At 64.7% G+C, this 56,603-nt stretch carries 54 protein-coding genes (2 of these 54 cut by a window edge); 43 read left to right on the top strand and 11 right to left on the bottom strand.

The window, feature by feature from the left end; all coding sequences use genetic code 11:
* Positions 1-495 carry the 5' portion of a LysR substrate-binding domain-containing protein gene (locus GGD61_RS28975; RefSeq protein ID WP_092254916.1) on the bottom strand. Its footprint begins 405 nt before the window's first position, so only the first 495 of its 900 coding nucleotides appear in the window; the start codon lies at positions 493-495; its stop codon lies beyond the left edge, outside the window.
* Positions 496-765: 270 nt separating this feature from the next.
* On the opposite strand from GGD61_RS28975, the gene GGD61_RS28970 reads away from it, so the two are divergent.
* The 10 genes from GGD61_RS28970 (at position 766) to GGD61_RS28925 (ending at position 10,686) form a co-directional block, all read left to right on the top strand.
* Entirely contained in the window at positions 766-1,800 is a 1,035-nt protein-coding gene (locus GGD61_RS28970; protein ID WP_092254576.1) for an ABC transporter substrate-binding protein, read from the top strand.
* Positions 1,801-1,826: 26 nt separating this feature from the next.
* Positions 1,827-2,867, top strand: coding sequence for an ABC transporter ATP-binding protein (locus tag GGD61_RS28965; protein WP_092254579.1), 1,041 nt, complete (start codon positions 1,827-1,829; stop codon positions 2,865-2,867).
* A complete protein-coding gene (locus GGD61_RS28960; RefSeq protein WP_092254582.1) occupies positions 2,864-3,739 on the top strand; it encodes an ABC transporter permease in 876 nt (291 codons plus the stop codon). The genes GGD61_RS28965 and GGD61_RS28960 overlap by 4 nt, the downstream gene beginning before the upstream one ends.
* A complete protein-coding gene (locus tag GGD61_RS28955; protein WP_092254585.1) occupies positions 3,736-4,542 on the top strand; it encodes an ABC transporter permease in 807 nt (268 codons plus the stop codon). The genes GGD61_RS28960 and GGD61_RS28955 overlap by 4 nt, the downstream gene beginning before the upstream one ends.
* Positions 4,543-4,550: 8 nt before the next feature.
* Complete coding sequence (locus GGD61_RS28950) at positions 4,551-5,687, top strand: FAD-binding oxidoreductase (protein ID WP_092254588.1); 1,137 nt, start codon at positions 4,551-4,553, stop codon at positions 5,685-5,687.
* A gap of 28 nt (positions 5,688-5,715) precedes the next feature.
* A complete protein-coding gene (locus GGD61_RS28945) occupies positions 5,716-6,012 on the top strand; it encodes a (2Fe-2S)-binding protein (RefSeq protein ID WP_018317731.1) in 297 nt (98 codons plus the stop codon).
* On the top strand, positions 6,009-7,427 hold the full coding sequence (locus GGD61_RS28940; RefSeq protein WP_092254592.1) for a (2Fe-2S)-binding protein: 1,419 nt from the start codon (positions 6,009-6,011) through the stop codon (positions 7,425-7,427). The genes GGD61_RS28945 and GGD61_RS28940 overlap by 4 nt, the downstream gene beginning before the upstream one ends.
* Entirely contained in the window at positions 7,424-8,545 is a 1,122-nt protein-coding gene (locus GGD61_RS28935; RefSeq protein ID WP_183231689.1) for an FAD-binding oxidoreductase, read from the top strand. Before GGD61_RS28940 ends, GGD61_RS28935 begins: the two co-directional genes overlap by 4 nt.
* 15 nt (positions 8,546-8,560) lie before the next feature.
* Positions 8,561-8,908, top strand: coding sequence for a RidA family protein (locus GGD61_RS28930; protein ID WP_092254599.1), 348 nt, complete (start codon positions 8,561-8,563; stop codon positions 8,906-8,908).
* A 164-nt stretch (positions 8,909-9,072) separates the two neighbouring features.
* Entirely contained in the window at positions 9,073-10,686 is a 1,614-nt protein-coding gene (locus tag GGD61_RS28925) for an ABC-F family ATP-binding cassette domain-containing protein (protein ID WP_183231688.1), read from the top strand.
* Positions 10,687-10,872: 186 nt separating this feature from the next.
* Here GGD61_RS28925 and GGD61_RS28920 read toward each other — a convergent pair whose 3' ends face one another.
* Positions 10,873-12,207, bottom strand: a complete 1,335-nt coding sequence (locus GGD61_RS28920) for a dicarboxylate/amino acid:cation symporter (RefSeq protein WP_092254605.1) — start codon at positions 12,205-12,207, stop codon at positions 10,873-10,875.
* A 140-nt stretch (positions 12,208-12,347) separates the two neighbouring features.
* Here GGD61_RS28920 and GGD61_RS28915 point away from each other — a divergent pair, with 140 nt between their 5' ends.
* The 9 genes from GGD61_RS28915 (at position 12,348) to GGD61_RS28875 (ending at position 24,256) form a co-directional block, all read left to right on the top strand.
* On the top strand, positions 12,348-13,667 hold the full coding sequence (locus GGD61_RS28915; RefSeq protein ID WP_092254608.1) for a solute carrier family 23 protein: 1,320 nt from the start codon (positions 12,348-12,350) through the stop codon (positions 13,665-13,667).
* Positions 13,668-13,741: 74 nt separating this feature from the next.
* The gene (locus GGD61_RS28910; RefSeq protein ID WP_092254919.1) at positions 13,742-14,578 is read left to right on the top strand and encodes an SDR family oxidoreductase; all 837 of its coding nucleotides are present in this window, start codon (positions 13,742-13,744) and stop codon (positions 14,576-14,578) included.
* Between the two features lie 116 nt (positions 14,579-14,694).
* The gene (locus tag GGD61_RS28905) at positions 14,695-16,494 is read left to right on the top strand and encodes a cation:proton antiporter (protein WP_092254611.1); all 1,800 of its coding nucleotides are present in this window, start codon (positions 14,695-14,697) and stop codon (positions 16,492-16,494) included.
* Positions 16,495-16,571: 77 nt separating this feature from the next.
* Positions 16,572-17,393: an NAD-dependent protein deacetylase gene (locus GGD61_RS28900; RefSeq protein WP_092254614.1), complete on the top strand. Its 822-nt coding sequence runs from the start codon at positions 16,572-16,574 to the stop codon at positions 17,391-17,393.
* A gap of 141 nt (positions 17,394-17,534) precedes the next feature.
* Entirely contained in the window at positions 17,535-19,619 is a 2,085-nt protein-coding gene (locus GGD61_RS28895; protein WP_092254618.1) for a hydantoinase/oxoprolinase family protein, read from the top strand.
* A gap of 2 nt (positions 19,620-19,621) precedes the next feature.
* The gene (locus GGD61_RS28890; RefSeq protein WP_092254621.1) at positions 19,622-21,280 is read left to right on the top strand and encodes a hydantoinase B/oxoprolinase family protein; all 1,659 of its coding nucleotides are present in this window, start codon (positions 19,622-19,624) and stop codon (positions 21,278-21,280) included.
* Positions 21,281-21,314: 34 nt separating this feature from the next.
* A complete protein-coding gene (locus GGD61_RS28885; protein WP_092254625.1) occupies positions 21,315-22,316 on the top strand; it encodes a TRAP transporter substrate-binding protein in 1,002 nt (333 codons plus the stop codon).
* A 10-nt stretch (positions 22,317-22,326) separates the two neighbouring features.
* Complete coding sequence (locus GGD61_RS28880) at positions 22,327-22,920, top strand: TRAP transporter small permease subunit (protein ID WP_183231687.1); 594 nt, start codon at positions 22,327-22,329, stop codon at positions 22,918-22,920.
* Positions 22,921-22,951: 31 nt separating this feature from the next.
* Complete coding sequence (locus GGD61_RS28875) at positions 22,952-24,256, top strand: TRAP transporter large permease (protein WP_092254631.1); 1,305 nt, start codon at positions 22,952-22,954, stop codon at positions 24,254-24,256.
* A gap of 976 nt (positions 24,257-25,232) precedes the next feature.
* Here the strand turns inward: GGD61_RS28875 and GGD61_RS28870 are convergent.
* Positions 25,233-25,877, bottom strand: a complete 645-nt coding sequence (locus GGD61_RS28870; RefSeq protein ID WP_092254634.1) for a glutathione binding-like protein — start codon at positions 25,875-25,877, stop codon at positions 25,233-25,235.
* Positions 25,878-25,980: 103 nt separating this feature from the next.
* Between GGD61_RS28870 and GGD61_RS28865 the strand changes: the two genes are divergently transcribed.
* On the top strand, positions 25,981-26,661 hold the full coding sequence (locus tag GGD61_RS28865) for a TetR/AcrR family transcriptional regulator (RefSeq protein WP_092254637.1): 681 nt from the start codon (positions 25,981-25,983) through the stop codon (positions 26,659-26,661).
* Positions 26,662-26,837: 176 nt separating this feature from the next.
* Here GGD61_RS28865 and GGD61_RS28860 read toward each other — a convergent pair whose 3' ends face one another.
* Together GGD61_RS28860 and GGD61_RS28855 are read right to left on the bottom strand one after the other, a co-directional pair.
* The gene (locus tag GGD61_RS28860; protein WP_177237043.1) at positions 26,838-28,805 is read right to left on the bottom strand and encodes a methyl-accepting chemotaxis protein; all 1,968 of its coding nucleotides are present in this window, start codon (positions 28,803-28,805) and stop codon (positions 26,838-26,840) included.
* 187 nt (positions 28,806-28,992) lie between these two features.
* Positions 28,993-29,958: a glyoxylate/hydroxypyruvate reductase A gene (locus GGD61_RS28855; protein ID WP_018317749.1), complete on the bottom strand. Its 966-nt coding sequence runs from the start codon at positions 29,956-29,958 to the stop codon at positions 28,993-28,995.
* Between the two features lie 140 nt (positions 29,959-30,098).
* On the opposite strand from GGD61_RS28855, the gene GGD61_RS28850 reads away from it, so the two are divergent.
* The 4 genes from GGD61_RS28850 (at position 30,099) to GGD61_RS28835 (ending at position 32,878) form a co-directional block, all read left to right on the top strand.
* Positions 30,099-30,467 carry a YciI family protein gene (locus GGD61_RS28850; RefSeq protein ID WP_028140339.1) on the top strand — a complete coding sequence of 123 codons (369 nt, stop codon included), beginning with the start codon at positions 30,099-30,101 and terminating at the stop codon, positions 30,465-30,467.
* Positions 30,464-31,756, top strand: coding sequence for an RNA polymerase sigma factor (locus tag GGD61_RS28845; RefSeq protein ID WP_092254640.1), 1,293 nt, complete (start codon positions 30,464-30,466; stop codon positions 31,754-31,756). Before GGD61_RS28850 ends, GGD61_RS28845 begins: the two co-directional genes overlap by 4 nt.
* Before the next feature lie 138 nt (positions 31,757-31,894).
* Positions 31,895-32,434: an SRPBCC family protein gene (locus tag GGD61_RS28840; RefSeq protein WP_092254644.1), complete on the top strand. Its 540-nt coding sequence runs from the start codon at positions 31,895-31,897 to the stop codon at positions 32,432-32,434.
* A 30-nt stretch (positions 32,435-32,464) separates the two neighbouring features.
* The gene (locus tag GGD61_RS28835; RefSeq protein ID WP_092254648.1) at positions 32,465-32,878 is read left to right on the top strand and encodes a VOC family protein; all 414 of its coding nucleotides are present in this window, start codon (positions 32,465-32,467) and stop codon (positions 32,876-32,878) included.
* A gap of 109 nt (positions 32,879-32,987) precedes the next feature.
* Here the strand turns inward: GGD61_RS28835 and GGD61_RS28830 are convergent, their stop codons facing one another.
* The 4 genes from GGD61_RS28830 to GGD61_RS28815 all read right to left on the bottom strand — a co-directional run bounded on the left by GGD61_RS28830 (position 32,988) and on the right by GGD61_RS28815 (position 36,982).
* A complete protein-coding gene (locus GGD61_RS28830) occupies positions 32,988-33,350 on the bottom strand; it encodes a hypothetical protein (protein WP_092254651.1) in 363 nt (120 codons plus the stop codon).
* A 543-nt stretch (positions 33,351-33,893) separates the two neighbouring features.
* Positions 33,894-34,331, bottom strand: coding sequence for a hypothetical protein (locus GGD61_RS28825; RefSeq protein ID WP_018317756.1), 438 nt, complete (start codon positions 34,329-34,331; stop codon positions 33,894-33,896).
* Between the two features lie 89 nt (positions 34,332-34,420).
* Positions 34,421-35,209 carry an SDR family NAD(P)-dependent oxidoreductase gene (locus tag GGD61_RS28820; RefSeq protein ID WP_092254655.1) on the bottom strand — a complete coding sequence of 263 codons (789 nt, stop codon included), beginning with the start codon at positions 35,207-35,209 and terminating at the stop codon, positions 34,421-34,423.
* 108 nt (positions 35,210-35,317) lie between these two features.
* Entirely contained in the window at positions 35,318-36,982 is a 1,665-nt protein-coding gene (locus GGD61_RS28815; RefSeq protein WP_092254658.1) for a PAS domain-containing methyl-accepting chemotaxis protein, read from the bottom strand.
* 314 nt (positions 36,983-37,296) lie between these two features.
* On the opposite strand from GGD61_RS28815, the gene GGD61_RS28810 reads away from it, so the two are divergent.
* The 7 genes from GGD61_RS28810 (at position 37,297) to GGD61_RS28780 (ending at position 42,215) form a co-directional block, all read left to right on the top strand.
* On the top strand, positions 37,297-37,662 hold the full coding sequence (locus GGD61_RS28810; protein ID WP_092254661.1) for a nuclear transport factor 2 family protein: 366 nt from the start codon (positions 37,297-37,299) through the stop codon (positions 37,660-37,662).
* A 126-nt stretch (positions 37,663-37,788) separates the two neighbouring features.
* Complete coding sequence (locus GGD61_RS28805) at positions 37,789-38,193, top strand: YciI family protein (protein ID WP_092254662.1); 405 nt, start codon at positions 37,789-37,791, stop codon at positions 38,191-38,193.
* A gap of 58 nt (positions 38,194-38,251) precedes the next feature.
* Positions 38,252-38,617, top strand: coding sequence for a YciI family protein (locus GGD61_RS28800; protein ID WP_018317761.1), 366 nt, complete (start codon positions 38,252-38,254; stop codon positions 38,615-38,617).
* A gap of 129 nt (positions 38,618-38,746) precedes the next feature.
* A complete protein-coding gene (locus tag GGD61_RS28795) occupies positions 38,747-39,499 on the top strand; it encodes a TetR/AcrR family transcriptional regulator (protein WP_092254665.1) in 753 nt (250 codons plus the stop codon).
* A 121-nt stretch (positions 39,500-39,620) separates the two neighbouring features.
* Positions 39,621-40,112 carry a DUF2852 domain-containing protein gene (locus GGD61_RS28790; RefSeq protein WP_018317763.1) on the top strand — a complete coding sequence of 164 codons (492 nt, stop codon included), beginning with the start codon at positions 39,621-39,623 and terminating at the stop codon, positions 40,110-40,112.
* 400 nt (positions 40,113-40,512) lie between these two features.
* Positions 40,513-41,406, top strand: coding sequence for a peptidoglycan-binding protein (locus tag GGD61_RS41490; RefSeq protein ID WP_183231686.1), 894 nt, complete (start codon positions 40,513-40,515; stop codon positions 41,404-41,406).
* 107 nt (positions 41,407-41,513) lie between these two features.
* Positions 41,514-42,215: a peptidoglycan-binding protein gene (locus GGD61_RS28780; RefSeq protein ID WP_092254671.1), complete on the top strand. Its 702-nt coding sequence runs from the start codon at positions 41,514-41,516 to the stop codon at positions 42,213-42,215.
* Positions 42,216-42,304: 89 nt separating this feature from the next.
* On the opposite strand, the gene GGD61_RS28775 is transcribed toward GGD61_RS28780, so the two are convergent.
* A complete protein-coding gene (locus GGD61_RS28775) occupies positions 42,305-43,468 on the bottom strand; it encodes an acyl-CoA desaturase (RefSeq protein WP_018317766.1) in 1,164 nt (387 codons plus the stop codon).
* A gap of 322 nt (positions 43,469-43,790) precedes the next feature.
* On the opposite strand from GGD61_RS28775, the gene GGD61_RS28770 reads away from it, so the two are divergent.
* The gene (locus GGD61_RS28770; RefSeq protein WP_183231685.1) at positions 43,791-44,555 is read left to right on the top strand and encodes a serine acetyltransferase; all 765 of its coding nucleotides are present in this window, start codon (positions 43,791-43,793) and stop codon (positions 44,553-44,555) included.
* A 128-nt stretch (positions 44,556-44,683) separates the two neighbouring features.
* Positions 44,684-44,941: a hypothetical protein gene (locus tag GGD61_RS28765; protein ID WP_018317768.1), complete on the top strand. Its 258-nt coding sequence runs from the start codon at positions 44,684-44,686 to the stop codon at positions 44,939-44,941.
* Between the two features lie 112 nt (positions 44,942-45,053).
* Here the strand turns inward: GGD61_RS28765 and GGD61_RS28760 are convergent, their stop codons facing one another.
* Positions 45,054-45,572: a DUF2231 domain-containing protein gene (locus GGD61_RS28760; protein WP_183231684.1), complete on the bottom strand. Its 519-nt coding sequence runs from the start codon at positions 45,570-45,572 to the stop codon at positions 45,054-45,056.
* Positions 45,573-45,985: 413 nt separating this feature from the next.
* On the opposite strand from GGD61_RS28760, the gene tolQ reads away from it, so the two are divergent.
* The 10 genes from tolQ to ftsH form a co-directional block, all read left to right on the top strand.
* On the top strand, positions 45,986-46,702 hold the full coding sequence (gene tolQ, locus GGD61_RS28755; protein WP_018317771.1) for a protein TolQ: 717 nt from the start codon (positions 45,986-45,988) through the stop codon (positions 46,700-46,702).
* A gap of 43 nt (positions 46,703-46,745) precedes the next feature.
* Positions 46,746-47,195 carry a protein TolR gene (gene tolR, locus GGD61_RS28750; RefSeq protein WP_092254686.1) on the top strand — a complete coding sequence of 150 codons (450 nt, stop codon included), beginning with the start codon at positions 46,746-46,748 and terminating at the stop codon, positions 47,193-47,195.
* A gap of 4 nt (positions 47,196-47,199) precedes the next feature.
* Positions 47,200-48,159 carry a protein TolA gene (locus tag GGD61_RS28745; protein WP_092254689.1) on the top strand — a complete coding sequence of 320 codons (960 nt, stop codon included), beginning with the start codon at positions 47,200-47,202 and terminating at the stop codon, positions 48,157-48,159.
* A 41-nt stretch (positions 48,160-48,200) separates the two neighbouring features.
* Positions 48,201-49,547, top strand: a complete 1,347-nt coding sequence (gene tolB / locus GGD61_RS28740) for a Tol-Pal system beta propeller repeat protein TolB (RefSeq protein WP_177237051.1) — start codon at positions 48,201-48,203, stop codon at positions 49,545-49,547.
* A 253-nt stretch (positions 49,548-49,800) separates the two neighbouring features.
* Positions 49,801-52,131 (top strand): bifunctional diguanylate cyclase/phosphodiesterase, encoded by a 2,331-nt coding sequence (locus tag GGD61_RS28735; protein WP_018317775.1) that lies wholly within the window; start codon positions 49,801-49,803, stop codon positions 52,129-52,131.
* A 190-nt stretch (positions 52,132-52,321) separates the two neighbouring features.
* Positions 52,322-53,047, top strand: coding sequence for an N-acyl amino acid synthase FeeM domain-containing protein (locus GGD61_RS28730; protein WP_018317776.1), 726 nt, complete (start codon positions 52,322-52,324; stop codon positions 53,045-53,047).
* Positions 53,048-53,363: 316 nt separating this feature from the next.
* Entirely contained in the window at positions 53,364-53,852 is a 489-nt protein-coding gene (gene pal / locus GGD61_RS28725) for a peptidoglycan-associated lipoprotein Pal (protein WP_018317777.1), read from the top strand.
* Positions 53,853-54,053: 201 nt separating this feature from the next.
* Positions 54,054-55,100, top strand: coding sequence for a tol-pal system protein YbgF (gene ybgF, locus GGD61_RS28720; protein ID WP_177237044.1), 1,047 nt, complete (start codon positions 54,054-54,056; stop codon positions 55,098-55,100).
* A gap of 77 nt (positions 55,101-55,177) precedes the next feature.
* Positions 55,178-56,236: a tRNA lysidine(34) synthetase TilS gene (tilS, locus tag GGD61_RS28715; protein WP_092254698.1), complete on the top strand. Its 1,059-nt coding sequence runs from the start codon at positions 55,178-55,180 to the stop codon at positions 56,234-56,236.
* A gap of 264 nt (positions 56,237-56,500) precedes the next feature.
* Positions 56,501-56,603: the start of an ATP-dependent zinc metalloprotease FtsH gene (gene ftsH, locus GGD61_RS28710; protein ID WP_018317780.1), read on the top strand. 1,823 nt of this gene lie beyond the right edge of the window; the window shows 103 of its 1,926 coding nt (coding positions 1-103); the start codon lies at positions 56,501-56,503; its stop codon lies off the right edge, out of view.

Genomic DNA, 56,603 nt, shown 5'->3' with positions numbered 1-56,603 from the left:
CGCCGGCAGCCGCAGGCTCGGCAGGCCGGAATGGGCAATCGGCACCTCGGCAAAGCCGATGTCGCATTGATTGTTCAAAACCCAGTCGACCACGATCGGCGAAATCACTCCGAAGAAGGCCAGGTTGAGGTTGGGCCGTTCCATCAGGAAATGCCCGGCAAGCCGCGGCAGATAGCCGTTCGCCAGCGCCGGCAGCGCGGCGATGCGCAGCGAGCCGGTGCGGCGTCCCCGGATTTCTTCGGCTGCAGCCGTGATGCGTTCGAGACCGACGAAGGACCGTTCGACCTCGGTGTAGAGCGCCATTGCCGCGGCGGTCGGCACGAGGCCGGTGCCGCGCCGCTCGAACAGCTCCATCTTCAACAGCGCCTGAAAGTCGCGCAGCAACCGGCTGACAGCCGGCTGCGTCACCACCATCAGCTTCGCGGCCTCGGTGACGCTGCCGGTCAACATCGTCGCGCGGAAGGCCTCCACCTGCCGCGAATTGATCCGCGCCATGCCGAACATCCATAACATTTAGGCATACAGAGGTTGCCATTATTCATTGGACGATGGAAGTATAGGTTGCGATCTTTTTCATCAGGACTGGAGACAGCCCGCTTTTTCGGCAGATTGGAGGGGTTCAAGCCTCCAGATCGCGCCAAAACCCGCCGAATGGGCGCCGGAGCCCTGTTTGGAGCGGGATTGCGCGGAAGGAAATGCGGAAGAGGCTTCAGCCAGCGAGACTCGTCGGCACGTCACCTCATTCCGGTATGGAGATCGGTCCACATGAAGACTCTTCGCCTTCTGACCGCGGTCAGCATCGCAGCGCTCATTGCCGCCCCCTCAGTCGCTTCGGCCCAGCAAAAGACGCTCTACGTCGCCGGCTATGGCGGCTCGTTCGAGAAGACGATCCGCGATGAGGTGATCCCTGCCTTCGAGAAGGAGAACGGCGTCAAGGTCGAATACGTTGCCGGCAACTCCACCGACACGCTGGCAAAACTCCAGGCGCAGAAGGGCAATCAGCAGATCGACGTCGCCATCGTCGATGACGGCCCGATGTACCAGGCGATCCAGCTCGGCTTCTGCGGCAAGCTCGACGGCCTGCCGGCCGATCTCTACGACACCGCGCGCTTCAAGGACGATCGCGCGGTTGCGATCGGCATCGTCGCGACCGGGCTGATGTACAACACCAAGGTGTTCAAGGAGAAAGGCTGGGCGCCGCCGACCTCCTGGAACGACCTGAAGGACACGAAATACGCCAAGCAGCTCGTGATCCCACCGATCAACAACACCTACGGTTTGGAAGCCCTGGTGATGCTGTCGAAGATGAACGGCGGCGGCGAGACCAATGTCGATTCCGGCTTCAAGATCTTCAAGGAACAGATCAATCCGAACGTGCTCGCCTACGAGCCGTCGCCGGGCAAGATGACCGAGCTGTTCCAGTCCGGCCAGGCCGTGATCGCGGTGTGGGGCACCGGCCGCGTGCAGAGCTTTGCCAACACCGGCTTCCCTGTCGACTTCGTCTACCCGAAGGAAGGTGCCGCGACGCTGCTGACGACCGCCTGTCCGATCACCAAGCCCAACGCCTCGCCGCTGGCAGCAAGCTTCGTCAAGATGCTGCTCGACCCCAAGATCCAGCTCGTGATGCTGAAGGATTACGGCTACGGCCCGGTGCTGAAGTCGCTGGTGATCCCGCCCGAGCTCGGAAAGATGGCGCCGATCGGCGAGCGTGCGGCCAAGCTCTATAATCCGGACTGGACCGTCATCAACGAGAAGCGCGAGGAGTGGACCAAGCGCTGGAACCGCGAGGTCGAGCGTTGACCTGATCGTCGCAGCGGAGACAGCGTATGGCCTATCTCGAGCTCGATCGGGTCGCCAAGCAATTCGGGGCGCAGACTGTAGTCGACGACTTCAGTCTCGCCGTGAGGAAGGGGGAGTTCATCTCCTTCCTCGGCCCTTCCGGCTGCGGCAAGACCACGACGTTGCAGATGATCGCGGGTTTCCTCGATCCCACGCGCGGCGCCATCCGCCTCGAGGGCAAGGACCTGACCGCGATCCATCCGGCCAAGCGCGGGCTCGGTATCGTGTTCCAGAGCTACGCGCTGTTTCCGCACATGACGGCGGCGGAGAACGTCGCCTTCGGTCTCGAGATGCGCAACGTGCCGCGCGCTGAACGAGCCGAGCGCGTTCGTGCCGCGCTCGCGATGGTCGGCCTCGCCGGCTTTGAGGACCGTCATCCCCGCCGCATGTCCGGCGGCCAGCAGCAGCGCGTGGCACTCGCCCGCGCGCTGGTGATCAAGCCGAGCGTGCTGCTGCTCGACGAGCCGCTGTCCAACCTCGACGCAAAACTGCGCGAGGAGATGCAGATCGAGCTGCGCCAGATCCAGCGCACTATCGGCACCACGACGATTCTCGTCACGCACGACCAGAACGAGGCGATGTCGTTGTCCGACCGCATCGTGGTGATGAGCCAGGGCAAGATCGAGCAGATCGGCACGCCGCAGGAGACCTATGAGAAGCCGGCCTCGGCTTTCGTCTCGCAGTTCCTGGGCAAGACCAACGATTTTGCCGCGGCGGTCGATCGGACCGCCACGCCAGCGCGGGTGACGGCGGGCTCCTGGAGTGCGCCGGCACCGGCGGGCCTCAGCGGCCCCGTCACTGTCAGCATCCGTCCTGAAAGAATCGGCTTCGGCGATGCCGGCCTCAGCGCAAAGATCGTCACGCGCATCTTCCAGGGCAATCACTGGCTGTTCCAGTGCGACAGCGAATGCGGCCCCGCGATCGTGATCCGCCAGAATGACGGCAAGGCGCAGCCGGCCGAAGGCGAGGCGGTTCGCCTCGCCTGGCGACCCGAGGACATGAGTGTGCGCGCGAGGGCCCTCGCATGAGCGCGGTCGCCGAGGAGCGCAGCGCGCGTGCGCCGTGGGCGCTGACGGCGCCCGCCCTGATGCTGTTCGTCGGCGTGCTGCTGATTCCGCTGGCGATGACGGTGATGCTGTCGTTCCACGATTGGGGCCAATACAAGGGCATCGAGCCGGTCTTCATCCTCAAGAACTGGCACGAGATCGCGACCGACCCCTATTACGCCGAGATGTTCTGGCGCACCTTTCGCATCGCGATCCTGACCACGCTGCTCACCGCGCTGCTCGGGGCGCCCGAAGCCTACATCCTCAATCGCATGAGCGGGCGCTGGAAGAGCTTCTTCCTGCTTGTCATTCTCGGACCGCTCTTGATCTCCGTGGTGGCGCGCACGCTGGGCTGGGCGCTGTTGTTCGGCGGCAACAACGGCCTCGTCAACAAGCTCCTGATGTCGCTTGGGGTGATGCGTTCCCCAATTCCCTTCATGTTTACCGAGACGGGCATGATCATTGCGCTCGCCCATGTGATGATGCCGTTCATGGTGCTGTCGGTGTGGGCTGCGCTGCAGCGGCTTGATCCGCAGATCGAGAATGCCGCGATGTCGCTCGGTGCGGGTCCCGCCACCATCATCCGGCGGATCATCATGCCGCAGATCATGCCGGGTGTGCTGTCGGGTGCGATCATCGTGTTTTCGCTCTCGGCCAGCGCGTTTGCAACGCCCGCAATCATCGGCGGCCGCCGGCTCAAGGTCGCGGCGACGCTCGCCTATGACGAATTTCTCAACACGCTGAACTGGCCGCTGGGTGCGGCGGTCGCCACGCTCCTGCTGGTCGCGCTGGTGCTGATCGTCGTCGGCAGCAACGCGCTGATCGAGCGGCGCTATGCCGAGGTGTTCCGATGAGACGGAACGGCCCGCTGGCGCTGATCTTCCATACCTTCTTCGTCATCGTCATGGTGGCGCCGATCCTGGTGGTCTGCCTCGTGGCTTTCACGCCAGAAGGCTTCCTGTCACTGCCGACCAACGGCTTCTCGCTGCGCTGGTTCAAGACGATCGCGAACTATCCCGAATTCATCCACGCCTTCTGGGTCAGCCTTGGCCTCGGTGCGCTATCATCATTCGTCGCGCTGCTGTTCGCGGTGCCGGCGGCATTGGCGATCGCGCGCTATCGATTCCGCGGCCGTGATGCGCTGGCCGCGCTGTTCCTCTCGCCGCTGATGATCCCGCATGTCGTGCTCGGCATCGCCTTCCTGCGCTTCTTCACCTCGGCCGGCCTCGGCGGCAGTTTTGCCGCGCTGATCATCGCGCATGTCATCATCGTGTTTCCGTTCGCGCTGCGGCTGACGCTTGCGGCCGCGACAGGCATGGACCGCACCGTCGAGATAGCGGCGGTCTCGCTCGGCGCCGGCGGCTGGACGCTGTTTCGCCGCGTGACCCTGCCGTTGATCCTGCCCGGCGTCATCAGCGGCTGGGCGCTCGCCTTCATCCAGTCCTTCGACGATCTCACCATGACCGTCTTCCTTGCAGCACCCGGCACCGAGACGCTGCCGGTGCGCATGTTCCTTTATATCCAGGACAACATCGATCCGCTGGTGACGTCGGTCTCGGCCTGCGTGATCGCTGTGACCATGACCGCTCTCATTCTGCTTGACCGCTTCTACGGGCTCGACCGCGTGCTCGCCGGCAAAGGCGATACGGGGCGATAGGAGAACTTATGCAAACGGATTACGACGTCGCCGTCATCGGCGGCGGGTTGCTCGGCTCCGCGATTGCCTGGGGCCTCGGCCGGCTCGGCAAGAAGGTTGCCGTGCTCGACGAAGGCGACATCACCAAGCGCGCCTCGCGTGCGAACTTTGCGCTGGTCTGGGTGCAGAGCAAGGGCCTCGGCATGCCCGCCTATACGGTCTGGACCGTGCAGGCGTCGCAGGCTTGGGGCCGGCTTGCTTCCGAGCTGAAGCAACAGACCGGCCTTGATGTCTCGCTTCAGCAGAATGGCGGCTTTCACCTCACGCTCGGCGAGGACGAGTTCGGCCAGCGAACCGAGCTGGTCAAGCGGATGCACAACCAGGCCGGTGCTGCCGACTACAAGATGGAGATGCTCTCCGCATCCGAGGTGAAGAAGTCGCTGCCGCTGATCGGACCGGAGGTTTCCGGTGGCAGCTATTGCCCGCTCGACGGCCACGTCAATTCGCTGCGCACGTTCCGCGCCTTCCACACCGGCTTCAGGGCATTCGGCATCGACTATTTCCCGGAGCGTCCGGTCTCAGCGATCAGCAAGAGCGGCGGCGAATTCCGCCTGACCACGCCGCAGGGCGAGCTGCGCGCCGCCAAGATCGTGCTCGCCGCCGGTAATGCCAACCAGACGCTGGCGCCGATGGTCGGCCTCTACGCGCCGATGGGCCCGACCCGCGGCCAGATCGTGGTGACCGAGCGCACCATGCCGTTCCTGCCGCATCCCCTCACCACGATCCGCCAGACCGACGAAGGCACGGTGATGATCGGCGACAGCAAGGAAGACGAGCTCGACGATCGCGCGCTGAAGCATTCGATCAGCGCCGTGATGACCGATCGCGCGCAGCGCATGTTCCCGCATCTGTCGCGGCTCAACGTGGTCAGGAGCTGGGCCGGCATCCGCGTCATGCCGCAGGACGGTTTTCCGATCTATGACCAGTCGGAGACGCATCCCGGCGCATTCGTCGCCTGCTGCCATTCCGGCGTGACGCTGGCCTCCAACCATGCCTTCGAGATCGCGCGCATGGTCGCACAGGGCGCGCTCGAGCCGGAGCTGGTTGGTGCGTTCTCCGCCAGCCGGTTCGGCGACGCGGGGGCTGCGAACAACAGCGGCTATTAGAGAATTTTAAGGAGCCACGAGGCATCCCATGTTTAAGAGATCCGAACAGGACAAACGTCCGCAGGTGCAGATCCTCGTCGATGGCGTTGCCGTTGCCGCGCGCCAGGGCGACACCGTCTCTGCCGCGCTGCTGGCCTCCGGCTTGGACGCGCGGCGTTCGACTGCGGTGAGCGGCGCGCCGCGTCTGCCCTATTGCATGATGGGCGTCTGCTTCGACTGCCTCGTCACCATCGACGGTGTCGGCAACCGCCAGGGCTGCCTCGTGCCTGTCGCCGAGGGCATGCAGATCGAGATTCAGAAGGGCAAGCGGGAGATCGGAAAATGACTGTGGCTCCCAAACGCGAAGCCTATGATGTCGTGGTGATCGGCGCCGGGCCAGCGGGCCTTGCTGCCGCTGCGACCTCCGCCGAAGCCGGCCTCTCGACGTTGCTGCTCGACGAGAACATCGGCCCGGGCGGCCAGGTGTTCCGCGCAATTTCGTCCACACCGGTGACCGATCGCAATCAACTCGGCGCCGATTATTGGGTCGGTGCCGATCTCGTGCAGGCGCTGCGTACGACCAGCGCCGAGGTCATCCATCGTGCCACGGTCTGGAGCCTGGACCGCAACCTCGAGATCGCCGTCTCGGTCGGCGGCGCGTCCGCCTTCGTCAAGGCGCAGCGCGTGATCCTTGCGACCGGCGCACTGGAGCGGCCGTTTCCGATTCCCGGCTGGACGCTGCCGGGCGTGATGACCGCGGGTGCGGCGCAGACCATGCTGAAATCATCGGCGCTGGTGCCTGATGGCCGCACGGTGATCGCAGGGCAGGGGCCGCTGCTGTGGCTGCTCGCCGCGCAGATCCTGCGCCTCGGCGGCCGCATCGACCGCATCCTCGACACCACCGAGCGCGGCAATTACTTCGCAGCGCTGCCGCACGCCTTCGCCTTCCTGACCTCACCCTATTTCACCAAGGGCCTCGCGATGATGCGCGAGGTGAAGGCGAAGGTGCAGGTCGTCTCCGGCGTCACGGAGCTCTCGGCGGCTGGCGAGGGCCAGCTCGCCAGCGTCAGCTATGTTGCCGGCGGCAAGCGCGACACCATTCCCGCGGATTTGCTGCTGCTGCATCAGGGCGTCGTGCCCAACGTCAACCTCGCGATGTCCGCCGGTGTCGAGCATCGCTGGGACGATCTGCAACTCTGCTGGTCGCCGGTGCTGGACGCGAGCGGCAATTCGTCGGTCGCCGGCATTGCGATCGCCGGCGACGGCGCCGGCATTGGCGGTGCCAATGCCGCCGTGGTGCGCGGACGCATCGCGGCGCGCGCGGCAGTCGAAGCGTTGGTACCCGCGGCTGCCGCAAAACTTCCGTCGATGACAGCGTTGCGTACCGATCTCGCCAGGGCCGAGCGCGGCCGCGTCTTCCTCGACACGCTGTTCCGCCCGGCGCCGCAGTTCCGGATTCCCTCGGGCGACACCATCGTCTGTCGCTGCGAAGAGGTGACCGCAAAGGACGTCCTCGATTCCGTCGCGATCGGCGCGACCGGGCCGAACCAGCTTAAGGCCTATCGCCGCACCGGCATGGGTCCGTGCCAGGGTCGGCTCTGCGGCCTCACCGTCACCGAGCTGATGGCGCAGGCGCGCGGCAAGACTCCGCAGGAGATCGGCTATTACCGGCTGCGCGCGCCGGTGAAGCCGATCACGCTCGCCGAGCTCGCGGCCGTTCCGAAGAGCGAGGCTGACGTCAAGGCGGTGGTGCGCGGATGACAAGATGCGTGGATGCGATCGTCGTCGGCGGCGGCATCCACGGATGCTCCACCGCGCTGCATTTGTGCCTCGCCGGCCTCAAGCCGGTGCTGATCGAGAAGGATTATGCCGGACGCCACGCCTCCGGCGTCAATGCTGGCGGCGTCCGCCAGCTCGCGCGACACATCCCGGAGATTCCGCTTTCGATCCGCTCGATGGGAATCTGGGAGAAGATCAGGGATCTGCTCGACGACGATTGCAGCTTCGAGAGCCACGGCCAGGTGCTGGTCGCCGAGAACGAGGAGGAGCTCAGCGTTTGCCGCGCGCGCGTGGCCGAACTCAATGCGCTCGGCTTCACCCACGAAGAACTGATCGACGCGACTGAATTGCGCCGGCTGGTGCCGGCGGTGGCTGAAAGCTGTCCCGGCGGCGTGGTCTCACGCCGCGACGGTGCCGCCAATCCGGCGCAGACGACGACGGCGTTCCGCCGCAGGGCCGGACAGCTCGGCGCGACCGTGCGCGAGGGCGTCGCCGCCAGCAACATCCGCTACAGCGATGGGCTCTGGCACGTCGATGTCGGCACCGAAACCTTTGCTGCGCCGGTGCTGGTCAACGCCGCCGGCGCCTGGGCCGGCAAGATCGCGGCTGCGCTCGGCGAGCCCGTGCCGGTCGAGACCGTGGCGCCGATGCTGATGATCACCTCGCGCGTGCCGCACTTCATCGACCCCGTCGTGATCCTGCGTGGGCGAAAGTTGTCCTTCAAGCAGTTCTCCAACGGCACGGTGCTGATCGGCGGCGGCCATCTGGCAACGCCTGATCAGGATCGCAACGAGACGGTGCTGGACTGGAAGAGCCTCGCCATCAGCGCCCGCACCGTGTTCGAGCTGTTCCCGGTGATGCGCAGCGCCACGATCGTCCGCGCCTGGGCCGGGATCGAAGCGAAGATGAAGGACGATATTCCCGTGTTCGGGCCGAGCAGCCGTCACAAGGGGCTCTATCACCAGTTCGGCTTCTCGCTGCACGGCTTTCAGCTCGGCCCCGGCGCCGGCGCTGTCATGGCCGAGCTGATCGTCAACGGCGGCACCCAGACCCGCGTCGGTGATCTCGGCATCGACCGCTTCCATCCCACTACGCTCTAGCAACAAGAGGACATCATGAGCATCAACCGCAGCATCCGCACGCCCATCATGCACCGGGTCGTCGAGGCCAACGGCTTCGTCTTCCTCGGCGGCACCATTGCCGACGACACCTCGGTCTCGATGGGTGACCAGACTCGCAACATCCTCGGCAAGATCGCCGGCTATCTGAAGGAAGCCGGCACCGACAAGAGCCGCGTCGTCAGCGCCTCGATCTTCGTCACGGATCTCTCCAAGAAGAAGGAGATGGACGCGGCCTGGACCGAATTCTTCGGCGACAATCTGCCGACCCGCGCCACGGTCGGCGTTGCCGATCTCGGCGGCAGCGCGCTGATCGAGGTGGTGGTCACCGCACTGAAGGGCTGAACGCGACAGGGACGTCGGCGCTCTCCGGCGCCGGCGTCCCTCGCGCGGTGCCTTGATCTCGCCCTTGGAAGGTAATACTTAGAGGCTCCCTCAATCAGGACATTCGAGAGCCATGGATTTTACCCCGACCGCAAAGCCCATCCGCCTTGCTCACGGGGAATTCCATGCCTGCTTCAATCATCCTGTCGAATCTGTCGCTGTCCACGCCTGACGGCCGTTCTCTCTTTTCCAACCTCGATCTGACGTTCGGCGCCGAGCGGACCGGCCTCGTCGGCCGCAATGGCGTCGGGAAAACCACGCTGCTTGCATCGATCTCCGGGGAGCACCGTCCCCCCGCGGGACATGTCGCCGTCACCGGATCCGTTGGCTTGCTGCGCCAGGATGTCCAGCTCTCAGCGGGCGCGACGGTGGCCGATCTGTTCGGAGCGCGGGATCAACTCGCGTTGCTTCGCCAGGCTGAGCGCGGCGAAGCTTCGGCCGACGACCTCGCCGAGGTCGATTGGACTCTCGAAGCGCGCTTGCAAGTCGCCCTTGCACGTCTCGGGTTCGATCTCGCTCCCGAGACCGAACTGGAGCGGCTGTCCGGCGGCCAGATCACGCGGGTTCGGCTCGCCGCATTGGTCTTTGCCGAGCCGGACTTCCTGCTGCTGGACGAGCCAACCAACAATCTTGACCAGGACGGCCGCAAAGCGGTGATCGATCTCCTCGCGGCCTGGCGCGGCGGCGCGATCGTCGTCAGCCACGATCGGCGCCTGCTCGACACGATGGACGCGATTGTCGAGCTGACGTCGCTCGGAGCCACGCGATACGGCGGCAATTGGAGCCGTTACCGCGAACAGAAAGCCGTCGAGCTCGCTGCCGTCAGGCACGACCTCGCGCATGCCGAGAGACGGCTATTCGAGATCGACGGCAAGGCGCAGGAGGCCGCGGAGAAGAAAGCGCGCAAGGACAGCGGCGGCAGGAAGAAGCGTGCCAAGGGCGACATGCCGCGCATCCTGGCCGGGGCGCGCAAGGATCGCAGCGAGGATACCGGCGGCAAGACCGCACAAATCGCCGAGCGGCAGCGCGCGGAGGCGCTTCAAGCCGTCGACGAGGCGCGCCGGCGCGTCGAAATTCTTCAGCCGCTCTCCGTCAAGCTGCCCGCGACCGGCCTGCCGGCCGGCAGGGAGGTGCTTTGGCTCGACGGCGTCAGCGCCGGCTACCGGCCGGAGCAACCGGTCCTGCGCGATCTCTCATTCGCCGTCGTCGGTCCGGAGCGCGTCGCGCTGGTCGGGCCCAACGGCTCCGGCAAGACGACACTGCTGAAGCTGATCGCGGGCGAGCTGCGTCCGCTCTCGGGCACCCTGCGGGTCAGGCCGGATTTCGCGCTGTTCGATCAGAAGGTCAGCCTGCTCGATCCCGCGTTCTCCATCCTGGACAATTTTCGGCGCCTCAATCCGAAGGCGGGCGCGAACGAATGCCATGCCGCGCTGGCGCGGTTCATGTTTCGCGCCGACGCCGCCTTACAGGCAGCCGGAAGCCTCAGTGGCGGGCAAATGTTTCGGGCGGGCCTCGCTTGCGTGCTGGGCGGGTCATCGCCGCCGTCGCTGCTGATCCTGGATGAGCCGACCAATCATCTCGACATCGAGTCCATCGAAGCGGTCGAAGCAGGCTTGATGGCCTATGACGGCGCGCTGCTCGTCGTCAGTCATGATGAAGCGTTCTTGCAGGCGATCGGGGTCACGCGACGGCTCGATCTCGCCGCCAAGGTCCTGCGCACTCATGGCGGGATCGTCTGATCCCGCCCGGCGGTCCTGATATGGCAGTGATTTTCAAAAACCCGACGCCCTGCCCCCAGCGCGTCGGGTGGAAAAAATGAGTATCAATCCGTGATCCCAACGCAACTGTTGTGACGCGTCCCGCAGCAATTGACCACTCCGGGAAACTACCGCGTCGGAATCGCGCTGAGCCGGCCGGTTTGCAACCTACGATGCTGCACTCCCGCCGGGCTCGAGCGCTTCGCCGATCTCGAGCGGATGGGCCATGGTCTCGTGCAGCGCCTCGCGATCGAGCTCGCCTTCGGAGATGCTGATGACCACGCAGGCGACGCCGTTGCCGATCAGATTGGTCAGCGCGCGGCATTCGCTCATGAACTTGTCGATGCCGACCAGGATCGCGATCGACTGGATCGGGATGTCAGGCACGATCGAGAGCGTCGCGGCGAGCGTGATGAAGCCCGCTCCGGTCACGCCCGAGGCGCCCTTCGAGGTGATCATGGCGATGCCGAGGATGCCGAGCTCCTGCCAGATGGTCAGATGCGTGTTGGTCGCCTGCGCCAGAAACAGCGTCGCCAGCGTCATGTAGATGTTGGTGCCGTCGAGGTTGAAGCTGTAGCCGGTCGGAATCACGAGGCCGACCACCGAGCGCGAGGCGCCGAGATGCTCCATCTTCTGGATCATCTGCGGCAGCACCGTCTCGGAGGACGAGGTGCCGAGCACGATCAGCAGCTCGTCCTTGATGTAGGCGATGAAGCGGAGGATCGAGAAGCCGGCGAGCCGCGCGATCGCCCCTAACACCACGAGCACGAACAGCATGCTGGTGAGATAGAACGTGCCGATCAGGGCGGCGAGATTGAGCAGCGAGCCGAGCCCGTAGGCGCCGACCGTGAACGCCATCGCGCCGAAAGCGCCGATCGGCGCCACGCGCACGATGATGCGGATGATGCCGAAGAACATCTTTGCGGCCTTGTCGATCGCGTCCGCAATGGGCTCGCCGGCTTTGCCGAGGAAGGCGATGGCGAAGCCGGACAGGATCGAGATCAGCAGCACCTGCAAAAGGTCGCCGCGCGCGATCGCGCCCAAATAGCTGTCGGGGATGATCGCCATCAGATGGGCGACGATGCCCTCTTCCTTGGCTTTGGTGACGTAGGTGGCCACCGAGTTCGGATCGATCGTGGCGGGATCGATGTTGAAGCCGTGCCCGGGCTGGAGAATCTCGCCGACCAGGAGGCCGACCGCGAGCGCGACGGTCGAGACCGTCTCGAAATAGATCAGCGACTTCAATCCGACCCGGCCGACCCTCTTGAGATCGCCCATCGAGGAGATGCCGTGCACCACGGTGCAGAAGATCACCGGCGCGATCATCATCTTGATCAGCGCGATGAAGCCGTCGCCGAGCGGCTTCAAGGCCTTGCCGAGATCGGGGTAGAAATAGCCGATCAGCACGCCGAGCACGATTGCGATCAGCACCTGCACGTAGAGGATCTTGTACCAGGGCTGATGCCGGCGATGGATGGCTGGCTGGATCGCGACTTGTGTCATAGAGTGGCCCCGGAACGCATTGATTTTGCGTGATTTCGATCTTGCATGGCTTGCATCATGTGATGGTCGCCGCAGAAGCGACAATCACATTTTTGTCTGTTCGCACGAAGATCGGTCGCTGCAGCGCAACTGGGGGGAACATGTCGACTTCATCAGGCTCCGGCCGGCAACAGCAAGGCTATTTCCCGCGTTGGACGTTGAAGACCTCAGGCGTGATCATGCCGGAGGAGCGGCTGTCATGGGGCCAGACCATCGTCTCCGGTCTCCAGCACTGCGTCGCGATGTCGGGCTCGACGATCATCGCGCCGCTGCTGATGGGCTTCGATCCCAATGTCGCCGTCCTGTTCTCCGGCATCGGCACGCTGATCTTCTTCGTCATCGTCGCCGGGCGCGTGCCGAGCTATCTCGGCTCGAGCTTCGCGTTCATCGCCGTCGTCATCGCCGCCACCGGCTATACCGGACAGGGGGCGAATCCCAATATTTCGATCGCGCTCGGCGGCATCGTCGGAGCCGGAGTGCTCTATGGTGTGATCGCGCTGATCGTGATGTGGTCGGGGGTCGGCTGGATCGAGCGGTTGCTGCCGCCGGCCGTCACCGGTGCTGTGGTCGCGGCGATCGGACTCAACCTCGCGCCCGTGGCGGTCAAGGCGGTGAGCGCGAATGCGTTCGACACCGGAATCGGTCTCGCGACCGTCCTGATCATCGGCGTGGTTGCCGTTGCAGCTCCAGGCCTGTGGCGCCGCCTACCGATCATCCTCGGTGCGATCGGCGGATATCTTCTGTACCTGCTGTTCGCCAACGGCCTCGGTTTCGGCAAGCCGATCGACTTCGCGCAACTCTCAGCCGCGGCATGGTTCGGCATGCCGAGCTTCACCACGCCGACATTCCAGGCCGATGCGATCTTCCTGATCGCGCCGGTTGCGATCATTCTCGTCGCCGAGAATCTCGGTCACATCAAGGCCGTCGGCGCCATGACGGGCCGGAGTCTCGATGCCTATCTCGGCCGCGCCCTGTTCGCCGACAGCTTGGCTACCATCGTGGCGGCCTGCGGCGGCGGCACCGGCGTCACCACCTATGCCGAAAACATCGGCGTGATGGCGGCGACGAAGGTCTATTCGACATTGCTGTTTGCCTTCGCCGCCATCGTGTCGATCCTGCTCGGCTTCTCGCCGAAATTCGGCGCGCTGATCCTGTCGATCCCGGGGCCCGTCATTGGCGGCCTCTCGATCGTGCTGTTCGGGCTGATTGCGGCGATGGCCGGCCGGATCTGGGTCGAGAACAAGGTCGACTTCGCCAACCCTGCAAACCTGATCACCGTCGCTGTGGCGCTGACCGCCGGTGCGGGCGACCTCACGCTCAAATTCGGCGCGTTCACGATCGGCGGGATCGGCACCGCAACTTTTGGCGCCATCATCCTCTATCAGATCCTGACCTCGCCGCTGGCGCGGCGCGCGGAATGAATCCCAGGGATGCACGAAAGGGGATGGAACAAAACGCGCCGTCCGTCGATGATGAGCATCCCCGGAGAAAATCCATGCCGCAAACCGATCGCTCGACCTCCTTTCCCTCGCGCCTGGTTGGCCAATACGCCCTGGTGACCGGCGCCTCGCAAGGCATTGGCCGCGCCGTCGCCATCCGGCTCGCCCAGGAAGGCGCAACCGTCGCCATCAATTATTTCGAGCATGATGAGCGGGCGGAGGAGACGCTCGCGCTCGCGCGGGCCGCTTCGAGTGATCGCGGCCACGGCGCGCCCGATCACTGCATCGTCAAGGCCAATGTCGCCGACGAGCAAGAGATTGCTGCGATGTTCGAGGCGATCCTTTCGCGCTGGAAACGTCTCGATTGTCTCGTCAATAACGCCGGCTTCCAGAAGGAATCGCCGAGCGAGGCGCTCGACATCGAGACCTATCGCCGGATCATCGACGTCAATCTCAACGGCGCCGTGCTCTGCGCGCAGAAGGCGCTCGCGCATTTCGTGGCGCGCGGGGGAGGGGGCTCCATCATCAACTGCTCGAGCGTGCACCAGATCATCCCGAAACCCGGCTATCTCGCTTATTCGATCAGCAAGGGCGGCATGGCCAATCTGACGCGCACGCTGGCGCTGGAATTCGCCGGCCGCGGCATTCGCGTCAACGCGGTCGGGCCTGGCGCGATCGACACGCCGATCAACGCGGCCTGGACCGGCGATCCCGAAAAGCGCGGCGTCGTCACCAGCCACATTCCCATGGGGCGTGTCGGCACGCCGGAGGAGATCGCTGCCGTGTTCGCCTTCCTCGCGTCCGATGATGCGAGCTACATCACCGGGCAGACCCTCTACGCTTGCGGAGGCCTGACGCTATTCCCCGAGTTTCGCGAGAACTGGGCGAGTTGATCTCGGTTTGGGACTGCGAGGATGGCGGTTGGTCCGGGTAGGGGTCTGCGGCGCCGTGTGCTATCGACCGTGGACGACGCTGCCGCTATTGGCAAGCGTCGACACATGAAGGGCTCGTGACCACAAGCATCAACATCAATGCCTACAGCGACGCGCTGGTGGTCCTCGGCACGGCCGGTGTCGTGGTGCCGATCGTCCGCCATTGGGGCATCAATCCCGTGCTGGGCTATCTCGGCGCCGGCGCCATTCTCGGTCCGCTCGGGCTCGGCTCGCTCGTCAAGGACATTCCGTTCCTGTACTGGGTCACCGTCGCGGACGCGCAGAACGTCGAGGGTATCGCCAATCTCGGCATTGTATTCCTGCTGTTCCTGATCGGGCTTGAGCTGTCTTTCAGGCGGCTCGTCACGATGCGACGCCTGGTGTTCGGGCTTGGCGGCCTGCAGGTGCTGGCGACGTCCGCCATTATTTTTGGCGCGGCGCTTCTCACCGGGCAGAGCTCGGATACGGCCGTCATCCTCGGCGCGAGCCTTGCGCTGTCCTCGACGGCGATCGTGCTCGAGCTTTTGTCCACTGAGAAACGACTTGCGACCACTGCCGGCCGCGCGACCTTCTCGGTGCTGCTGGCCCAGGACCTCGCAGTCGTTCCCATTCTGGTTTTCGTCTCGGTGCTCGGCGCCGGCAGCGGCGACTCGGTCTTGACGCACATCTCCAGCGCAATGCTGAAGGCCGCGCTGGCCGTCGCTGTCCTCACTCTGCTCGGGCGGCTGCTGATGCGGCCGCTGTTCCAGATGGTGGCTGGCACCCATTCGACGGAATTGTTCGTCGCCGCGACCTTGTTCGTCATCGTCGGCGCAGGGATTGCCGCGCACCAGGCAGGCCTGTCGATGGCGCTCGGAGCATTCGTTGCGGGACTGATGCTGGCGGAAACGGAGTATGGCAAGGCCATCGAGGCCACCGTCGAGCCGTTCAAGGGCCTGCTGCTGGGCATCTTCTTCTTCACGGTCGGCATGGCCATCGACTTCCGCGTGTTCATGCGCGAGCCTGGTTGGCTGCTGGCCGCGGTCATCGGCATTCTCGTCGGCAAGGCGATCGTGCTCATCCTCCTCGGCCGGCTGTTCAAGCTGTCCTGGGCGACGGCGGTCGAGATCGGCTTCCTGCTGGGTCCCGTCGGTGAATTCGCGTTCGTCAGCATCGGGATGGCGGTGGCCGGCGGTCTGATCGAGCCTCGCGTGTCGAGCTTTGCCGTCGCCGTCACCGCGGTGACGATGGCCTTGACGCCGCTCTTGAGCATGCTCGGACGCCGACTGGCCGCGAAGCTGGGTCCTGAGCGCTCGCCCGATCCCGAACTGGCGGTTCGGCCGCCCGGCGACCGGGCGCAGGCCATCGTGGTCGGCTACGGCCGCGTTGGAAAGGTCGTCTGTTCGCTGCTCACCAGCCACGGCCTGAACTACATCGCGGTCGATCACGAGGCCGTCGCCGTGGCGCGCGACCGCCGCGACGGCCACAAGGTCTATTTTGGTGACGCGACGGAACCGGGTTTCCTCGAAGCTTGCGGCCTGATGCAGACGACCGGTGTGATCATTACCATCCAGTCGCGGCCGGCGATCGATGCTGTCGTCGAGCGGATCCGGGCGGTGCGGCCGGATGTGCTGATCGTTTCACGTGCGCGGGACGCCGACCATGCCCGCCACCTCTATGCGATCGGCGCAACCGATGCGGTGCCGGAAACCATCGAGGCAAGCCTGCAGCTTTCCGAAGCCGCACTGGTCGGCCTCGGAGTTGCGGTCGGGCATGCGATAGCCTCGGTGCACGAGAAGCGGGATGAATTCCGGCTGACGCTGCAGCAAGCCGCCCGCGTTGCCGGACAAGAGAAAGCGCGTCCGCTCGATCTCACCGGCCGCCAATCCCCGCGATAGCCGCCCATCCGGGGTCGCTATGCGCCGCGGACTGCGATGATCTGGCAAAACCGGCCCGCGCAGACTACATCTGCGCCATGGCAAACGCTCCACGGGCAAGCTCCCCGCTCCAGGATTTCGTCGGCCGGCACGAAAAGCTGTTCGTGCTGACCGGCGCCGGCTGCAGCACCAATTCGGGCATTCCCGATTATCGCGACAGCAACGGCGACTGGAAGCGGACCCAGCCGGTCAACTTCCAGTCCTTCATGTCGGACGAGCATACGCGGCGGCGCTATTGGGCGCGCAGCCTGATCGGCTGGCGGCGGTTCGGCCAGGCTCGCCCGAACGATGCGCATCACGCGCTGGCCCGGCTCGAGGCCAACGGCCGGTGCGGGATGCTGCTGACCCAGAATGTCGACCGGCTGCATCAGTCCGCCGGCCATAGGCAGGTGATCGACCTGCACGGCCGGCTCGACCTGGTTCGCTGTATGGACTGCGGCCGCAAGACGCCGCGCGATGAGTTTCAGCACGCGCTTGGTCGCGCGAATGCGGCATGGCTGACGCTCGATGCGGCCGATGCACCCGATGGCGACGCTGATCTGGAGCACGAGGATTTTTCGTCCTTCCAGGTGTCTCCTTGCGAAGCCTGCGGCGGCATCCTCAAGCCCGACGTCGTGTTCTTCGGCGAGAACGTCCCCCGCGACATCGTCGCCACTGCAAAGGATCATCTGGCGCAGGCTGATGCCATGCTCGTCGTCGGATCCTCGCTGATGGTCTATTCCGGCTTCCGCTTCGTGCAGGCTGCCGCGCAGCGCAATATTCCGATTGCGGCGGTCAATCTCGGACGCACCCGCGCCGACGATCTCCTGACGCTGAAGGTCGAGGAGCGCTGCGAGGCGGCGCTTGCATTCCTGCTCTGATCGCGCCAGCGCCGAACACGTCTTGCCTATTGCATAGGTGCCAAGCAGAATGGCCGGGCGCGGCGTTGTCCTCGTCGTCCATGGCACGGAAATTGCTGCGCTTTCGACCCCAGTCTTGACGATCAGCGCGGAGAATTTGGAATGCTTGAGGGAGCCGAGGTGCGGCTTGCCGTTGATATCGGTGGCACGTTCACCGACATCGTGCTGGACGTGGGTCAGGATCGCAGGACGCGCAAGGTGCTGACGACGCCGCAGCGGCCCGAGCAGGCGGTGCTGGATGGGATGCGCCTCATTCTCGCCGATGCGCGCGCGCATATCAGCGACATCGACGTCTTCATTCACGGCACCACGCTGGCGACCAACGCCATCATCGAGCGCCGCGGTGCCAAGACGGCCCTGATCGCGACCGAAGGCTTTCGCGACGTGCTCGATATCGGCACCGAAAGCCGCTACGACCAATATGATCTCGGAATCGACAAGCCGAGGCCGCTGGCGCCGCGCGGTTTGCGTTTCACCGTGCCCGAGCGCGTCGACGCCCACGGCGCGGTCCGTCTCCCGCTCGACGAAGCGTCGGTGCGTGCACTCGCGCCGAAATTGCGTGAGCTGGGCGTCGCGAGCGTTGCGATCGCTTTCCTGCACTCCTATGCCAATCCCGAGCACGAGCGACGTGCGGCCGCGATCCTGGCCGAGGAGATGCCAGGCATCTCCGTGACGGTGTCCTCGGCCGTTTGCCCGGAGATCCGCGAGTATGAGCGCACATCGACAGCGGTCGCGAACGCCTATGTGCAACCCTTGATCGACGGTTATCTCGCCCGCATGGCCGACGCCTTGCAGGTCGAGCAGTTCCGCGGCGCCATCTATCTCGTCACGTCAGGTGGCGGCGTCACCTCGATCGAGACGGCACGGCGCTTTCCGGTGCGCCTCGTCGAGTCCGGGCCTGCCGGCGGCGCAATCTTCGCGGCGCAGATCGCGGCGCGTCTTGGCGAGAGCAAGGTCTTGTCCTTCGATATGGGCGGCACCACGGCAAAGATCTGCCTGATCGAAAAGTACCAGCCCGAGACCTCGCGCGTGTTCGAGGTCGATCGCGCCGCGCGTTTCCTCAAAGGCTCCGGCTTGCCGGTGCGTATTCCCGTGATCGAGATGGTCGAGATTGGCGCCGGCGGCGGCTCGATCGCCCATGTCGATGCGATGAAGCGCGTCACCGTCGGGCCCGAGAGTGCCTCGTCCGAGCCGGGGCCGGCCTGCTACGGCCGCGGCGGCCAGCGTCCCGCGGTGACCGACGCCGACGTAGCGCTCGGCATGATCGATCCCGACGCCTTTGCGGGCGGCACGATCAAGCTCGATCCGGAGCTTTCGAAGAAGGCATTGCTGAGCAGCGTCGGCGAACCGCTCGGCCTGTCGGCGGAAACCGCCGCCTATGCCGTTCACGAGGTCGTCTGCGAAAACATGGCGAGCGCGGCGCGCGTGCACGCGGTCGAGCGCGGCGCGGTGGTCGGCCAGCACACGCTGATCGCCTTCGGCGGCGCGGCGCCGCTGCATGCGGCGCGCGTTGCTGAGAAGATCGGCGTCTCTCGCGTGATCGTGCCGTCCAATGCCGGCGTCGGCTCGGCGGTCGGCTTTTTGGCCGCGCCCATCGCCTATGAGCTGGTGCGCAGCCGTCACGTCCGGCTGGACGATTTCGACACCAAGGCGGTGTCGGATCTCCTGCAGGAGATGGTGACCGAGGCGCGTGCGCTGGTCGAGCCTGGTGCTGCCGGCGCGCCGGTGCGCGAGCGACGTGCCGCCTTCATGCGCTATGTCGGCCAGGGCCATGAGATCTCGGTCGAGCTGCCGAACCGGCGGCTGACCGCGGCCGACCTCGCCGGCCTGCGCCAGAAGTTCGAGGCGGACTATTCCGCGATGTTCGAGCGGCCGATTCCGGGCGCTGCCATCGAAGTGCTGAGCTGGTCGGTGCTCGCGACCACCGAGGCGCGCAATCCGCCCACCGTTGCGGCCGTCACGCGCAAGCCCGCAGGGAAGGCTGTCGGCAGCCGCAAATTCTTCGACGGCCGCGCCGGCGAGCTGATCGAGATCCCGCTCTATCGCCGCGAGGACATGGCGCCGGGCGCGACCATCGCAGGCCCGGCCGTGATCGCGGAGGACGAGACCTCCACCTTCGTCTCCACCAGTTTTGACGCCCATATCGACGGTGCCGGCAGCATCGTCATGGAACGAAAGGCGGCCTGATCATGAGCAAGGCAAGCGGCGCGAGCCTGATCGACCTTCAGATCATGTGGCACCGGCTGATCGCCGTGGTCGAGGAGCAGGCGCAGGTGCTGCTCCGCACCGCCTTCAGCCCGATCGTGCGCGAATGCGGCGACCTCTCGGCCGGCGTGTTCGACCTCAAGGGGCGGATGCTGGCGCAGGCGGTGACCGGCACGCCCGGTCACGTCAATTCGATGGCGGAATCGGTCAAGCACTTCATCAACCACTTCCCGATCGAGACGATGAAGGAGGGCGATGCCTACATCACCAACGATCCCTGGATGGGCACCGGTCATCTCAACGACTTCGTCGTCACCACGCCGTGTTTCAAGGACGGCAAACCGGTCGCGCTGTTCTCCTGCACCAGCCATCTCATGGACATCGGCGGCATTGGCTTCGGCCCCGACGCCACCGACGTGTTCATGGAGGGGCTCTACATCCCCATGCTGAAGTTGATCGACCAGGGCGTCGTCAACGAGACGCTGATGGCGATGATCCGCACCAACACGCGGCTGCCGATCGATACCGAAGGCGACACCTATTCGCTGGCCGGCTGCAACGACGTCGGTTGCGAGCGCCTGGTCGAGATGATGACCGAGTTCGGTATCGACACGCTCGACGAGCTCGGCGACTACATCTGCGACCGTTCGCGCGAGGCCGTGCTGGCCGAGATCGCAAAGCTGCCGAAGGGCAGCTGGCGCAACACCATGGTGGTCGACGGCTATGATGCCCCGGTGACGCTGGCGGCGACGCTGACGATCTCGGATGCGGGCATCCATGTCGATTTCGACGGCACGTCCGCAGCCTCGAAGTTCGGCATCAACGTGCCCTTGTCCTACACCACCGCCTACACCGTGTTCGGCCTCGGCTGCGTGGTGGCGTCGCAGATTCCCAACAATGCCGGCTCGCTGTCGCCGTTGACGGTGTCGGCACCCGCAGGCGCGATCCTCAATGCGCCCAAGCCCGCGCCGGTCGCCTCGCGCCACATCATCGGCCAGATGCTGCCCGACGTCGTGTTCGGCTGCCTGCGTCAGATCATTCCCGAGCGCGTGCCCGCTGAAGGCACCTCGTGCCTGTGGAATCTCAACGTCCGCGGCCAGACCCGCTCCGGCGTCGGCGGCAATTACGGGTTCTCGATGGCGGTGACCTCCAATGGCGGCACCGGTGCGCGCTTCGGCAAGGATGGGCTGTCGGCCACCGCCTATCCCAGCGGCGTGCGCGGCACGCCGGTCGAGATCGCGGAGACGCAGACGCCGCTGATCTTCTGGCGCAAGGAGCTGCGTCCGGATTCCGGCGGGGCAGGGCGCACCCGTGGCGGCCTTGGGCAGATCATCGAGGTCGGCAGCGGCGTCGATGCGCCGTTCGACATCCTGGCGGCGTTCGACCGCATCGATCATCCGCCGCGCGGGCGCGATGGCGGCCAGAACGGCGAGGCCGGCTATGTCGGCCTCAAGTCCGGGAAAAAGCTGCGTGGAAAAGGATTTCAGCAGGTGCCGCCGGACGACCGGCTGGTGGTGCTGACGCCCGGCGGCGCCGGCATCGGTGCTCCCACGACGCGCGATCGTGCGGCGGTCAAGGACGATATCGAAAGCGGGCTCGTGTCCGCCGACAATGCGGCTGCAGTTTATGGGTACGCGCGCTGACTTGTCGGTGCGCTTGGGTCAACGGAGGGGTGCAATGATCACGCGACGGAACTTCACCGCGGGCGCAGCGACGCTGCTTGCCGCCGGCCACATCTCGACCCGCGCGCGGGCGGCGACGACAAGCTGGGACATGTCGACGGTCTGGCCCGACGGCAATTTCCACACTCAGAACGCGATGGCCTTCGCCGAGGAGGTGAAGAAGCAGACCGGCGGCTCGGTCGCGATCACCGTGAAGGCCGGTGGCCAGCTCGGCTTCAAGGGACCCGAGCATTTGCGCGCCGTGCGCGACGGCCTGGTGCCGCTCGCCGACGTCCTCAATATCCAGCAGGTCGGCGACGAGCCCTTCATGGGCGTCGAGAGCATTCCGTTTCTCTGCGGCTCCGTGGACGAGCTGAAGGTGCTGCACAAATATGTGCGGCCCGAATACGAGAAGATCGCGGCGCGCAACAACCAGAAGATCCTCTACATCGTGCCGTGGCCGACGCAGTATCTGCACCTCAAGGCGAAGGTCGCCGACGTCGAGGGCCTGAAGAACATCAAGATCCGCGTGCCCGACAAGAATGCGGTCGATATGCTGAATGCGGTCGGCATGGCCGCCGTGATGATCCCCTGGGGCGAAACGATTCCCGCGCTCGCCTCCGGCGCGGTCGCCGGCGTCTCCACCTCGTCGGTATCAGGCGTCGACGGCAAGTTCTGGGAATTCCTGAAATACGTCTACCCGACCAACCACGTCTGGTCGTCGCAGATGCTCACCGTCAATCTGGATTCCTGGAAGGCGCTTCCCGCGGATCAGCAGAAGCTCGTGGGCGATATCGCTGCAAAGATGGAGCCGGGCTTCTGGGCGAACTCGCTCAAGGCCGACGTCGACAGCCTCAACCGCCTCAAGGAGGGCGGCATGGAGGTGGTGCCGGTCTCGGACGCGATGATGACGGATATCCGCGCCAAGACCGCGCCGCAGCTGGATGCCTTCCTCAAGCGCGTGCCGGCGGCCGACAAACCGGTGCGGTCCTATCTCGCCGAAATGAAGCGCGGCTGAGGGCGGGATCGTGGTGAGCGTTTCTCCCGAAGCACCGCAAAGCCTCAATGCGGCGGCACCAGTGCCGCTGCGCATCCTGCTCGACGGCATCGACCGTCTCGGCCGGCTCGACGGCTGGATCGGCGGCGGTTGCCTGTTGATGCTGACGTTGCTGATGCTGTGCGAGGTCGCAACGCGCTTCCTCTCGAACTTCCTGCCGTTCTTCCCGCCGACAATCTCGATTGCCTGGGAGTACTCGTCTTATCTGATGGCGGCCTCCTTCACCTTCGGCGCCGCCATGACCTTGCGCGTCGGCGGCCACATCCGCGTCGTGCTGCTGCTGAAGAATGCACCAGTGCCGGTGCAGCGCGGGCTCGAGATCCTCTCGGCGTTGGCCGGCTTCGCTTTTATGGCGTTCCTGACGTCAGCGATGGCGAAGTTCGCCTTTGCCGCGTACACGCGCGGCCAGGTCTCGACCTCCAGCGATACGCCGCTGTGGTTTCCGGAAGCCGTCGTCACACTCGGCATGCTGCTGCTGACGCTCCAGTTCCTCGCGCGAGCGATCCAGGCCGTGCTCGGCCTGCCGCTGGAGGATCACCGCATGAAGGCCTCGCCCGTCGAATGACCACCGCGCCCGCACCCGGATTCAAGATCGCATGACCATCGAAGTCGTCGCCCTGTTCGCGATCCTGTTTGCGCTGCTGGCCTGCGGCGTGTGGATCGGCCTCACGCTAGCGCTCACCGCGACGCTGCTGCTCGCGATGTTCCGCTCGATCCCGCTCGACAAGCTGTTGCCGCAATATGCCTGGAACATCCTGACCACGCAGGAGCTGCTGGCGCTACCGCTGTTCATCCTGATGGGCGAGCTGCTGTTCCGCACCCGTCTGTCGCGCTCGCTGTTTCAGGGGTTGGCGCCCTGGGCGGGGTTGCTGCCCGGTCGATTGCTGCATGTGAACGTGATCGGCTGCACCATCTTCGCGGCGATCTCCGGTTCGTCGGCCGCGACCACGCAGGTGATCGGCCGCATGTCGCTCAACGAGTTGCTGCGCCGCGGCTATTCGCGCGACATCGCGATCGGCTCGCTCGCGGGCGCCGGCACGCTCGGCTTCCTGATCCCGCCGTCCAACATCATGATCATCTACGGCGTACTCGGCGACGTCTCGATCCTGAAGCTGTTCACCGCCGGCGTGCTGCCGGGATTCCTGCTGGCCGCCACCTTCATGGCCTGGGTGATGCTGCACACGAGCCTCGACCGCACCATGGTGCCGGAGACGGAAGCCAAACTCTCGCAGGTGCCGTGGAGCGAGCGCTTCGCCGCGCTGAAGGATCTCGCGCCGGCATTGTTCCTGATCGCCTGCGTGCTCGGCTCGATGTATGGCGGGCTCGCGACGCCGTCGGAAGCCGCCGCCGTCGGCGTGCTCGGCGCGGCGCTGGTGGCCTGGGCGCAGGGCGCGATGTCGCAGCAGGTGATGCGCGACGTGCTGATCGGCTCGGTCGTGACCTGCTCGATGATCGCGCTGATCGTGTTAGGGGCCTCGATCCTCGGTAATGCCGCGGCCTTTCTCGGCATCCCGCAGGCCGTCGCCGCCTTCGTCAAGGGGCTCGGCCTGTCGCCCTTCATGCTGATCGTGGTGTTGATCGTCTTCTACCTGATCCTCGGCTGCTTCCTCGACGGCTTCTCGATGATCGTGATGACCTTGCCGATCGTGCTGCCCATCGTGAAGGGGGCGGGATTCGACGAGATCTGGTTCGGCATCTTCCTCGTGCTCGCGGTCGAGATGGCCCAGATCACGCCGCCCGTCGGCTTCAACCTGTTCGTCATCCAGGGCCTCACCGAGGACGGCCTCGGCTACATCGCGCGCGTCACGATGCCCTATCTCATGATCATGGTTGGCTTCGTGCTGCTGCTGACCCTCTGGCCCGGCATCGTCACGATTTTACCGCGGGTGCTGTACGGATAATCGACATCTCGTCGCCGACTTTCGATAGCTCCCCGGCCAGGCCGCCCGGCTCGTCCCAACTACCATCCGTTGTGTTGCCCGACGGGCAAAACACGCCAGCGCTGGGTCGATATCCCTACGCAAAAATATTCGAATTTACAGAAGTTCGGTTTTGCCGTACAACCCGAAGCATCCCGCCCGCCACAAGGGGCGTTTCGCGATCGTCACGGGACGCGGGCCGGGATGCGGTGGCCGCGACGGCGTCGGCGCGAATGGTGGCTGCAGGGCGGGCAACCGTGAGCAGCGACAGGCGCGATACGACACGGCGCTGACAGCGTCTTCGAATGGCCTCGACGGCGAGCGCATGCCAGCCGTGGAGAATCCAGCTTGGATGCGCGCGGACGGAGAAGTCGTGTGGTCCTGACGCCCGGGGTCTGTGCGTCAAGCCCTGCGGAGATGTCGCGCCAACCGGCGTGCATCGAGCATCCGCAAGGCGACGGGGGCAATAGTGCATCGCTCCCCGGGGAGAGCACGAAGGACACCGTGAAAACCATCCGCGCAGGGAAGGCCGGGATGTCCCGGCGTCACCTGTCGTCCACCCCGTGCGCGCTTCTTTAGCACACGCGGGACTTCGGGTGCCAGCCGGCGCCCGGCCTTCCCTGCGCCCTTGCTTTCAAAGGGCGGAAGAGATCAGCAAAGCTCGGGCGAACAAGCCGCGAGAACGCGAAGGTGTGTGCAGATGGAACGATGCTGTGGGATGGGTAGAGCCCTTGCGAAACCCATCATATTTCAACGTGGAAAAGGCGTTGATGGGTTTCGCTTCGCTCTACCCATCCTGCGAACCATCGCCAACAACGGTCTCGTGCCCCGGATGCAGCGCAGCAGCGTAAGAACGCTGCCGCGCGTCCGGGACACGAGAGAGGCGCGCCAAACGTCGTCCCGGCTTGTCGACCGGGGCGACTTGCGCGAGCAAGAGCGAAGGGGTGTTCAGCTCGGCTTACGCCGCCGCCTTCTTGCGCGCGAGCTCGGCCTTGTACAGCTCGAACTCTTCCGCGACCGCCTTCGCGACTGACGGCCGCTGGCGCAGGCGCTCGTAATAGGCCTTCACGTTCGGCCATTTCGCGAGCTCGATCGGCGGCGTCGCCATGGTCCAGTTGATGACCGTGACCAGATAGGCGTCGGCGACGCTGAAATGGTCGAGCAGGAAGTCGCGCCCCTTCAGGTAGTTGTCGAGATAGTCGAGCCGCGACAAGTTCTTCTCGAGGGCATAGGCCTTGGCCTCCTGCGGCGCCTTGCGGTCGAGCAGCGGGATGAAGAGGCCCTTATGAAGCTCGGTGCCGACGAAGCAGAGCCATTGATGCAGGCGGGTGCGTTCGATGCCCTCTGCGGCGCCCAGCCCGGATTGCGGGAAGCGGTCGGCGACGTATTGCAGGATTGCCGCATTCTCGGTCAGAACCACGCCCTCGTCGGTGCGCAGCGTCGGCACCAGGCCGATCGGATTGACGGCGCGGAAATCGGAGCCGTCGCTCAGCACCGTCTTGGTCGGCGGGTCGACCTCGAGATAGTTCGCCTCGGCACCGGCTTCATACAGCGCGACGCGGGTTGCCATCGAACAGGCGAGCGGCGAGAAATAGAGATCCATCTGTAGCCTCCTTGGGCAATTCCTGGGATTTCGCTCAACCTGGCCAGATTGATTTTTGTACCATCTTGCATAATATGAGGTCGGTCAAGGATTAATTTGCGAAATGGTACAAAAATCGAAGCCGCCAGCTGCTGCCAATGAGCCCGAGGGCCGCGGCCAACCCGAGCGCCGCGGCCAACCTAAGCGCCGCGGCCGTCCGCGCGCCTACGAGCCTGACGTTGCACTCGGCAAGGCGCTCGACCTGTTCCGCAAGCAGGGTTTTGCCGCGACCTCGCTCGATGATCTCAGCGAAGCGACCGGGATGAACCGTCCGAGTCTCTACGGCGCTTTCGGCGACAAGCGCGAGCTCTACATCAAGAGTTATCAGCGCTACCGCGAGGACGCGCGGGCTTCCATGGCCGCGATCTTCCGCGAGGAGATGCCGGTGCGTCAGCGGCTGGAGCGCATCTTCGCCTCCGCGCTGAGCATCTATCTCTCGGGCGAGACCGGCCCGCGCGGCTGCTTCACGGTGGTGACCGCGGCGTCAGAAGCCGTTGGCGATCCCGAGATTCGCGCCATGGTGCTCGACGGTCTCACCGAGCTCGACAAGGCTTTTGCGGGCTGCTTCCGCCGCGCCAAGGAGAACGGCGAGCTGCCGGAGAGCGCCGACCCCCTCGTGCTGGCACAGATCGCATCAGCCACCGTCCACACCATCGCCATCCGCTCGCGCGCGCGCGTATCGCGCAAGGAGCTGGAGGCGATCGTGAAGGGCGCAATCGACGTGATGGTGGGAGGCAAGGAGTAGGCTGTCGTCCCGGACAAGCGCAGCGAAGCGGAGCGCAGATCCGGGATCCATAACCACGGGGAGGAGTTTGGCGAAGACTCGGAGTTACCAGCTCGCCTAACAACTTCTCCCTGGGGTTATGGGTCCCCGCCTTCGCGGGGACGATAGTGAGTATGCTGCGCGATCCTGCGTCCCAACTACGCCGCGCGGATCTGCGCGAGGAAGCGATCCACCTCGTCCCGCAGTCGCTGCGACTGCTTCGACAGCTCGATCGCCGAACCCAGCACTTCCTCGGCCGCCGTGCCCGTCGCGGCGATGCCCGCGGTGACACCGGAGATGTTCTGCGAGACCTCGCCGGTGCGGGCAGCCGCCTGCTGGACGTTCTGGGCGATCTCCTGCGTCGCCGTGCCCTGCTGGCCGACGGCTGCGGCGATCGCGGCGGAAATTTCGTCGACCTGCTGGATCGTCGCGCAGATCGACTGGATGCCGTCCACAGCGCCTGATGTCTCGCCCTGCACCGCGTGGACCTGGGCGCCGATTTCCTCGGTCGCCTTCGCCGTCTGCGTCGCCAGGGCCTTGACCTCGGAAGCGACCACGGCAAAGCCGCGGCCGGCTTCGCCCGCGCGCGCCGCTTCGATCGTCGCGTTCAGCGCCAGCAGGTTGGTCTGGCCCGCGATGCCGTTGATGAAGGAGACGACGTCGCCGATCTTCTGCGCCGCGTCTGCCAGGCTCTGCACGCGCTCGTTCGAGCGCCGGCCGTCGCTCGCGGCCTTGCCCACCACTTCGGTCGCGTGGGCGAGGCGCCGGCTGATCTCGGTCATCGACGAGGACAGCTCTTCCGCCGCCGCCGCGACGGTCTGCACATTCTCCGAGGCCAGTGTCGAGGCCGACGACACCGCGCGCGTCTGCTGTCGGGACTGTTCGACGATGGCCGACATCGACCGCGCCGTATGCTCCATCTCGACCGCAGCTGAGGACACCGTGGTGACGACATCGCGGATGCTGGCCTCGAAATTGTCGGCAAGCGCGGCGAAGGCGCGCCGCTTCTCCGCTTCGGACTGCGCCTTGGCTTCCAGCTGCTCGGCCTGAAGCTTCCCAAAGTTGACGGCGTTGTCGCGGAACACCGCAACCGCCTTCACCATCGCCCCGACTTCGTCGTTCGCCTTGCTGGCGGGGATGGTGACGTCGGTCCGGCCGTCTGCGAGCTCGCGCATGACGGACGTGATGGAGAGGATCGGACGCGAGATGCTGCGGGCGATGAGATAGCCGACGATGGCGGCAAGCACGAGCCCGATCGCGGCGATCGCGATCGCGAGCATCCAGGCGCGGTCGGCCGAGGCCTCGTAATCGGCATTGTCCATCACCAGCTCGACGGCGCCGAGCGGCTTTCCGGAAAAATCCTTGATCGGGCCGAGCAGCGCTGCCACCGGCGTGTTGTCGAGCTTGGCCCGCTTCACCGTGAAGCTGCCTGTGGTAGCGCGGCCGTAATCGGCCGCGTCGAAGAAGCTCTTGCCCTTCAGCGTGCCGCCGAACAGCTTGAAGCCCGAGCCGTCGGCGAGGTGGAAGGCGACGTCGACATGGCGGTTGGTCTTGAAGTCGTCGAGGAAGGACTGGCCGAAGGTCAGGCCGAATTCGACCGAGCCGAGATGCTTAGCCCCTTGCGCGATCGGCACCACGCCGCGGATGCCGAGCCCGGCAACGCCGCCTTCGAGGCCGACCACGACCTTGCGATCCTGGTTGGCGACGACGACGGTCTTGCGGAAGCCGGAGAGATCGTCGCCGAATTTCGCGGGCTGGTGCACACGCAGGAACGAGGTCGCCGGCGCCACATGGAACTGGAATTGCTCGACACCGTATTCCGATTTGGTCGCCGCAAAGACCGGCCCGAACAGGGCTATCAGGGCGTTGCGGTCCTGCTTGGCCATCGCATCCTGCGTCGCCGGCATCGCGGCTACGACCGTGCTCATGGCGGCGGCCCGGTGCGATTCCTCGGCGATGCGCGACTGAAGGGCATCATAATGGCTCTGCAGCTCGCGCTGGTCGGCGCGGTCGATGATCCCCGCGATGATCCACATCGCCCCGAGCACAGCGAACAGAGCGGTTGCCGCCGCCGTCACCGCGAGGGCAACCGTGATCCGCATCCTGAGGCCGAGGCTCGCGCGCATGTCCGACTCGTTGTTTGAGCGTTGGTTAACACCGCTTATCAACTTCTCGCTAAGAGAGAGTGAACGGGATACCTGCGGAACGCGGTGGTTGTGGGGGGAGGCTGTCTGCCCCACAATCAGTGTCGTCCCCGCGTGTGCGGGGACGACACTGAATATGTTGTGACGGTGCTCGCGAAAATCCCGGCGCCTAATACCCCCTGGCCCGGTCCACCACGTTCTCCAACGCGCCGCCGGCCTCGAACCGTGCGATCTGCTCGGCGACATAGGCCGAGATCGCGTCCGCGTCGGTGTCGGCTGCGTTGTGCGGCGTCAGCACCACCTTGGGATGGGTCCAGAACCGGCTGTCCGCCGGCTGCGGCTCCTGTACGAACACGTCGAGCGAGGCGGCGCCCAGCGTGCCGTCGTCGAGGCAGGCGAGAATGTCGGCCTCGTTCTGCAAGCCGCCGCGGCCGGCATTGATCAGCACCGGCGCGCCGAGCGGGCTGTTGCGGTTGAGCTTGGTGAAGACGTCGCGGTTGAGGATGCCGTGCGTCTCCGGCGTCAGCGGCAGCAGGCAGACCAGAATATCGGTCGCGCGCAGGAACGCATCGATCTGGGCCGAGCCATGGAAGCACTCGACGCCGTCGATCGCGCGCGGGCTGCGGCTCCAGCCGGCGACGCGGAAGCCGAGCCGCCGCAGCACGTCGGCCGCGTCCGCACCGAGCGTGCCCAATCCCATGACACCGACCGTGACGGCGCTGGCCGGCCATTGATATTTCGGCTCCCAGCGCTTTGCGCGCTGCGAGTCCCGCAAATAGAGCTCCTGGCGGTGGTGCATCAGCACGTGCAGCACGACATATTCAGTCATGCGGCCGGTCAGGTCGGGTACGGCGACCCGGACCAGCGGCACATCGGGCAGGCTCTTGTCCGCCATCAGCGCATCGACGCCGGCACCGAGATTGAAGATCGCCCGCAGATTGGGGAAGGCGCCGAGATCGCCCGGCACCGGCTTCCACACCGTGGCATAGTGCACCTCGGCCGGATCGAGCGTGGAATCCGGCAGCAACACTACACGGCGGCCGCCGCAGACAGCATCAAACCGGGCCTTCCAGCGCTCCGGCAACCAGTTCTGCTGCGTGCTGTTGATCAGGACGGCCAGTGTGCCCTTGGTCATTCGAATTGCCTCGTCGGGTTCCGCTTACGAAGGCCCTCCTTGGCACGATCTGCCGGATTTTTCTCGCAAATTTTTTCCGCAGTCCTGTCGGGGCGGGGCATATTGGCGCGTCTTTAGAACAGACGAGGAAAGTGTCGCCTATGCTTTATGCCATCCTTTGCTATCACGATGAGGACTTCGTCGGCTCCTGGAGCAAGGAGCAGGACGAGGCCGTGATGAAGAAGCTCGCCGTGGTGCAGGAGAAGCTCACCCAGCAGGGCCGGCTCGGGCCGGTCGCGCGGCTGCTGCCGACCACGGCCGCCGCGACGTTGCGGAAGGAAGATCCTCCGCTGGTGCTGGACGGCCCCTATGCCGAGACCAAGGAGCAGCTGCTCGGCTTCTACATCGTCGACTGCAAGAATCTCGATGAGGCGCTCGACGTCGCCCGCGACCTCGGCGCTGCCAATCCCGGCGGCGCCTATGAGGTGCGTCCCGTCGGCGTGTTCCGGCCCGGAGGAAACCTGACGTGAGCGAGGCCGACACCGGCTGGATCGAGACCGCGCTGACCTCGGCGCGACCCCAGGCGGTCGGCGCGCTGCTGCGTTATTTCCGTGATCTCGACACCGCCGAGGAGGCGTTCCAGAACGCCTCGCTGCGCGCGCTCAAGTCCTGGCCGCAGAACGGGCCGCCGCGCGATCCTGCAGCCTGGCTGATCATGGTCGGCCGCAACGCCGCCATCGACGAGGTGCGCCGGACCCGCAAGCAGCAGCCGCTGCCTGAGGACGACCAGGCGATCTCCGATCTCGACGACGCCGAAGGCGCGCTGGCCGAACGGCTCGACGGTTCGCACTACCGCGACGACATCCTGCGGTTGATGTTCATCTGCTGCCATCCGCAATTGCCGGCGACGCAGCAGATCGCGCTGGCGCTGCGCATCGTCTCGGGGCTTACCGTGAAGCAGATCGCGCGCGCCTTCCTGGTCTCGGACGCGGCGATGGAGCAGCGCATCACCCGCGCCAAGGCGAAGGTCGCCGAAGCCGGGACGCCGTTCGAAGCGCCCGGCGCAATCGAGCGCTCCGAGCGGCTCGCCGGCGTCGCGGCGATGATCTACCTGATCTTCAACGAGGGCTATTCGGCGAGCGGCGACACCGCGGAGATCCGCAAGCCGCTTTGCGAGGAGGCGATTCGGCTGGGGCGCCTGCTGCTCAGGCTGTTTCCGAGCGAGCCGGAGATCATGGGGCTCACGGCGCTCATCTTGCTGCAGCATGCGCGCAGTGCCGCGCGCTTTGCCGCCGACGGCTCGCTGATCCTGCTGGACGACCAGGACCGTTCGCTGTGGAATGGCACCATGATCGCGGAGGGGCTGGCGCTGATCGACAAGGCGATGCGCCACCGCCGCAGCGGGCCCTATCAGATTCAGGCCGCGATCGCTGCATTGCATGCCCGCGCGGCGACGCCGGAGGAGACCGACTGGGCGCAGATCGACCTGCTCTACGGCGCGCTCGAGGTCGTGCAGCCGTCTCCCGTGGTGACGCTCAACCGCGCGGTCGCGGTCTCCAAGGTGCGGGGGCCGCAAGCCGCGCTCGATCTGATCGAGCCGCTTGCGCCGAAGCTCGCCAACTACTTCCATTTCTACGGCGTGCGCGGCGCCTTCCTGATGCAGCTCGGCCGCAACGACGAGGCACGTGTCGCCTTCGACCGCGCCATCGCGCTTGCCAACACGTCCGCAGAAGCGGCCCACATTCGCATGCACATCGATCGCCTGATCCGGGACAGCCAGCCGAAGGCGGGCGCGCGGCAGGGCGCGAAAGTGAAGTAGACCCGTCTGTCTCCACATCATCATGTCGGGACAAGCCCGGCCATGACGTGGGGTGGGTAGCGTGCAAAATTTCATTCCGGCAATTGTCGGCTCCTGCCGTTCCCGTTCGTCCTAAGCCCGTACCCACGGAGCCCCTTCATGCTGAAAGCCATTGCCGTCATCGCCGTCGTGCTCGCCGTTGGAATCGCGGGCGTCCTCGCCTTTGCCCTGACAAAATCTGACACCTTCCGCATCGAGCGGAGCCTCGCGGTGAAGGCGCCAGCCGGAGCGATCTATCCACAGGTCGCCGATTTCCGCCGTTGGACCAACTGGTCCCCCTATGAGACCCGCGATCCCGCCATGAAGCGCACCTTCGGTGGATCTGAGGGAGGCAAGGGCGCGACCTATGCTTGGGATGGCAACAACAATGTCGGCGCCGGCCGCATGGAGATCCTCGAGGCGACCGGGCCGTCCAAGCTTCGCATCAAGCTCGATTTCGAGCGGCCGTTCGAAGGTCACAACACCGCCGAGTTCACCTTTGTGCCGCAAGGCGATGCTACTCTGGTCACATGGGCGATGTACGGTCCGGCTCCGTTCATGTCCAAGATCATGCAGGTGTTCATCAACATGGACAGCATGATCGGCAAGGATTTCGATGCCGGCCTCGCCAGCCTGAAGAAGCTGGCCGAGAAGCAATAAGCCTCACTGCAAACGAAGAGGAGAGAAACGATGCTCAACGCTTATCTGTTCTATCAGGACACCTGCGAAGCTGCGTTCAACTTCTACGTCAAGGTCCTGGGCGGCAAGATCGACGCCATGATGCGGTCATCGGACGCGCCGCCGGACATGCCCGCCGCGCCCGGCCGCGAAAAGATGATCATGCATGCGCGGATGTCGCTGCCCGACGGCAGCGTGCTGATGGCTTCCGACGCGCCGCCGGAGCATTTCGCCAAGCCGCAAGGCTTTTCGATCTCGCTCACCGTCAAGGACCCTGCGGACGGCGAGCGTAAGTTCAATGCACTCGCCGATGGCGGCACCGTCACCATGCCGTTCAGCAAGACGTTCTGGGCCAAGGGCTTTGGCATGTGCGTCGACAAGTTCGGCATTCCCTGGATGGTGAACTGCCCGGCCGAAGGAATGTGACAGGCGCGAGCCTGCACGATCTGTGGAATTGCGATCCCCTCTCTCCACTGTCGCGGGAGAGGGGACGCCTGGATTTATCGCGTCATACCCGGATCGGTCGTGAGCTCGCTCAACGGATCGATCCGGTCACGTCCTCGCTTTGCTGCGGCGACTGAACGCAGCGAGGGCAGATCACGAGCTTGGTGCCGAGCTGCTTGTCGTTCTCGGCTTCGATCTCGTCATGGACCGCCCACCACGCATCCGAATATGGCCGCAAGGTGCCGAGCACTCGTTCCCGCTCCTGATTGGGATCAGCTGCCGCGGGCGCGGGGTTCGTCGCGCGCCGCTTCGCGACATGCGGGCGATGCGAGGCTTTGTTGGGGTCCTGGCCGAGGCCATCCCATGCGATCGGACGACGCTCCTGCGCCGATGCGACTGCACATCCAAGCAGCGCTGTGCAGAAAGTAAGCAAGATGAAGCCGCGTCGTATCATGCCGGACCCAAAGTTCGATGCGCAATGCGCAGACTTCCACACGGGAAACTTGCATGGCATCGGTCAAATGGAACTTAAGGCAAACGACTGGCGGGCGTGGCCGAGGAATGAACTCACGATTCGCATCACTTTGCGGGAGCAGTGAGGCCGCTTCGTGAAACCATGCGGACTGCATCGCACAACAATTGACGCAATATTGGGCTGTAATCTGCACGTCAGAATCGCTATTGGTGAATCACAAAATCTAAAAAGCTGGGGTGGACGTCACTTGGAAGGGGAGCGACCGATGGCGGCGGCGCTACAGATCAATTTTGCCCTGTGGGGGATGCTTATCTGCGTCAGCATGAAGCTGGGGCCGGTGATCCAGACTCTTTATTGACGGCAGCCAAAGTGTGATGGCGTGGAGACCCCGGTGCGCACATTGGGTGCGACACAGGGAACCTGCCGTGTGGCCTCGGGCCGGCCAAGCCAAACGCCTTTGATGTGACGCGACGCGGTTCACAGAACTCATTCACGTCACATCCGTGGCGGCTGCCACATTCGTCAGCGGCAGCGCGGATAGATCGCGGCGAGATCGCGCCCCTTGAGCAAGAGCAGCCGCGAGGTGAGGCCGCCACGGCGGCTGATCCAGTCGCGCACTGGGCCGGGATAGGCGGCAAGCACCGCGACCGATGCTTCCGGCTCGGCATAAAAGCGCCCGCGCCGGTCGACCGAACGTGCCGCATGGAAGCCGAGCACGGCACGCTTGGTGACGCAGATGCGCTCGCCCGGTACGATGCTCAGCACCAGCGTGCAGGCCGACAGACAGGGGCCGTCTATCACCACGCGCTCGCCGCTCTCGCGCACCTTCTCGAACAAATCGAGGAACGGCCCCACCTGTCCGCCGGGAGACTGGATGATGCGGATTTCGGCGGACGCCGGCGCGGTGGCGAGCAGCGCGAATGCAAGCATCAGGGCGTTGAGCAAAGAGATGCGTCGCATGAAGTCTCCACCTAAATCGGTTCCGTAGGGTGGGTTACGCCCAGCGGCCCGCGCAGCGGCAGTGCTAACCCACCCTACAATTTCCGGACCTATCCGTTGCGGCGCTGGCCGCGCAGCGTGGGCAGGCCGATACCTGCCGCATCGAAGCCGCCATCAACGGCCAAAATTTGGCCGGTGATGTAGCTCGCATTTGCCGAGCACAGGAAGTAGATCGCTTCCGCAAGCTCCTCCTCCAGGCCGTAGCGATTGAGCGGAATGGCGTCGTGATAGTCGGCGCGGATCTCCTTGGTGTGCACCTGCTTCGCCATCGCCGTGTCGACCGGCCCCGGCGCAACCGCGTTGACGCGGATGTTGAGCGAGGCGAGCTCGACAGCGAGCTGCTTGGTCAGGTGCGCGAGCCCGGCCTTGCTGGTGCCGTAGGCCGAGCGCAGCGTCGAGGCGCGCACCGCCGAGATCGAGGTGATGTTGACGATGGCGCCGCCATGGCCCTCGCGCATCAAGGGAACCGCGGCCTTGGTGCAGAGGAACGGGCCGGTGAGATTGACCTCGAGCACGCGGCGCCAATCGGTCTCGGACGTCTCCATCAGCGGTGCGAACACCGCGATGCCGGCATTGTTGACCAGTGCATCCAGTCGGCCGAACCGGCGCTCGACCGCCTCCATTGCATTGCTCACCGCGGCGGCGTCCGAGACGTCGCAGGTCAGCGCCAGCGTCGCCTCGCCTTGGTCGATTTCGGCGACCGCCCGGCCGAGCAACTCGCCCTCGATGTCGAGCAGCGCCACGCGCCAACCCTCGGCCAGGAACTTCTTCGCGGTCGCAAGCCCGATGCCGCGGGCGGCTCCGGTGACGAGAGCGATTTTTTGCGGGGCTTGCGGCATGGGAGAATTGTCCTCGAGTAGCATATGGGCGCAGGAATGCAGGCTCCTTTTACTGCGCTTTTGTGCTGGCGAGGAAGGGGCAGGCGAGGGCTGGAGGGGACGTCGTCCTTACGCCAGCTCTGCCGAGGCACGCTGCATGTTGGCCGACATGTCCGCGGTCACGATGCTCTGCTCCTCGACCGCGGCTGCGGTGGAGGCGATGAACTCGTTGACGCCTGCGATCGCGGCCTTGATCGCGGTGAGGGAGCTCGCGACGTCGCCGGAGATGGTGTTCAGCGCGTCGATTTCGGACGTGATCGTGTCGGTCGCCTGCTTGGCCTGGCTCGCGAGATTCTTCACCTCGGAGGCGACCACCGCAAAGCCGCGTCCCGCTTCGCCGGCGCGGGCCGATTCAATCGTGGCGTTGAGCGCGAGCAGATTGATCTGGCTGGTGATGCCCGAGATCATCTCGACGATGCCGCTCATGGCCTGTGCGGCGGCCGTCAGCTTCTGGGCCTGGAGGTCGGCGGACTCGACCCTTGTGGTCGCGACCTTGGACGTCTCGCGCGACTTCGTCATGGTCTCGGAGATCTCGCGGATCGAGGCGCTCATCTCTTCGCTGCCGGCCGCGACCGCATCGATCAGCCCGCGCGCGTTGTCGGCCTTCTTGCGGCCGATCGCCTGCGCGGTGATGTCGGTGGCGTATTTCACCACCTTGTACGGTTTGCCGTTGAGATCGAAGATCGGGTTGTAGGACGCCTGGATCCAGATCTCGCGGCCGCCCTTGGCGATGCGCTTGTATTCGGCGGCCTGGTATTCGCCGCGATTGAGTGCTTCCCAGAACTGGCGGTAGGCGGCCGAATTCTTCTCGTTCGGCTCGACGAACATGGAATGGTGCTGGCCCTTGATCTCGGCCAGCGCATAGCCCATCGCCTTCAGGAAGTTCTCGTTGGCAGTGCGGATCGTGCCGTCCATGTTGAACTCGATCACCGCTTGCGACTTCTGGATCGCGGCGAGCTGACCGTCATTGTCGGCCGCCTTCATCTTTTGCGCGGTGACGTCGGTGGCGAACTTCACCACCTTGAACGGCTTGCCGTTCTCATCGAGAATCGGATTGTAGGTGGCCAGAATCCAGATTTCCTTAGCCCCCTTGCCGAGCCGCTTGTATTCGCCAGCCTCGAACTCGCCACGGTTCAGCTTGGCCCAGAACGCGGCATAGGCCGGGCTCGCACGGTCCTCTGGTGTCACGAACATGGAGTGGTGCTTGCCCTCGATCTCATCGAGCGAATAGCCCATCGCGCCAAGGAAATTCTCGTTGGCGGTGACGATGGTACCGTCCATGTTGAACTCGATCACGGCCTGCGCGCGGTTGATCGCGGCGATCTTGCCGGACTCTTCCATGGCCTTGATCTTATAGGCCGTGATGTCGGTGGCGAACTTGATGAAGCTGACCACCTTGCCGCTTTCGTCGCGTAGCGGGGCGTAGGACGCGTGGACCCAGACTTCCCTGCCGCCCTTGCCGAAACGCTTGTATTGCGTGGTCTGGAATTCCCCGCGGTTCAGGCTGGCCCAAAAATCGCGGTAGCGAGTGCTCTCGCGCTCGGCCGGGTTGACGAAGATGCTGTGATGCTTTCCCTTGATCTCGGCAAGCGTATAGCCGCTCATTTTGAGAAGGTTTTCGTTGGCGTCGAGGATGGTGCCGTCGAGACCGAATTCGATCACGGCTTGCGACCGGTCGAGCGCCTCGACCTCCGCGATGGCGTGCCTGACCTTCTTGCTCAGGAAATTGAACACGTAAGCCCCGCAATGCTCGAAAGCGATCCGACAGGATCGCCATACCGTTTCCCCTGAGCTGAAAGTTGCATGCTATCCTTGAGCATCGGTAAATTCCGGAACACGCCGCGACGAGCTCCGCGACTCCACGTGCGACGGCCAACTACTTCAACTGACAGCTGCTCTTGGTTTATATGCACGGTGGAGTTCACAATGCGGAGCCGTACTTGTACGGGGGCGCAGCCGAGATATTTTTTCGCGTCGCCTCGCATGGCGGTGTCGGCGCGGTCGAGGGCGAACCGTCTTCAACAAGATGCTCGCTGCGGAGACCATTGATGCCCGACGACCGCGAACGCCTGATCCGAGACCTCTTCGCCGCCTATCTCGCCAACAACCGGCAGCGGGTCGCCGACGCACTGGCCGACGATTTCCGCTTCACCAGCCCGTTCGACGACGACCTCGACAAGGCGACCTATTTCGAACGCTGCTGGAGCGACAGCGGCTGGATCGCACGGCATGACATCGAGCGCATCTTCGTCCGGGGCGAGGAAGCGTTCGTCACTTATCTCTGCCTTGCGACAGATGGCAGGAGTTTTCGCAACACGGAGTTCTTCACCTTCGCAGGCGGCAAGGTCCGGCGCATCGATGTCTATTTCGGCGCTGCCCGGCGGGATGGTCGTTTCCTGCCGCAGCCGCGCTAGGGCCGGGGCCCTCCAGATTATTTCCGCGGGCGTGTCGGTTCCGTGAGGGTTCGTTCGTCTTGAAGGCGAGCGGGCCTGCGCCTCACGGCGCATCCCGGAACCACCGCAGAAGCCAGGATACGACCCATGCGATTCATGATGTTGATGATCCCGCTCGGCTACGAGGCCGCGCCGCCGGACGTCCAGCTCGATCCCGAACGCGTCGCGGCGATGATGCGCTATAACGAGGCGCTGAAGGACGCGGGCGTGCTGATCACGCTCGATGGCCTGCATCCGCCGTCGATGGGCGCGCGGGTTTCATTTGCGACCGGCGAGCCTGTCGTGACCGACGGCCCATTCGCTGAAGCCAAGGAAGTCCTTGGCGGCTATTGGATGATCGAGGTCGCCTCGCGCGCAGAGGCGATCGCCTGGGCGAAGAAATGTCCGGCTTCGGCCAACGAGATCATCGAGATCCGGCAAGCCCAGGAGATGAGCGACTTTCCGCCCGACGTGCAGGAGGCCGCGGCCGGTTTCGGCGACCTGAAGAGGTAGCCACAGCGATCGCGATGAAATCGCGTCTGTCGTCAGTCAATCAACAAGGAGAGAACCGATGAGCACCGAACATAAATTCCTCGCCGTCTATCTCGGCAGCATGAGCGGCGAAAAGATGAAGGCCTGGCATGCGATGCCCGAGGCGGAACGGAAGGCAAAAGAGCGCGAGGGCATGGCCGCCTGGCACGGCTGGGTCGAGAAGCATAAGGACGTCATCGTCGAGATGGGCGGCCCGCTCGGCAAGACCCGCCGGATCGACGGACGCGGCATTACCGAGATCAGCAATGCGCTGACCGGCTTCACGGTGGTGCGGGCTGCCTCGCAGGAGGAAGCTGCAAAATTGTTCGAGAACCATCCGCATTTTGCGATCTTCCCGGGCGAGGCGATCGAGGTCATGCCCGTGCTGCCGATTCCGCAGATGTAGCTGCGGACGAGGCCAATTCCGGGTGCGATGCCGTCGCTCAGGCCCGGCATCGCCCGTGAAAGTACGGGGTTAATCACGCCCGATTCCTGCTAGTGACCTTCACCGCCGGCTCATGTAAAGATCGTTCACATGAGCTGGCGCAAGGAGCAGCGCCGCGCCGAGCGCGGCTATCACCACGGAAATCTGAAGGAAGCCCTGTTGCAGGCCGCCCTCGGGCTGATCGCCGAGAAGGGAGCGGCCGGCTTCACCTTCGCCGATGCCGCACGCATGGCCGGCGTCAGCGCAGCGGCGCCCTATCGGCATTTCCGCGACCGTGACGAGCTGTTGTCCTCGATCGCCCAGCGCGGCTTCGAGCAGTTCGAGCAGCGCCTGGCCGCGGCCTGGGACGACGGACGCCCCGACACGGTCACCGCGTTCGAGCGCGTCGGCAAAGCCTATCTCGCCTTCGCCCGTGAGGAGCCCGCGTTCTACAACGCGATGTTCGAATCGGGCGTGCCGGTCGATGCCAATCCCGCGCTTCAGGCCGCCAGCGAACGCGCCTTCAACATCATTCGTGCTGCAGCCGAGCGGCTCGCGGCGCTGACGCCGCCGGGTACGCCGCGGCCGCCGGCGATGATGATGGCGCTGCACATCTGGTCGATGGCGCATGGCGTGGCTTCGCTGTTCTCCCGTGGCGACGCCGCGCGACGAAAACTGCCGATGTCGCCGGACGAGCTGCTCGAGGCCGAGGTGCTGATCTATCTGCGCGGCCTCGGCTTCCCGACCGACCGTCGTCCTGCAGGCAAGGGCGCCGAGCCGCCGCCGGTGCCCCCGGAGGCGCCCTCCGGTTCAGGCGTGCCGCCCGGCGGCACTCCAGGTGGTCCTTGGGGCAAGCCGAAATAAAATTACGCAAATGATCACGCGGGCGTGTCTGGCGGCCAGCTTGACAAAATCGCGGGATGGTCTAGCTATGTAAATGTTATTTACATTCACAACGGCGCTGGTGCCGTGATGGAGATGGGAAATGGCCTACACCGCTGACGTTAATCGCTGGCGCGGCCCTTCGGACCAATACCAACAGTACGAACGTCCCCGCATGCTCGATACGCCCTGGCATCCCGGCTGGATCGCCGTGACCATCCTCGGCTTCATCATCTGGTGGCCGATCGGACTTGCCCTTCTCTTTTTCACACTCGGGAGCAGAAGAATGTCGTGCTGGAGCCACCAAGATCGCTGGCAGAACAAGATGGAAAAGATGCAGTACAAGATGGACCGCATGCGCGGCCGCATGGAGCGCCGCGGCTTCGGCTTTGGCTTCGGCCCCCCGTCCTCCGGCAACCGCGCCTTCGACGAGTACCGCACCGAGACGCTGCAGCGGCTCGAGGAGGAGCAGGTCGAGTTCAAGAACTTCCTCGACCGTCTGCGTCACGCCAAGGACAAGGAAGAGTTCGACCAGTTCATGGCGCAGCACAAGACGCGTCCGACCCCGCCGCCGACCGACCAGCAGCAGGGCTGACCTTCAAGGCTGACTGACACCTCTCAAAGCCTTCAGGCGCATGCCCCCAAAGTCCTGATGGCCCCGAGCCGCCCGTCTGCGCAACCCGCAGGCGGGCGGTTTGGTTTTTGGGTTCAATCTCTCGCGCGCGCGAGAGCAGGCATCGGCCGGTTTCGGCCGCCATCATTGTTCGCATTGCTCGTCGTGCCGGGCCTAGCCCTGTCGCGAGATGCGGGTTGCAATTGATGGCAGCGACAACTGGCAGTCACTAAACCGGACGTTGCCGCAAAATGCCTCCTGACTGGTGCAATGCGGCCGGTCCAGAAATCGAATCTCCTCTTGCAACCACAGGGTGCTGTGCATAGTCTAAGTACGTTTTCACTCGATGATATTTGGCTGAATATTATTAGGGAGTATTTTCGTGCGGATCGTAACGATCGTTCGGAAGGTAGCCCCTCGCTGCTATCCCAATTACCTCAAGGCTTTTGAAGACGGCGACGAAATCTTCGACCGCTTCAAGATCAACACGCCGCTTCGCATCGCGCACTTCCTCGCTCAGGCGCTATATGAAACCGGCCGCGGTACGGTTCTTTTCGAGAGCCTCAAATACAAAACCACGGCGCGACTTCTCGAGATTTTCGGCATCGGCCATCATAGCGCGGCCATCCGGCCCGACGAGGTCGATCAATATCTCAACAATGATCGTGCCTTGGCCGAGCGCGTCTACGGACTGGGTAATCCGAAGAAGGCGAAGGAGCTCGGCAACAGCAAGCCCGGAGACGGATACAAATATCGCGGCGGCGGCCTGTTGCAGACGACGGGCGGCGCCAACTACCTGCGCATGGGCAAGCTCGCAGGCGTGGACTTCTACAATAATCCGGATCTGATTGTTGCACCCGAAGCGGCTCTGCTTCCCGCCCTGCACGAATGGAATGAGGGAGGCCTGAACGCGTATGCGGATCGGAACGACATCCGTACGATCACGCGGCTCATCAACGGTGGTTACAACGGCCTGAGCGGACGCACGGAGCTCGTCGATATCGTGTGGAGCGCAGTAGGCAAGAGCGGCGCGAACCAGGTGGCCTGGAAAGCCGCAACCACGTCGGATGAAACGCGCGAGCTTCAGGAGGCCCTGAACGATCTCGGGGCTGAGCCGGCGCTCGTCGTGGATGGACGATATGGGCCCGCCACGGCGCAGGCGGTCGAGTGGTTTCAAAACCACGCCAAGATCCCGGTCGATGGAAATGCAGGCGTGGTGACGCAGGCGGCGTTGAATCTCCGCCTGAATTCCCGGACGGCTTCAGAGCGCCCCTGAGAGCGTGCCGCCTTTTGACGCGCGAAGTTCGCCGGAGCTTCGCGAATAGATGTCTCGATTATTGAGGGCCGAATTTTAGCAAGTTCATTGCGCAGAAGGAATTGAGCATGACCGACGGCGAAAAGATGCTGAAGCTGGCCGAGTCCCGCATCGGCGAGAAATACGTCAATGTCTGCGTTCCCAAGAACAACAAGAACTGGCACGGTCCATGGGACTGCGCGGAGTTCATGTCCTGGCTGGTGTATCAGGTCGGTGGAATCCTGTACGGATGCGTCGACGACAACGGCAATCCTGCAACGGTCGAAGCCTATACGGGCGCCTGGAAGAGCGATTCACAAAAACTCGGAAAGCGCGTGCCGTGGCGGCAGGCAGCTTCAACGGTGGGAGGCATTCTTCTCCGCTACCCGCCCGGACCGGGCATGATGGGGCACATCGTCGTTTGTGACGGCGAGGGCGGCACCGTGGAGGCGATGGGCACCGCCTATGGCGTTCGTCGCGGCAAGGTGTCGGGCCGGAATTGGGATACCGGCGTCTTGCTGCCGAACTTTACGTATGGGGCGGCGGGTGGAGCACTCGACCTGGCTGAGCCGAGCCAGCTGTATGCGCTTGGGCAGCCGAACATGAAGGCGTCCGTCATTCGGGACATTCAACGCGCTTTGAAAGAGCTGGGATTCAATCCGGGGACGATCGACGGTGAATACAATGACCTGACGGTGGCGGCGGTCGCAGCGTTTCAGGCGACCAAGGGACTCATTGTCGACGGACAGGTCGGACCGCAGACCGCAAAACGGTTGAAGATCGAACTCTAGGGATCGGCGGGATTCTTACCTGCCGCGCGCGCGACGGAAGCGTCCCGGCGCCATGACGCGCGCCGGGCTGCATCGCATGGCCGCCGGCTTCAGCGCGCGGTGGCGAGCTGCGCGTGAACCGAAGCCAGGAAGTGTTCGTAGGCGTGATCCACGATCTCGTTGAGCGATCGCGTTCGTGCGAACATCGCCTTGGCCTCGGCGAGAAACTCCTCGCGGGTCGGTATCTTCGGCAGATGCAGGTGTGTCAGCGCGTCGACGCCGTCATGCGCGCGATTGAGGATGTCGTGCAGCGTCGGCAGCTGCAGCTGGGTCGGGTCGGCGCGGTGCAGCGCCGAAGAGATCGCATGGGCAAGCTTCGGCGCGTCGAACCGCCCGGCAAGCTCGCGGGCGGCCCGATTGATGACGCGGGCGCCGAGCGGCTGCTCGTTACGCAGCACCTGTTCGGGCGGCGCCTTCATGTTCCAGACGATTCCGAACCAGGACAACACCTTCAGCACGTAATAGGTGACGTCGATCTCCCACCAGCGAAAACCCTGCCGCACGCTGCTCTGATAGGCGTGGTGATTGTTGTGCCAGCCCTCGCCCATAGTGAGCAGCGCCAGCAGCCAGTTGTTGCGGGAGTCGTCGCCCGTCACGTAGCGCTTGCGTCCGTGCACATGGGCCAGCGAATTGATGCAGAAGGTCGCGTGATAGACCAGCACCGTGCTCCAGAGGAAGCCGACGATCAGACCCGACCACCCCGCCGCCATGAAGCAGAGCGCTGCAAGCACGAAGGCCGGCAGCAGCTCCAGCCGATGCAGCCACATCAGCTCAGGAAAGACCGTGAGATCGCCGACTTTCACGAGATCAGTCCCATCGTGCTCCCGGTAAAAGATCCAGCCAAGATGGCTGTACAGGAAACCGCGCTGACGCGGCGAATGCACATCCAGTTCGGTGTCGGAATGCAGATGATGATGCCGGTGCTTGGCCGCCCACCACAACACGCTCTTCTGCGCGGTGCTTTGCGCAAGGCAGGCCAGGATGAACTGAAACACGCGGCCGGTGGCGAAAGCCCGATGCGAGAAATAGCGGTGATAGCCCGCCCCGATCGCAAACATCCGCACGACATACAGCGCCCCACAGATCGCGACGGCCTGCCACGTGACGCCTGACCAGATCGCCGCAAAGCAACCGAGATGGACCAACACGAACGGTATGGCGGAGGGGTACATGACGTCGTCGTGGTGGTCGTCGGCGGGCGCGTTGGGCAACATGTTTCAGCGTGACCTCAGGTAACGGGGATCCGGGATTTTGCATCGGCAGCATTGAGGGCTACCGGGTACGAAAAACCCGCGGGTGGCGGACCACCGCGGGGCTTGAGCGAGCTGCTTTGCGTGATCATCCCGGCCAAAGCAGCGTCGGCCGAAAATTCGACTGACTATATGGTCGCGGATGGCTGGCATGCAAGCTCGTAGCCCCACGGGGAGCTGCGGCATGGTGCTCAGGTAGTCATTGCGGCCGCCGCGTGGCGCGCGGGTTGCCCGCAGCCTATATTCGACACGTGAAGGAAGCACCAAAGCACCGGAGGCGGCCTTGATGGCAGCTGCGACCGCAACGAATGATCGCCTCTGGCAGAATATACGCGCGGAGGCGCAGCGTGCGTGCGCATCCGATCCCGTCTTCGGCAAGTCGCTTGCCGATGCGGTGCTGGCGCATGATAATTTTGCCGCGGCTCTGGCCGATCTGATCGGACGCAGGCTTGGCGGCAACGCCGCCGAACAGGCACGCTTCACGGCCTTTTCTATCGACGCCTTTCGTGGCGCGCCGGAATTGATCGAAGCGGCCGGCCGCGACTTGCAGGCGATCGTGCTCCGCGATCCCGCCGTCGCCGGCCTGTTGCCGCCGCTGCTGCATTTCAAGGGCTATTTGGCGCTCCAAGCCTGGCGCGTCTCGCACCGGCTCTGGCGTCATGACCAGCGCGACGCGGCGCTGCTGTTGCAGAACGAGGCCTCGAACGTCCTGCAGGTCAGCATTCATCCCGCCGCGACCCTTGGATCGTCGGTGAATCTCGACCACGCCACCGGGATCGTGATCGGCGCCAATGTGGTGATCGGCGACGAGGTCACCATCCTTCAGAACGTCAGCATCGGGCGCCATGGCGACTTGCCGATGCGCTCGCCTCGCATCGGCCGCGGCGTCTTCATCGGCTCCGGCGCGACCATCCTCGGCAACATCGAGGTCGGCGATTTCGCCAAAATCGGCGCCGGGACGGTCGTGATCAGTGACGTGCCCGCCGGCTGCACGGCAATCGGCAATCCCGCGCGTCTGACCAACTGCCCCGAACCCGCTTCCGCAGCCTGACGCTCACCGAGAGCGCGACGTTCCAATCCATGCGCCCGCGCAAAAAGACAGGCGCCTTAGAACCGAATCGCGATGAGGCCCGACCAAGCCCCGACGGCGCCTTTTCGCCTGCGCCGACGGGTACGACCATGACCACGATTGTATGCAAGGAGACCAGGCAGCGCATCGCGCTGCTTGCGCGTGCCTCGGACCTGTTCGAACGGTTCGGATGCTTGCTGCCGGTCGCGATCGCGTTCCTCAATGGTTGGCCGACCGAGGTCAAGACTTATCAGGAGTTCGTGGAAAGCGGTGCGTGGCACGTCTTTCTCAGCGGCGCCCTCTATCAGCTTGCCGCCTTCGCGCTTGGGCGCGCTGTTTCGTTTGCGGAAGCGGGGCTGGACCCATGATCCTGCTCCGCGACTTTGCGCTCTTTGTTCTGCCTGTGCTGATCGCGGCAGGCGGCTGGCTCTATGTGCTCAGCCTGCGCCGGCGAGCTCGCCCGTAACGCGATCGCTGGTTTCAGGCGGCGCGACGATGGCTCTCGCCGCCATGCTGGGGCGTGATCGGCTCCGAGCTGGTCTGGCCCGGCGCATCCAGCACCGCGACGTGATGACGGTAGACCATCTCCCAGCCCTTCCATCCCGTGAACAGGAGGATGCCGACCACGATCAGGGAGAGCACCACGCCCCACGGCTTGATCGCGGCTTCGGCGCCTTGGGCGTAGCGCAGGTAGAAATTGATCAGGGCCAGCACGACCGCCCCGAGATTGCCGACCATGTGGTACCAGGCATCGTTGAGGCGGCGGATGCGGGGCTCGCTGAAGAAGTCCGTAAAGCCGGCCACGGCCGCGACGAGCGCCATGACGATGCCAGCCCCGATCAGCCACATCGCGGCTCTGGCCCAGAAATTGTCGCCGGTTCCGATGAACGCGAGATCGGCGATGGGCGCGCCGACCAGACATGCGACCGGGAACGGGATGAGCATGGGGTGGAGCGGGTGATCGCCGATCGCGGCGGTCGTCTTGGGGTTGATGGTCATGGCAGGACCTCGCGGAAAGTGATTTTTGGGACAATTTTTCGGGCGAGGGCTGGTTCCTCCGGACCCAGGTGTCCGGACCCAAGCCGATCCAACTGCCTGCGTGGCCTACCTTTCCGGCAGCCAAATTTGCCTGCGGTAACCTCGCATTAACCAACGCCGGGCTCTGGTAAGGGCGGACAGTCGCGCCCAAAGCCCGAAGCCGAGACCCGTCAAGGCCCGGGGCCAAAGGCCCATAGTTTTGACATCTTGGCAGGGAATGCAGACGGCCGGCTTTGGACGAGCCCCTGCACCCAGAAAGACAAGGCTTTGAGCGGGCTTGCCGGCCGCGCCGGTTCTAGCGCGGCCATTGGGGAACCGGCAGCCATTTGCTGGCCGGCACATTGGGTAACGATCGCCTTGAGAGGATACTGCTTATGAATCCGGCCGACGTGGCTCAGTCAGCCCTTCCGGTTGCCGCTTCCGCGGACGTGTCGCTGATCGCGCTGTTCTGGCAGGCTCACTGGATCGTGAAAGCGGTGATGCTGGGACTTCTGTCCTGCTCGGTCTGGGTCTGGGCGATCGCCATCGACAAGATCTTCCTGTTTGCCCGTACCCGCCGCTCGATGGACCGTTTCGAGCAGGCCTTCTGGTCCGGCGAATCGATCGAGGAGCTCTATCGCACCCTCTCGGCCAAGCCGACGCATTCGATGGCGGCGTGTTTCGTCGCCGCGATGCGCGAGTGGAAGCGCTCGTTCGAGAACCAGGCCCGCTCGGTCGCGGGCCTGCAGATGCGCATCGACAAGGTGATGAACGTCTCGATCGCGCGCGAGGTCGAGCGGCTGGAACGCCGTTTGCTGGTGCTTGCGACCGTCGGCTCCGCCGGCCCCTTCGTCGGCCTGTTCGGCACGGTCTGGGGCATCATGTCGAGCTTCCAGTCGATCGCGGCGTCGAAAAATACCTCTCTGGCGGTGGTGGCGCCGGGCATCGCGGAGGCGCTGTTTGCGACCGCGGTCGGCCTTATCGCCGCCATTCCTGCCACTATTTTCTACAATAAGTTCACCTCCGAGGTGAACCGGCAGGCCCAGCGGCTCGAGGGCTTCGCTGATGAATTTTCCGCCATCCTGTCGCGTCAGATCGACGAGCGGGGCTGACGGACGGCATGTATAGTGTGAAGGGCAATTTGGGCACGCGATCATGGCGATGAACGTTGCGAGTTCGTCCGGAGGCGGCGGGCGCCGTGGCCGGCGCAAGCCCGTTGTGGCCGAGATCAACGTCACGCCGATGGTCGACGTGATGCTGGTGCTGCTCATCATCTTCATGGTGTCGGCGCCGATGCTGACGGTCGGCGTGCCGCTCGACCTGCCGCAGACCCAGGCTAAGAGCCTCGAAAACAACGACCAGAAGCCGATCCAGATGTCGGTCGACATCAAGGGCAAGGTGTTCATCAACGATGCCGAGATCGCGATCAACGAGCTGGTGCCGAAGCTGAAGGCGATCACGGATGCGCGCGGCGGGCTCGAGGAGCGCATCTATCTGCGCGCCGACAAGAAGGCGGATTACGGCACGGTGGCCAGGGTGATGGGCCTGTTGTCTGGCGCTGGCTTCAAGAAGCTGGCGCTCGTGACCGAGGCGGATCAGGGATAGGCCGGTGAAGGTGAACGTCGACAAGACACTCGTTGCGTCGATTGCCCTGCATGTCCTCGTGCTGGGATGGGGCCTCGTCACCTTTAGCAGCAAGGCCTACGTCGCGCCGGAAGAGTCGCTCCCGATCGACATCATCTCCACCGATCAGCTCGCGAAGATGATGGCCGGGCAGAAGACCGGCAAGAAGGAAGAGCCCAAGCCCAAGGTCGAGAAGATCGCCGAGCCCAAGCCGGAGGAAGACGCCGTCGGCAAGGTCACCGAGAAGAAAGAGCTGATCAAGACCAATTCGCAGCCAGAGCCGCCGCCGAAGCCGGTCGAGAAGCCGGTGGAGAAGAAGCCCGAGCCGCCGAAGCCCGTCGCCGAGGCGAAGCCGAAGGAAGAGCCGAAGCCGCAGGAAAAGAAGCCTGATCCGGCCAAGGAAGATCCGATCGCCGAGCTGCAGAAGAAGCTGGAGACCAAGAAGCCGCCGCCCAAGCCCGTGGAGCAGAAGGTCGCGGCGGTGCAGCCGCAGCAGCAGCCGAAGCCCAAGGAGCGCAGCTTCGATCCCGCACAGATCCAGCGCGACCTCGACAAGCGTGCCGCGACCCGGCACGAACAGACCGGCTCGGCGCTGAATGCGTCGGCCTCGCTGGGATCGGCGACCGGCACTGCTGCCAACAACGTTGCGACATGGCGCGGTGCGTTCCAGGGCGCGGTCAAGCGCTGCTTCACGCCGACCTATAACGGGCAGGATGCCGACCAGTACGAAGCCGACATCGACATTCCCATGAAGATCGACGGATCGCTGGCGTCCGAGCCCATCGTGGTCGCGGTGAGGGGACCGTCGCGGTCGATCGCCCAGGCGGTGGCGGAGAGCGCCAAGCGCGCCATCGTGCAGTGCCAGGTCTACTCGTTCATGCCGAAGCAGCAGTACGAGAGCTGGAAGCTCATTCCGATGACTTTCGGCCTGAAAGATATGTTGTGACATCCGAACAAAAGAATTTTGCAATGAATGACGTCCGATCGATGAACCGCCGCCGCTTCATGACCCTGACCGGATCGACGCTCGCGATGCTCGGGGGCGGACGTGCCTTCGCTCAAGGCCAGGACGGCCGCATCCGCATCGACCCCAATGCATTTCAGCCGATCCCGATTGCGATCACCGGCTTCGTGCCGGGCTCGCCGTCCGACGGCGACGTCGGCAACGGCGTCACGCAGGTCATCACCAACAATCTCAAGCGTTCGGGCCTGTTCGCGCCGATCGACCAGGCCGCCTTCATCGAGCGCATCAGCAACATCGACGTCGCGCCGCAATTCCAGAACTGGAAGACGCTCAACGCGCAAGCCCTCGTCACCGGCCGCATGACGCGGCAGTCAGACGGACGGCTGAAGGCCGAATTCCGTTTGTGGGACGTGGTCTCCGGCCAGCAGCTTGCCGGGCAGCAATATTTCACCTCGCCGGAATATTGGCGCCGCATCGCCCACATCATCTCCGACCAGATCTACGAGCGGATGACCGGCGAGAAGGGCTATTTCGACAGCCGCGTGGTGTTCGTGGACGAAAGCGGTCCGAAGGAGCGCCGCGTCAAGCGGCTCGCGATGATGGACCAGGACGGTGCCAATGTGCGCTACCTGACCCGCGGCTCCGACCTCGTGCTGACGCCGCGCTTCTCGCCGAACTCGCAAGAGATCACCTATATGGAGTTCGGCCAGGGCGATCCGAAGGTCTATCTGTTCAACATCGAGACCGGCCAGCGCGAGATCGTCGGCAACTTCCCGGGCATGACCTTTGCGCCGCGCTTCTCGCCGGACGGCCAGCGCGTCATCATGAGCTTGCAGCAGGGCGGCAATTCCAATTTGTTCGTGATGGATCTGCGCTCGCGCTCGACCACGCGCCTCACCGACACGCCGGCGATCGACACGTCTCCGTCTTACTCGCCGGATGGCACCCGCATCTGCTTCGAGTCCGATCGCGGGGGCAGGTCGCAGATCTACGTGATGGCGGCGGGCGGAGGACAGGCGCAGCGCATCTCCTTCTCCAAGGACGATACCAACGCCAGCTACTCGACCCCGGTGTGGTCGCCGAAGGGCGATTACATCGCCTTCACCAGGCAGGGCGGTGGACAGTTCTCGATCGGCGTCATGAAGCCGGACGGCTCCGGCGAGCGGCTGCTCACCTCCGGCTTCCACAACGAAGGGCCGACCTTCTCGCCGAACGGCCGGGTGCTGATGTTCTTCCGCGATCCCGGCGGCAGTGGCGGGCCGTCGCTGTACAGCGTCGACATCTCTGGCCGCAACGAGCTCAAGGTGCCGACGCCGGGCTTCGCCTCCGACCCCGCGTGGTCGCCGCTGCTGTCCTCGACGGCGGGCTGACAAGAGAACGCTAAAACATCGCGCGTTCAGACGCGCGATGTTGTCGAAAAAACGCGCCGATTTTTTCGACTTCTCGGCGCCAAGCAAGCTTTCCTTCACCTTGTGCCCGGCAAGGCTTGCCTAGTTGCTTGATATTTAAGCGGAAATCGGTTCGCTGATACCGAAAAACAACTCGACTTTAACGATGTTCCCTCAGAAAGACTTCATCTGGGCTGGGTAAGACTACGCGCCAAACAGGACGCGTAACAAGCCAATGCAACTGGCCGACCAGAAGCAGAGTGATCGAGACGAGCTGGAGCCGATACTCTACGCCGCTCTCATCAACTCCATGGTGCAGAATTTCTGGGCGATCTTCTTCGGCTCGGCCTCCGCGGCCGTGGCCGCGGTGATGACTGCGTTGAAGACGGGCGATGTCTGGCTGTGGCCGCTCGCGTTTCTGCTGATCGCTATCGGCACCGCGCGCGCGTTCCAGATGCGCGGGTATGAAAACCGCACCCAGGTGCTGTCATTCGAAGAGGCCAAGCACCTGGAGCCGCGTTACTGGATCGGCGCGCTGAGTTATGCGGCGGTGCTCGGTGTGTGGGCCTTCGTCGTCATCTACAACAACAACGATCCGGTCGCCGACATGCTCTGTGTGGCCATCGGCATCGGCTACACCGCGGGCGGCGCCGCCCGCAATTACGGGCAGCCCCGGGTGATCCAGTGGCACGTCGCACTGGCCTGCGGTCCGATGTCGCTCGCCCTGCTGCTGCACGGCGGCTTCTACCACATCGGTCTTGCCATCCTGCTGGTGTTCTTCTTCATCGGACTGAAGAACATCAACCTCAGCCTGCATGCGATCTTCGTCAAGGCGCTGACCTCGAGCTTCCGCGAATCCGCGCTGGCGAGCCAGTTCGACACCGCGCTCAACAACATGCCGCATGGCCTGTGCATGTTCCGCGCCGACGGCCGCCTTGCGGTGATGAACCATCGTTTCGGCGAGCTGATGGCCTTGCCCGAGGACCTCGTCAAGCGCGGCGCCACCGCCGCCGATATCGCGGCGGCCTGCGTTTCCGCCGGGTCGATCTCGGCGGAGAGCGGCGATCAGATCCTGGCCGAGATCGAGCATGCGCGGATCTGCGAGATCGTCACCGCGGATCCGGATTCCTCGCGCGGCCGCACCCTGGCCTGGACGTTCCAGCCGATGACCGGCGGCGGCACGGTGCTGCTGCTGGAAGACATCACCGAACGCACCAATGCGGAAGCCCGCATCAGCCATCTCGCCCGTTATGACGAGCTCACCGCGCTGCCCAACCGTGTCAGCTTCCACGACGAGATCGAGCGGCTGCTGAAGAATTCGCATCACGCCGAGCGGCTGTCCGCGCTGCTGTTCGTCGACCTCGACCAGTTCAAGCAGGTCAACGACACGCTCGGTCATCCCTGCGGCGACCAGCTGCTGTGCGCCGTCGCCAACCGTCTGCGCGAGATGCTGCGCCCCGAAGATTTCGTCGCCCGATTCGGCGGCGACGAATTCGTCGTGTTCCAGCAGAACATCTCCTCGCCCGAGGACGCCGCCGCGCTGGCCCGCCGCATCGTCGAGCGGCTGAGCGAGCGCTACCGCATCGACAATCATTTGGTCGAGATCGGCGCCAGCGTCGGCATCGCGCTGACCTCGCCGGGCGATGCCAGTGCCGATACGCTGCTCAAGAATGCCGACATGGCGCTGTACCGCGCCAAGGCCGACGGCCGCGGCACCTTCTGCTTCTTCCGCGACGAGATGGCGGCGACCGTCGAGGCCCGCCGCATCCTCGAGCTCGATCTGCGCAAGGCGCTCGCCAACGAGGAATTCGAGCTGTTCTACCAGCCGCTGGTCAATCTGAAGTCCGGCAAGATCACCACCTGCGAGGCGCTGCTGCGCTGGAATCATCCGGTGCGCGGCACGGTCTCGCCGATCGACATCATCCCGGTCGCCGAGGACATGGGCCTGATCGTCGATCTCGGCCGCTGGATCCTGCGCCGCGCCTGCATGGAATGCATGAAGTGGCCGGAGGGCGTCAGCGTCGCCGTCAACTTCTCGCCGCAGCAATTCCACCAGCGCGACGTGCTGAGCGAAATCCGCTACGCGCTGGAGGTGTCGGGCCTGCCGGCGCATCGGCTGGAGATCGAGATCACCGAGTCCTCCCTGCTGCGCAACACCCAGCTGACCCACGACATCCTGTCGCAATTGCATGCGCTCGGCGTGCGCATCTCGCTCGACGATTTCGGCACCGGCTATTCCAGCCTCAGCTATCTGCACAATTTCCCGATGCAGAAGGTGAAGATCGACCGATCCTTCCTCGAAGGCATCGACACCGACCGCCCGCTGACGCTGCTGCGCGGCGTGGCGCGGCTGTCCGCCGATCTCGGCATGGCCGTCGTGGTCGAAGGCATCGAGACCAATGAGCAGCTCGATCTGATCAGCGCCGACGGCACCGTCTCCGAGGCGCAAGGCTATTTGTTCAGCCGTCCGGTGCCCGCCGTGCGGATGCGCCAGCTGCTCAACGCCTCGCATGGACGGCGCGGCGAAGGCCAGCTCCACGTCGCCAGCTCGCGCTCCTTCGCTTAAGTCCGTTTCTCAAAACGTCCCAACATTTCAGGCTGTTGCAGGGTACCGTAGTGCTACGGTGGTTAACCCTAACCGTTCGATTGCTTTGCATACTTGTTAAGAAGGTGTTAATAAATCATGGCGCGCGCGCAAGTTGTCTTGCGGGAATTGCCTTTGAATGTCGCGACGTGAGTGTGGGTAAGGAGTTGGAATGCAGTCCTCAGCCAGATCTGTCATTTCGGCTGTTGGACGGGGAGCGGAGCTTCTGACCGACGTCGATTATCATCTTGCGGAAACCGTCGCGGAGAAGGAGGAGATCTACAATCTCCGCTACCGCGCCTATCTGCGGGAGGGCGCGGTCAAGCCCTCCGCCGATGCGCGGGTGACCGACCGCTACGACGAGCTGCCGAACGCGTGGACCTTCGGCGTCTATCTCCATGGCGAGCTCTGCAGCTCGGTGCGCATCAGCGTGCTGACATCGGAATGGCGCGAGTCCACCTCGGCCGATGTCTTCCCGGACATCCTGCTGCCGCGGCTCGACCGCGGCGAGGTCATGATCGACCCGACCCGCTTCGTCGCCGATCCCGACCAGGTCAAGCGGGTTCCGGAATTGCCCTATCTGACAACGCGTCTCGCTTACATGGCCTGCGAGCATTTCAATGCCGATCTCGGTCTCGCCATCGTGCGTCCCGAGCATCAGGCTTTCTACCGGCGGGTGTTCCTGCACGAGACCATCGCCGAGCCCCGCCTGGTTCCCGGCCTCACCAAGCCGTTCGGACTGATGGCCGCGGACTTCCCGACCTTCCGCAAGAAGGTGTTCGAGCGTTATCCGATCATGCGGTCGACCGCGTTCGAGCGGCGGATGCTGTTCGGGCGCGGCGGCCAGCGCCAGGTGCCGCAGCGACCGGTGCTCGTGGCGGACGCCGCGCACGCCTAAAGTCGGCGGTGGCGCGGATGCGGCGCCAGGTTTGAGCCTGGGCTCGGCCTTTGCCCGTCACCCTTTACCCGTCGCGCGTCGCCATCACGTCCTGGGCCCAAAATTCAGGCGAAAGCCGGCGTTTTTGCCGGCCGGTGCGACTTGCCTTCACCCTCGCGCCACATTTACAACCCATTAACCATGACGGGTGCTTTTCGCTGGTTGGGGGCATTTGATCGGCTGAGGCAAGGTTCCGTCAAGGTTGACGGAACGTTCGCTTAACCAACCCCCTGTAGACCGGACAGCAGTGGACTAACGTGAGCGTGGAGGCTCCGGAATGAAACATCCTATGCGTATCCTCCAGGGATTGAAGCTGGTCGCGGTGCTCGCCGTCGCGCTGTCGATGGGCGCCTGCGCCAACAAGAATGCTGCGACGGATGCGATGGCCAATGCGGCAACGCCTGGCAGTCAGCAGGATTTCGTCGTCAACGTGGGTGACCGCGTGTTCTTCGAAAGCGACCAGACCGATCTGACCCCGCAGGCGATCGTGACCCTGGAGAAGCAGGCGCAGTGGCTGCAGACCTATCCGCGCTACAGCTTCACCGTCGAAGGCCATGCCGACGAGCGCGGCACCCGCGAATACAACATCGCGCTCGGCGCCCGCCGTGCCCAGTCGGTGCGTTCGTTCCTCGCCTCGCGCGGTATCGATCCGAACCGCATGCGCACGATCTCCTACGGCAAGGAGCGGCCGGTCGCCGTCTGTAACGACATCTCTTGCTGGTCGCAGAACCGTCGTGCCGTCACCGTGCTGAACGCGAGCTCCTGACGCCGAGATACTGACACTCAGTCAGGCGCCGTTCATCTTCCAAGACCGATTATGCCGGCGCCCTCTCGGGCGCCGGTTTCGTTTCAGCAATCCGTGACAGAATCCCCGTGGTGCCAGACACATTTTTGGCGTACTCCCCTTCAATGTGTGGCGCGTCGCATGTTCCGTCGCAGGCCATTTCGCTTTCGTCGTCAGGGCAAGATGTCATCCAGATTTAAGGTCCTTACAGGCGCCGTGGCCATCGCCGCGCTGCTCCCCTTGTGCACGCCCGCCTTCGCCCAGACCGATGATGATCCCGAGATGCGGATCGAGCGGCTGGAGAACCAGCTGCGCCAGCTCACCGGCCAGAACGAAGAGCTGCAATACCGCAACCGCCAGCTCGAAGAGCGGCTGCGGGCGCTCGAGGGCGGCGCCCAGGGCGCGCCCGGACAGGCGCCCAACGTCGCGGCGATGCCGCCCGCCCAGGTCGGACCAGGTCAGGTCGCGCCCGGCTATCGCCAGCAGCCGCAGCAGCAGGCCGTGCAGCCGAATTACGAGCAGCCGCAGAGCGCCGCTCCGGCGCCGATCATTCAGGAGCAGCCGGCGCCCGGCGCTCCCGGCACGCGTCGCCGCGGCGATGCCTTCGATCCGAGCCAGAACCCGAACGCGCCCGGTGCGCCGCGCGCGCTCGGCGGCGGCCCGCAGCCGATGCCGTCGGGAGCACCCGGCGGCCGCGGCGCCGGCGAGCCGCTCGATCTCGCCAACACCGGCCCCCGTTATCAGCAGCAGGCCGCTCCCCCGGCCGCGCAGCCCGGCTATCCGCCGGCCCAATCCGGCTATCCGCCGCCGGCTGGCGGCGCCGGCCTGACCACCCTGCCGCCCTCGGCGACGCCGCGCGACGAGTTCGACCTCGGCATCGGCTACATGCAGCGCAAGGACTACGCGCTCGCCGAGCAGACCATGAAGAACTTCACGCAGAAATATCCGAGCGACCCGCTGCTCGGGGACGCGCAATACTGGCTCGGCGAGAGCTACTTCCAGCGCCAGCAATATCGGGACTCCGCGGAAGCCTTCCTCGCCGTCACCACCAAATATGAAAAATCGGCCAAGGCTCCGGATGCGCTGCTGCGGCTCGGCCAGTCGCTCGCCGCGCTGAAGGAGAAGGAGGCCGCCTGCGCCGCCTTCGGCGAGGTCGGCCGCAAATATCCGCGCGCCTCCGCCGGCGTCAAAGCCGCGGTCGACCGCGAGCAGAAACGGGTGAAGTGCTGACGTCAGGGTCCTGACAATGCGGATGGTGCTGCGCTAGACATCGTAACCATCCGCCTGCGGCAGTCAGGGCCCGCGTCATGTCAGACGATGACAATTCTCCGATCTCGGCACGCGAGGCGAGGCGGCTCTTCGCCGGCCTGAAGCGCGCGCCGGCGCTGGTGCTCGCCGTGTCGGGCGGGCCGGACTCGGTCGCGCTGATGTGGCTTGCGGCGCGCTGGCAGCGCAGCCTTGCGCGGGGCCCGCGTCTCACCGTCGTCACGATCGATCACGGCCTGCGGCGAGAGGCGGCGCGTGAGGCGCGCGATGTCAAGCGGCTCGCCACTGAGCTTGGATTGCCGCACCGGACCCTGCGCTGGCGCGGCGCAAAGCCGAAGACCGGACTGCCGGCGGCGGCGCGCGAGGCACGCTACCGCTTGCTCGCGCAGGCCGCGCGTGCCGTTGGCGCGAGCCATGTGCTGACCGCTCACACCCGCGACGATCAGGCCGAGACCCTCTTGATGCGCCTGTTGCGCGGCAGCGGACTTGCCGGGCTGTCGGCAATGGCCTCCCTCAGCGAGCGCGACGGGATCGTGCTGGCGCGTCCGCTGCTCGAGGTCCCGAAGGCGCAGCTGATCGCGACCTTGAGGCGGGCCAGGATCCGCTTTGCCGACGATCCCACCAACCGCGACACCGCCTTCACCCGGCCGCGGCTGCGCGCGCTGCTGCCGCTGCTTGCGGCCGAGGGTGGCGATGCCCGCACGCTGGTGCGGCTCGCGGCCCGGCTGGCGCGGGCCAATGCGGCGGTCGAGGTGCTGGCCGACGGCGCCGAGCGCTTCCTCCGTTTGCGGGATCGCGGCGATGCGCCGCAGGCAGGCGTTCGCAGCTTCGAGGCCGCCACCTTTGCCGGCCTGCCGGAGGAGGTCCGGCTGCGGCTGCTACTGCGGGCCATCAACGCGCTCGGGCATGAAGGGCCGGCGGAACTCGGCAAGATTGAATCTCTCCTGGCCGTGCTCGACCAGGCCATCGCCGCAAGCCCTCGCGCAGGCGCAAATGGCCGTCCGGCCATGAGGCAGACCCTTGCGGGAGCCTTGATCAGCCTTGCCGGCGGGCGTATCCACATCGCACCGGCGCCGGCCCGGCGTCGCAAGGGCGGATAGGCGTGGGCGTGGGCGGATCATGACACCGGCCAATTCGGCCCCGTGCCGTCAGGACACCTTAACCAGGCAGGAAAAACCACCGTCAGGTCGCCATTATTTCAGCGGGAATCGCTCTAAGATGGGATAAATAGTCCCATCTCGTTCCCTTGGCAGCGACCGGGGCGGCACCTAAATTGTATGCGTCTAACGATGAGGATTCCTTGGGGATTTCCTCGTAGAGCCCAAGGATGAGGCCGCGATCCGCGCGACCACGAAGGAAGATCGATGAACGCCAATCTGCGCAATTTCGCCCTCTGGGTCATTATTGTCTTGCTGCTTTTGGCGTTGTTCACGCTCTTCCAGAATCCAGGTCAGCGGGCCTCCTCGC

The organism is Bradyrhizobium sp. SBR1B (assembly GCF_014198205.1).
Lineage (GTDB): Bacteria > Pseudomonadota > Alphaproteobacteria > Rhizobiales > Xanthobacteraceae > Bradyrhizobium.
Note: the sequence above shows the minus strand (reverse complement) of the source record. Positions and strands in the feature narration are given on the sequence as shown.

Excerpts from the sequence above, each read along its gene's own strand:
- GGD61_RS28970 (WP_092254576.1), top strand. The coding sequence starts at position 766 with ATGAAGACTCTTCGCCTTCTGACCGCGGTCAGCATCGCAGCGCTCATT.
- GGD61_RS28965 (WP_092254579.1), top strand. The coding sequence starts at position 1,827 with ATGGCCTATCTCGAGCTCGATCGGGTCGCCAAGCAATTCGGGGCGCAG.
- GGD61_RS28960 (WP_092254582.1), top strand. The coding sequence starts at position 2,864 with ATGAGCGCGGTCGCCGAGGAGCGCAGCGCGCGTGCGCCGTGGGCGCTG.
- GGD61_RS28955 (WP_092254585.1), top strand. The coding sequence starts at position 3,736 with ATGAGACGGAACGGCCCGCTGGCGCTGATCTTCCATACCTTCTTCGTC.
- GGD61_RS28950 (WP_092254588.1), top strand. The coding sequence starts at position 4,551 with ATGCAAACGGATTACGACGTCGCCGTCATCGGCGGCGGGTTGCTCGGC.
- GGD61_RS28945 (WP_018317731.1), top strand. The coding sequence starts at position 5,716 with ATGTTTAAGAGATCCGAACAGGACAAACGTCCGCAGGTGCAGATCCTC.
- GGD61_RS28940 (WP_092254592.1), top strand. The coding sequence starts at position 6,009 with ATGACTGTGGCTCCCAAACGCGAAGCCTATGATGTCGTGGTGATCGGC.
- GGD61_RS28935 (WP_183231689.1), top strand. The coding sequence starts at position 7,424 with ATGACAAGATGCGTGGATGCGATCGTCGTCGGCGGCGGCATCCACGGA.
- GGD61_RS28930 (WP_092254599.1), top strand. The coding sequence starts at position 8,561 with ATGAGCATCAACCGCAGCATCCGCACGCCCATCATGCACCGGGTCGTC.
- GGD61_RS28925 (WP_183231688.1), top strand. The coding sequence starts at position 9,073 with ATGCCTGCTTCAATCATCCTGTCGAATCTGTCGCTGTCCACGCCTGAC.
- GGD61_RS28920 (WP_092254605.1), bottom strand. The coding sequence starts at position 12,207 with ATGACACAAGTCGCGATCCAGCCAGCCATCCATCGCCGGCATCAGCCC.
- GGD61_RS28915 (WP_092254608.1), top strand. The coding sequence starts at position 12,348 with ATGTCGACTTCATCAGGCTCCGGCCGGCAACAGCAAGGCTATTTCCCG.
- GGD61_RS28910 (WP_092254919.1), top strand. The coding sequence starts at position 13,742 with ATGCCGCAAACCGATCGCTCGACCTCCTTTCCCTCGCGCCTGGTTGGC.
- GGD61_RS28900 (WP_092254614.1), top strand. The coding sequence starts at position 16,572 with ATGGCAAACGCTCCACGGGCAAGCTCCCCGCTCCAGGATTTCGTCGGC.
- GGD61_RS28895 (WP_092254618.1), top strand. The coding sequence starts at position 17,535 with ATGCTTGAGGGAGCCGAGGTGCGGCTTGCCGTTGATATCGGTGGCACG.
- GGD61_RS28890 (WP_092254621.1), top strand. The coding sequence starts at position 19,622 with ATGAGCAAGGCAAGCGGCGCGAGCCTGATCGACCTTCAGATCATGTGG.
- GGD61_RS28885 (WP_092254625.1), top strand. The coding sequence starts at position 21,315 with ATGATCACGCGACGGAACTTCACCGCGGGCGCAGCGACGCTGCTTGCC.
- GGD61_RS28875 (WP_092254631.1), top strand. The coding sequence starts at position 22,952 with ATGACCATCGAAGTCGTCGCCCTGTTCGCGATCCTGTTTGCGCTGCTG.
- GGD61_RS28870 (WP_092254634.1), bottom strand. The coding sequence starts at position 25,877 with ATGGATCTCTATTTCTCGCCGCTCGCCTGTTCGATGGCAACCCGCGTC.
- GGD61_RS28865 (WP_092254637.1), top strand. The coding sequence starts at position 25,981 with ATGGTACAAAAATCGAAGCCGCCAGCTGCTGCCAATGAGCCCGAGGGC.
- GGD61_RS28860 (WP_177237043.1), bottom strand. The coding sequence starts at position 28,805 with ATGCGCGCGAGCCTCGGCCTCAGGATGCGGATCACGGTTGCCCTCGCG.
- GGD61_RS28855 (WP_018317749.1), bottom strand. The coding sequence starts at position 29,958 with ATGACCAAGGGCACACTGGCCGTCCTGATCAACAGCACGCAGCAGAAC.
- GGD61_RS28850 (WP_028140339.1), top strand. The coding sequence starts at position 30,099 with ATGCTTTATGCCATCCTTTGCTATCACGATGAGGACTTCGTCGGCTCC.
- GGD61_RS28840 (WP_092254644.1), top strand. The coding sequence starts at position 31,895 with ATGCTGAAAGCCATTGCCGTCATCGCCGTCGTGCTCGCCGTTGGAATC.
- GGD61_RS28835 (WP_092254648.1), top strand. The coding sequence starts at position 32,465 with ATGCTCAACGCTTATCTGTTCTATCAGGACACCTGCGAAGCTGCGTTC.
- GGD61_RS28830 (WP_092254651.1), bottom strand. The coding sequence starts at position 33,350 with ATGATACGACGCGGCTTCATCTTGCTTACTTTCTGCACAGCGCTGCTT.
- GGD61_RS28825 (WP_018317756.1), bottom strand. The coding sequence starts at position 34,331 with ATGCGACGCATCTCTTTGCTCAACGCCCTGATGCTTGCATTCGCGCTG.
- GGD61_RS28820 (WP_092254655.1), bottom strand. The coding sequence starts at position 35,209 with ATGCCGCAAGCCCCGCAAAAAATCGCTCTCGTCACCGGAGCCGCCCGC.
- GGD61_RS28810 (WP_092254661.1), top strand. The coding sequence starts at position 37,297 with ATGCCCGACGACCGCGAACGCCTGATCCGAGACCTCTTCGCCGCCTAT.
- GGD61_RS28805 (WP_092254662.1), top strand. The coding sequence starts at position 37,789 with ATGCGATTCATGATGTTGATGATCCCGCTCGGCTACGAGGCCGCGCCG.
- GGD61_RS28800 (WP_018317761.1), top strand. The coding sequence starts at position 38,252 with ATGAGCACCGAACATAAATTCCTCGCCGTCTATCTCGGCAGCATGAGC.
- GGD61_RS28795 (WP_092254665.1), top strand. The coding sequence starts at position 38,747 with ATGAGCTGGCGCAAGGAGCAGCGCCGCGCCGAGCGCGGCTATCACCAC.
- GGD61_RS28790 (WP_018317763.1), top strand. The coding sequence starts at position 39,621 with ATGGCCTACACCGCTGACGTTAATCGCTGGCGCGGCCCTTCGGACCAA.
- GGD61_RS28780 (WP_092254671.1), top strand. The coding sequence starts at position 41,514 with ATGACCGACGGCGAAAAGATGCTGAAGCTGGCCGAGTCCCGCATCGGC.
- GGD61_RS28775 (WP_018317766.1), bottom strand. The coding sequence starts at position 43,468 with ATGTTGCCCAACGCGCCCGCCGACGACCACCACGACGACGTCATGTAC.
- GGD61_RS28770 (WP_183231685.1), top strand. The coding sequence starts at position 43,791 with ATGGCAGCTGCGACCGCAACGAATGATCGCCTCTGGCAGAATATACGC.
- GGD61_RS28765 (WP_018317768.1), top strand. The coding sequence starts at position 44,684 with ATGACCACGATTGTATGCAAGGAGACCAGGCAGCGCATCGCGCTGCTT.
- GGD61_RS28760 (WP_183231684.1), bottom strand. The coding sequence starts at position 45,572 with ATGACCATCAACCCCAAGACGACCGCCGCGATCGGCGATCACCCGCTC.
- tolQ (WP_018317771.1), top strand. The coding sequence starts at position 45,986 with ATGAATCCGGCCGACGTGGCTCAGTCAGCCCTTCCGGTTGCCGCTTCC.
- tolR (WP_092254686.1), top strand. The coding sequence starts at position 46,746 with ATGGCGATGAACGTTGCGAGTTCGTCCGGAGGCGGCGGGCGCCGTGGC.
- tolB (WP_177237051.1), top strand. The coding sequence starts at position 48,201 with ATGAACCGCCGCCGCTTCATGACCCTGACCGGATCGACGCTCGCGATG.
- GGD61_RS28735 (WP_018317775.1), top strand. The coding sequence starts at position 49,801 with ATGCAACTGGCCGACCAGAAGCAGAGTGATCGAGACGAGCTGGAGCCG.
- GGD61_RS28730 (WP_018317776.1), top strand. The coding sequence starts at position 52,322 with ATGCAGTCCTCAGCCAGATCTGTCATTTCGGCTGTTGGACGGGGAGCG.
- pal (WP_018317777.1), top strand. The coding sequence starts at position 53,364 with ATGAAACATCCTATGCGTATCCTCCAGGGATTGAAGCTGGTCGCGGTG.
- ybgF (WP_177237044.1), top strand. The coding sequence starts at position 54,054 with ATGTCATCCAGATTTAAGGTCCTTACAGGCGCCGTGGCCATCGCCGCG.
- tilS (WP_092254698.1), top strand. The coding sequence starts at position 55,178 with ATGTCAGACGATGACAATTCTCCGATCTCGGCACGCGAGGCGAGGCGG.